At 63.4% G+C, this 55,436-nt stretch carries 57 protein-coding genes (1 of these 57 running past the window's edge); 25 read left to right on the top strand and 32 right to left on the bottom strand.

The window, feature by feature from the left end; translation table 11 throughout:
- From P7A97_RS18770 to P7A97_RS18795, 6 genes are all read right to left on the bottom strand, one after another.
- A partial coding sequence (locus P7A97_RS18770; RefSeq protein WP_277691894.1) for a DUF932 domain-containing protein occupies positions 1-374 on the bottom strand: 374 nt, incomplete at its 3' end.
- 97 nt (positions 375-471) lie between these two features.
- A complete protein-coding gene (locus P7A97_RS18775; protein WP_074918679.1) occupies positions 472-801 on the bottom strand; it encodes a hypothetical protein in 330 nt (109 codons plus the stop codon).
- 370 nt (positions 802-1,171) lie between these two features.
- Positions 1,172-1,732, bottom strand: coding sequence for a hypothetical protein (locus P7A97_RS18780; protein WP_011911891.1), 561 nt, complete (start codon positions 1,730-1,732; stop codon positions 1,172-1,174).
- A gap of 225 nt (positions 1,733-1,957) precedes the next feature.
- Complete coding sequence (locus P7A97_RS18785) at positions 1,958-2,416, bottom strand: hypothetical protein (RefSeq protein WP_041755877.1); 459 nt, start codon at positions 2,414-2,416, stop codon at positions 1,958-1,960.
- Positions 2,417-2,424: 8 nt separating this feature from the next.
- Positions 2,425-2,787 carry a DUF3703 domain-containing protein gene (locus P7A97_RS18790; RefSeq protein ID WP_011911889.1) on the bottom strand — a complete coding sequence of 121 codons (363 nt, stop codon included), beginning with the start codon at positions 2,785-2,787 and terminating at the stop codon, positions 2,425-2,427.
- Between the two features lie 16 nt (positions 2,788-2,803).
- A complete protein-coding gene (locus P7A97_RS18795) occupies positions 2,804-5,086 on the bottom strand; it encodes a heavy metal translocating P-type ATPase (RefSeq protein ID WP_277691967.1) in 2,283 nt (760 codons plus the stop codon).
- A 235-nt stretch (positions 5,087-5,321) separates the two neighbouring features.
- Between P7A97_RS18795 and cadR the strand changes: the two genes are divergently transcribed.
- Entirely contained in the window at positions 5,322-5,774 is a 453-nt protein-coding gene (cadR, locus tag P7A97_RS18800) for a Cd(II)/Pb(II)-responsive transcriptional regulator (RefSeq protein ID WP_011911887.1), read from the top strand.
- A gap of 81 nt (positions 5,775-5,855) precedes the next feature.
- Here the strand turns inward: cadR and P7A97_RS18805 are convergent, their stop codons facing one another.
- From P7A97_RS18805 to P7A97_RS18815, 3 genes are read right to left on the bottom strand one after another with little or no spacing between them, the layout of a single operon-like run.
- Positions 5,856-6,500: a thioredoxin domain-containing protein gene (locus P7A97_RS18805; RefSeq protein ID WP_095461390.1), complete on the bottom strand. Its 645-nt coding sequence runs from the start codon at positions 6,498-6,500 to the stop codon at positions 5,856-5,858.
- On the bottom strand, positions 6,497-6,940 hold the full coding sequence (locus tag P7A97_RS18810) for a disulfide bond formation protein B (RefSeq protein ID WP_011911809.1): 444 nt from the start codon (positions 6,938-6,940) through the stop codon (positions 6,497-6,499). Before P7A97_RS18810 ends, P7A97_RS18805 begins: the two co-directional genes overlap by 4 nt.
- Positions 6,937-7,134: a hypothetical protein gene (locus P7A97_RS18815; protein ID WP_041755276.1), complete on the bottom strand. Its 198-nt coding sequence runs from the start codon at positions 7,132-7,134 to the stop codon at positions 6,937-6,939. The genes P7A97_RS18810 and P7A97_RS18815 overlap by 4 nt, the downstream gene beginning before the upstream one ends.
- Before the next feature lie 785 nt (positions 7,135-7,919).
- Between P7A97_RS18815 and P7A97_RS18820 the strand changes: the two genes are divergently transcribed.
- Complete coding sequence (locus P7A97_RS18820; RefSeq protein WP_277691903.1) at positions 7,920-8,909, top strand: arsenic resistance protein; 990 nt, start codon at positions 7,920-7,922, stop codon at positions 8,907-8,909.
- Between the two features lie 119 nt (positions 8,910-9,028).
- On the opposite strand, the gene P7A97_RS18825 is transcribed toward P7A97_RS18820, so the two are convergent.
- From P7A97_RS18825 to P7A97_RS18865, 9 genes are all read right to left on the bottom strand, one after another.
- Positions 9,029-10,234: an integrase arm-type DNA-binding domain-containing protein gene (locus P7A97_RS18825; protein WP_034019487.1), complete on the bottom strand. Its 1,206-nt coding sequence runs from the start codon at positions 10,232-10,234 to the stop codon at positions 9,029-9,031.
- Between the two features lie 203 nt (positions 10,235-10,437).
- Positions 10,438-10,965 carry an inorganic diphosphatase gene (ppa, locus tag P7A97_RS18830; RefSeq protein ID WP_068830309.1) on the bottom strand — a complete coding sequence of 176 codons (528 nt, stop codon included), beginning with the start codon at positions 10,963-10,965 and terminating at the stop codon, positions 10,438-10,440.
- Positions 10,966-11,042: 77 nt separating this feature from the next.
- The gene (locus P7A97_RS18835) at positions 11,043-11,861 is read right to left on the bottom strand and encodes a M90 family metallopeptidase (RefSeq protein ID WP_277691905.1); all 819 of its coding nucleotides are present in this window, start codon (positions 11,859-11,861) and stop codon (positions 11,043-11,045) included.
- Positions 11,862-11,909: 48 nt separating this feature from the next.
- Positions 11,910-12,362: a GNAT family N-acetyltransferase gene (locus P7A97_RS18840; protein ID WP_277691906.1), complete on the bottom strand. Its 453-nt coding sequence runs from the start codon at positions 12,360-12,362 to the stop codon at positions 11,910-11,912.
- Between the two features lie 121 nt (positions 12,363-12,483).
- Positions 12,484-13,332: an ethanolamine ammonia-lyase subunit EutC gene (eutC, locus tag P7A97_RS18845; RefSeq protein WP_277691907.1), complete on the bottom strand. Its 849-nt coding sequence runs from the start codon at positions 13,330-13,332 to the stop codon at positions 12,484-12,486.
- On the bottom strand, positions 13,329-14,723 hold the full coding sequence (locus P7A97_RS18850; RefSeq protein WP_277691908.1) for an ethanolamine ammonia-lyase subunit EutB: 1,395 nt from the start codon (positions 14,721-14,723) through the stop codon (positions 13,329-13,331). The genes eutC and P7A97_RS18850 overlap by 4 nt, the downstream gene beginning before the upstream one ends.
- Positions 14,724-15,189: 466 nt before the next feature.
- Positions 15,190-16,350, bottom strand: a complete 1,161-nt coding sequence (locus tag P7A97_RS18855; protein ID WP_277691910.1) for an iron-containing alcohol dehydrogenase — start codon at positions 16,348-16,350, stop codon at positions 15,190-15,192.
- A gap of 58 nt (positions 16,351-16,408) precedes the next feature.
- Positions 16,409-17,797: an aldehyde dehydrogenase family protein gene (locus P7A97_RS18860; RefSeq protein ID WP_277691911.1), complete on the bottom strand. Its 1,389-nt coding sequence runs from the start codon at positions 17,795-17,797 to the stop codon at positions 16,409-16,411.
- Positions 17,798-17,810: 13 nt separating this feature from the next.
- Complete coding sequence (locus tag P7A97_RS18865; protein ID WP_277691913.1) at positions 17,811-19,178, bottom strand: glutamine synthetase family protein; 1,368 nt, start codon at positions 19,176-19,178, stop codon at positions 17,811-17,813.
- A 219-nt stretch (positions 19,179-19,397) separates the two neighbouring features.
- On the opposite strand from P7A97_RS18865, the gene mpl reads away from it, so the two are divergent.
- The 6 genes from mpl (at position 19,398) to P7A97_RS18895 (ending at position 24,826) form a co-directional block, all read left to right on the top strand.
- Entirely contained in the window at positions 19,398-20,750 is a 1,353-nt protein-coding gene (mpl, locus tag P7A97_RS18870) for a UDP-N-acetylmuramate:L-alanyl-gamma-D-glutamyl-meso-diaminopimelate ligase (RefSeq protein WP_277691914.1), read from the top strand.
- Positions 20,751-20,803: 53 nt separating this feature from the next.
- Positions 20,804-21,433, top strand: coding sequence for a flavin prenyltransferase UbiX (gene ubiX, locus P7A97_RS18875; RefSeq protein WP_277691916.1), 630 nt, complete (start codon positions 20,804-20,806; stop codon positions 21,431-21,433).
- The gene (locus P7A97_RS18880; RefSeq protein WP_277691917.1) at positions 21,426-21,710 is read left to right on the top strand and encodes a YceK/YidQ family lipoprotein; all 285 of its coding nucleotides are present in this window, start codon (positions 21,426-21,428) and stop codon (positions 21,708-21,710) included. Before ubiX ends, P7A97_RS18880 begins: the two co-directional genes overlap by 8 nt.
- 131 nt (positions 21,711-21,841) lie before the next feature.
- Positions 21,842-22,351: a TRAP transporter small permease subunit gene (locus tag P7A97_RS18885; protein WP_277691919.1), complete on the top strand. Its 510-nt coding sequence runs from the start codon at positions 21,842-21,844 to the stop codon at positions 22,349-22,351.
- Positions 22,348-23,673 carry a TRAP transporter large permease subunit gene (locus tag P7A97_RS18890; protein WP_277691920.1) on the top strand — a complete coding sequence of 442 codons (1,326 nt, stop codon included), beginning with the start codon at positions 22,348-22,350 and terminating at the stop codon, positions 23,671-23,673. The genes P7A97_RS18885 and P7A97_RS18890 overlap by 4 nt, the downstream gene beginning before the upstream one ends.
- Before the next feature lie 109 nt (positions 23,674-23,782).
- Positions 23,783-24,826 carry a TRAP transporter substrate-binding protein gene (locus P7A97_RS18895; RefSeq protein ID WP_277691921.1) on the top strand — a complete coding sequence of 348 codons (1,044 nt, stop codon included), beginning with the start codon at positions 23,783-23,785 and terminating at the stop codon, positions 24,824-24,826.
- Positions 24,827-24,850: 24 nt separating this feature from the next.
- Here the strand turns inward: P7A97_RS18895 and P7A97_RS18900 are convergent, their stop codons facing one another.
- The 5 genes from P7A97_RS18900 to P7A97_RS18920 form a co-directional block, all read right to left on the bottom strand.
- Positions 24,851-27,448: an EAL domain-containing protein gene (locus P7A97_RS18900; protein WP_277691923.1), complete on the bottom strand. Its 2,598-nt coding sequence runs from the start codon at positions 27,446-27,448 to the stop codon at positions 24,851-24,853.
- Positions 27,449-27,514: 66 nt separating this feature from the next.
- Positions 27,515-28,126, bottom strand: coding sequence for a class I SAM-dependent methyltransferase (locus tag P7A97_RS18905; protein ID WP_277691925.1), 612 nt, complete (start codon positions 28,124-28,126; stop codon positions 27,515-27,517).
- Entirely contained in the window at positions 28,126-28,767 is a 642-nt protein-coding gene (locus tag P7A97_RS18910) for an oxidoreductase (protein ID WP_277691926.1), read from the bottom strand. The genes P7A97_RS18905 and P7A97_RS18910 overlap by 1 nt, the downstream gene beginning before the upstream one ends.
- 68 nt (positions 28,768-28,835) lie before the next feature.
- Complete coding sequence (locus P7A97_RS18915; RefSeq protein ID WP_277691927.1) at positions 28,836-30,560, bottom strand: C13 family peptidase; 1,725 nt, start codon at positions 30,558-30,560, stop codon at positions 28,836-28,838.
- 83 nt (positions 30,561-30,643) lie between these two features.
- On the bottom strand, positions 30,644-31,099 hold the full coding sequence (locus P7A97_RS18920) for a MaoC family dehydratase (RefSeq protein WP_277691930.1): 456 nt from the start codon (positions 31,097-31,099) through the stop codon (positions 30,644-30,646).
- A gap of 162 nt (positions 31,100-31,261) precedes the next feature.
- Here P7A97_RS18920 and P7A97_RS18925 point away from each other — a divergent pair, with 162 nt between their 5' ends.
- Genes P7A97_RS18925 through P7A97_RS18935 form a run of 3 tightly spaced genes read left to right on the top strand, consistent with a single transcriptional unit; the run spans position 31,262 to position 32,943 of the window.
- A complete protein-coding gene (locus P7A97_RS18925; protein ID WP_277691931.1) occupies positions 31,262-31,624 on the top strand; it encodes a CidA/LrgA family protein in 363 nt (120 codons plus the stop codon).
- Positions 31,621-32,337, top strand: coding sequence for an LrgB family protein (locus P7A97_RS18930; RefSeq protein WP_277691932.1), 717 nt, complete (start codon positions 31,621-31,623; stop codon positions 32,335-32,337). The genes P7A97_RS18925 and P7A97_RS18930 overlap by 4 nt, the downstream gene beginning before the upstream one ends.
- 15 nt (positions 32,338-32,352) lie before the next feature.
- Positions 32,353-32,943: an LON peptidase substrate-binding domain-containing protein gene (locus P7A97_RS18935; protein WP_277691933.1), complete on the top strand. Its 591-nt coding sequence runs from the start codon at positions 32,353-32,355 to the stop codon at positions 32,941-32,943.
- Positions 32,944-32,965: 22 nt separating this feature from the next.
- On the opposite strand, the gene P7A97_RS18940 is transcribed toward P7A97_RS18935, so the two are convergent.
- Together P7A97_RS18940 and P7A97_RS18945 are read right to left on the bottom strand one after the other, a co-directional pair.
- Positions 32,966-34,282 carry a bifunctional DedA family/phosphatase PAP2 family protein gene (locus P7A97_RS18940; RefSeq protein WP_277691934.1) on the bottom strand — a complete coding sequence of 439 codons (1,317 nt, stop codon included), beginning with the start codon at positions 34,280-34,282 and terminating at the stop codon, positions 32,966-32,968.
- On the bottom strand, positions 34,279-34,959 hold the full coding sequence (locus P7A97_RS18945; protein WP_277691935.1) for a DNA-3-methyladenine glycosylase: 681 nt from the start codon (positions 34,957-34,959) through the stop codon (positions 34,279-34,281). Before P7A97_RS18945 ends, P7A97_RS18940 begins: the two co-directional genes overlap by 4 nt.
- A 163-nt stretch (positions 34,960-35,122) precedes the next feature.
- On the opposite strand from P7A97_RS18945, the gene P7A97_RS18950 reads away from it, so the two are divergent.
- From P7A97_RS18950 to lipB, 11 genes are all read left to right on the top strand, one after another.
- A complete protein-coding gene (locus P7A97_RS18950) occupies positions 35,123-36,388 on the top strand; it encodes a glutamate-5-semialdehyde dehydrogenase (protein ID WP_277691937.1) in 1,266 nt (421 codons plus the stop codon).
- Positions 36,388-37,038, top strand: coding sequence for a nicotinate-nucleotide adenylyltransferase (gene nadD, locus P7A97_RS18955; protein WP_277691938.1), 651 nt, complete (start codon positions 36,388-36,390; stop codon positions 37,036-37,038). Before P7A97_RS18950 ends, nadD begins: the two co-directional genes overlap by 1 nt.
- A 7-nt stretch (positions 37,039-37,045) precedes the next feature.
- Positions 37,046-37,405: a ribosome silencing factor gene (rsfS, locus tag P7A97_RS18960; protein ID WP_277691939.1), complete on the top strand. Its 360-nt coding sequence runs from the start codon at positions 37,046-37,048 to the stop codon at positions 37,403-37,405.
- Positions 37,406-37,414: 9 nt separating this feature from the next.
- Complete coding sequence (gene rlmH / locus P7A97_RS18965) at positions 37,415-37,882, top strand: 23S rRNA (pseudouridine(1915)-N(3))-methyltransferase RlmH (RefSeq protein WP_277691940.1); 468 nt, start codon at positions 37,415-37,417, stop codon at positions 37,880-37,882.
- A 10-nt stretch (positions 37,883-37,892) separates the two neighbouring features.
- A complete protein-coding gene (gene mrdA / locus P7A97_RS18970) occupies positions 37,893-39,818 on the top strand; it encodes a penicillin-binding protein 2 (RefSeq protein ID WP_277691941.1) in 1,926 nt (641 codons plus the stop codon).
- A complete protein-coding gene (gene rodA, locus P7A97_RS18975; RefSeq protein WP_277691942.1) occupies positions 39,815-40,963 on the top strand; it encodes a rod shape-determining protein RodA in 1,149 nt (382 codons plus the stop codon). The genes mrdA and rodA overlap by 4 nt, the downstream gene beginning before the upstream one ends.
- Before the next feature lie 26 nt (positions 40,964-40,989).
- Complete coding sequence (mltB, locus tag P7A97_RS18980) at positions 40,990-41,976, top strand: lytic murein transglycosylase B (protein WP_277691968.1); 987 nt, start codon at positions 40,990-40,992, stop codon at positions 41,974-41,976.
- On the top strand, positions 41,973-42,971 hold the full coding sequence (locus P7A97_RS18985) for a septal ring lytic transglycosylase RlpA family protein (RefSeq protein WP_277691943.1): 999 nt from the start codon (positions 41,973-41,975) through the stop codon (positions 42,969-42,971). Before mltB ends, P7A97_RS18985 begins: the two co-directional genes overlap by 4 nt.
- Before the next feature lie 96 nt (positions 42,972-43,067).
- A complete protein-coding gene (locus tag P7A97_RS18990; protein ID WP_277691944.1) occupies positions 43,068-44,243 on the top strand; it encodes a D-alanyl-D-alanine carboxypeptidase family protein in 1,176 nt (391 codons plus the stop codon).
- 128 nt (positions 44,244-44,371) lie between these two features.
- Entirely contained in the window at positions 44,372-44,650 is a 279-nt protein-coding gene (locus P7A97_RS18995; RefSeq protein ID WP_277691945.1) for a DUF493 domain-containing protein, read from the top strand.
- Positions 44,650-45,267, top strand: coding sequence for a lipoyl(octanoyl) transferase LipB (gene lipB / locus P7A97_RS19000; RefSeq protein ID WP_277691947.1), 618 nt, complete (start codon positions 44,650-44,652; stop codon positions 45,265-45,267). The genes P7A97_RS18995 and lipB overlap by 1 nt, the downstream gene beginning before the upstream one ends.
- Before the next feature lie 50 nt (positions 45,268-45,317).
- Here the strand turns inward: lipB and lipA are convergent, their stop codons facing one another.
- The gene (gene lipA, locus P7A97_RS19005; RefSeq protein ID WP_277691948.1) at positions 45,318-46,370 is read right to left on the bottom strand and encodes a lipoyl synthase; all 1,053 of its coding nucleotides are present in this window, start codon (positions 46,368-46,370) and stop codon (positions 45,318-45,320) included.
- Positions 46,371-46,554: 184 nt separating this feature from the next.
- Between lipA and P7A97_RS19010 the strand changes: the two genes are divergently transcribed.
- Entirely contained in the window at positions 46,555-47,436 is an 882-nt protein-coding gene (locus P7A97_RS19010) for a 3-methyladenine DNA glycosylase 2 (protein WP_277691949.1), read from the top strand.
- 23 nt (positions 47,437-47,459) lie between these two features.
- Here P7A97_RS19010 and P7A97_RS19015 read toward each other — a convergent pair whose 3' ends face one another.
- From P7A97_RS19015 to leuS, 5 genes are all read right to left on the bottom strand, one after another.
- Entirely contained in the window at positions 47,460-48,746 is a 1,287-nt protein-coding gene (locus P7A97_RS19015) for a lytic murein transglycosylase (protein ID WP_277691950.1), read from the bottom strand.
- Between the two features lie 76 nt (positions 48,747-48,822).
- A complete protein-coding gene (arfA, locus tag P7A97_RS19020; protein ID WP_277691951.1) occupies positions 48,823-48,981 on the bottom strand; it encodes an alternative ribosome rescue factor ArfA in 159 nt (52 codons plus the stop codon).
- Between the two features lie 75 nt (positions 48,982-49,056).
- On the bottom strand, positions 49,057-50,091 hold the full coding sequence (gene holA / locus P7A97_RS19025; protein ID WP_277691952.1) for a DNA polymerase III subunit delta: 1,035 nt from the start codon (positions 50,089-50,091) through the stop codon (positions 49,057-49,059).
- Between the two features lie 36 nt (positions 50,092-50,127).
- Positions 50,128-50,739: an LPS assembly lipoprotein LptE gene (gene lptE / locus P7A97_RS19030; protein ID WP_277691954.1), complete on the bottom strand. Its 612-nt coding sequence runs from the start codon at positions 50,737-50,739 to the stop codon at positions 50,128-50,130.
- 73 nt (positions 50,740-50,812) lie between these two features.
- Positions 50,813-53,425, bottom strand: a complete 2,613-nt coding sequence (leuS, locus tag P7A97_RS19035; protein ID WP_277691955.1) for a leucine--tRNA ligase — start codon at positions 53,423-53,425, stop codon at positions 50,813-50,815.
- Between the two features lie 191 nt (positions 53,426-53,616).
- On the opposite strand from leuS, the gene P7A97_RS19040 reads away from it, so the two are divergent.
- On the top strand, positions 53,617-54,069 hold the full coding sequence (locus P7A97_RS19040) for a hypothetical protein (RefSeq protein ID WP_277691969.1): 453 nt from the start codon (positions 53,617-53,619) through the stop codon (positions 54,067-54,069).
- Positions 54,070-54,128: 59 nt separating this feature from the next.
- The gene (locus tag P7A97_RS19045; RefSeq protein ID WP_277691956.1) at positions 54,129-54,896 is read left to right on the top strand and encodes a YdcF family protein; all 768 of its coding nucleotides are present in this window, start codon (positions 54,129-54,131) and stop codon (positions 54,894-54,896) included.
- A gap of 12 nt (positions 54,897-54,908) precedes the next feature.
- Here P7A97_RS19045 and lnt read toward each other — a convergent pair whose 3' ends face one another.
- Positions 54,909-55,436 carry the 3' portion of an apolipoprotein N-acyltransferase gene (lnt, locus tag P7A97_RS19050; protein WP_277691957.1) on the bottom strand. It continues 1,011 nt past the right edge of the window, so 528 of the gene's 1,539 nt are visible here — the last part of the coding sequence; the start codon falls outside the window, past its right edge; its stop codon occupies positions 54,909-54,911.

The raw sequence follows: 55,436 nt of genomic DNA on the forward strand, positions 1-55,436 counted from the left end.
CGCGCCAGCGCCCAGAACTTGCGACCGCCCTTGAGCACGCCAGCGGTTTCCAGCTCGTAGCCGGAGACCTCGGTCAGATCGCGGTAGAACTCCAGCACCTCACGAGGCTGGACGGTGTGGTAGCGCTGCGAGACCACCGACAGCGGTGCCTTGGTGTCCGAACGGTAGAGCACCTTCTGCTCGGGGAATGAGTGGATCGCGCCCAGGTGGCCGATGGCGTCCGACTTGAAATGCACGGGGCTTTCCAGGATCTGCCAATCCATGCCGGCTTCGCGTTGCCAGACCTCGATAGGCTGTTTCTGCGGCAGGTTGTTGCCTAAGCCGTGCCACGGGGTAGCGCCAACATAGGCCATTTGTTCGATTTGATGAGCCATGACGAATTTCCTTTGGGTGCAGGCCGGCATAAAGCGCCGCGCAGAGCGCAGCACCGGCAATCAGTGATGGATAAGTAAGAGGAGAGCAGTTGCCGGATCAGGCCGGCAGATTGAAGCGATGACCGCAGAGCAGGCAGAGGTTGTGAGCCAGGACATGGCGGTCGAGCGACTCGCCGAGCTGAGCGCCAATCGCACAGCCGCCGACGCTTCCGGCCAGGCCGCCGAGAATGGCGCCGGATACCGAACCAAGTGTGATACCGACAGGGCCGGCGATTACGCCGAGCGCTGCGCCGGCCTTGCCGCCTGCCAGAGCAGCACTGATGCCTCGTGCGAGACCACCGACAGCGCCGATGGCCGCGCCAGCTTTCATGGCGTGATGGAAAGAAGCGACTTTGGGGGAGTGACAGCGGGGGCACTGCAATGACATGGGGCGAACCTCCTTGGTGCTGATGTCATTGCGGTAATGTGTTGCTGAGATTTTTTTGAATCGAATGGCTGCTTTTCAGCAGCGCTAACTGAGTGCGAACTGGCTGGAGTCGGCCAAAAGCAGCCATTAGCCAGCCAGACATGTAGGTGTCCGCTGATACAGAGTTGACGTATTCGTGCCCCCTATTGGTTGATGCGTCGACGGAGCGCACAAAAAAGTCACCATTCACAGGAGCTTTAGCGCTGAATCTTCAGGTGAGCCAAAAATTGAATCGGGGGAGCCCAACGCCCCTAGCGTGAGTTGGGCTGGCGCATGAGAGTATTCATACCGTACGGGAACAGCATGCTGCCCGTGGAATAAGTGTGAAGTCTCAGCGCTGTGGCATGCCCATATGCTGCTGATGCTGCATCATCTGATCCATCATCATCTGTTGCATGCCCATGTACCTGTCCATCATGTATTGATGCTGCTTCATCTGCTCAGGCGTCATCTGGGAGTAGTGGCTGCCCATTTGATCCCAGCCCATCATGTGGCCCCCACCCATCATCTTACCGTTACCCATCATGTGGCCACCGCCCATCATCTGACCGTCACCCATCATGTGACCGCCCTGCATGCCCCCTCCGCAGCACCCCATCATTCCGCCGCCACGCATTCCGTTCATCATGTGCATTCCTTGCTGCATCATGGTTTGGTGCTCTTGCATCAGTTTCTGACGCTGTGCAGGGTCGCTAGCTTTCTGAATTTGGTTCATTTGCTCCTGCATTTTCTTCAGGTTTTCTTGTGCCTTCGCCATCTCTTGATCAAATTGCTCAACGCTCATTGGCTGCTGTTGAGCCTGGCTGGTGGCACTGGAGTCCTGCTGCGCAAAGGTTAAGGCCGGAAAAAGCGCAGCCGCCAAAGCGAACGCGGCGAGTTTTGGTGCTTTCATTGCTCAGTTCCTTGCAGGTGAAAGTGGGTCGTGGGGTGAGTCACCAGTAGCCAATATAGACCTCGAAGACGGGTGTAGCCTGATGCAGGTCAAAAGTTGACCCCGTACCTGCTTCAGGTTGTATTAAAGCTGCCCCGACCACGGAGGTTGCCTGGGGGAGCGAATTTTCAGTGGCCAAGAGGTATTGCTCTCTAGGTGAGCAGCCCTGTCTGGGCATGGCGTGCTTCAGTGGCTAAAGCCTTTTGCCGCCAAAGCTGCCCAGCGGCGCTGACGGTGGGCGTAAAACAGGCGCGCAAAAAGCCACACGAACGGGGTGAGGATGCCGGCCTCGATAGTCACGCGATCTCGGTAAAGCGTTCCGCCACTCACTTCTTGAGCCGTAATGACGTGATCCCACTTGGTGATTAGCGGGCTATAGCCGTTGTCTCTGAGCATGAAGGTCTGAGCGTTTTCCGTCTGCGGGTAGGTAATCACAATCGCCTGACGGCCAATGGGCAGTACGCCGAATAGCTTCAGCTTGACCCAGTAGGTGCCCTCGCTCCAGGTATCAGGAAACTCAGCCGGAGCCAGCGGGCTGAAACTCAATAAGGGTGAAGCAACCTGACGCAGCAGGCGTGGTGTGCGCACCTGGGCGATCACCTCTGCAAGTGTGCACGGCAGCTGGGTGGCGAGATCGACTTGCATGGACACAATCACCGACTGGATGGGTTTTGCTCATCGCTCGCAAGCAAGGCCTGGAGTTCTTCAGGAACCGGCATGGGCTTGAACGCGCTGACTCTGGAGCGGCCTGTATTGCCGAGGGGCACCCAGATTTTGGAGAACAACAAGGCCGCGAAAATGCGCGGTATTTGCCCGGCCACCTCGCGATAATCGCCAATCTGCCAACCGAGCGTGAGCATCAGCCAGTGTGACCTAGCGTGCAGCAAGGGCTGGCGTTGAGTCAGGATGTGTGCGCGCTCCAGCCATTCAAAGGCATCGGTATTACGTCTCTCCTGCATGGCGTGCTCGGCCTGTTGAAAGGCTTGTTCAATTGCCAGTTGCAATGCTGCTTTCATCTTCAATCCTCCGTTCCTACTTTTTAAGCAGGCGCAGGCCGTTGAACACCACCAGCAGGCTGACGCCCATGTCGGCAAAGACGGCCATCCACATCGTCGCCTGCCCCGTTAGGGTAATGGCGAGAAACAGGGCCTTGATCCCTAACGCCAGCACGATGTTCTGCTTGAGGATGACGGCGGTCTGTTGGGATAGGCGGATGAAGGCCGGGATCTTGCGCAGGTCGTCATCCATCAAGGCCACATCCGCAGTTTCGATGGCCGTGTCCGTGCCGGCGGCGGCCATGGCGAAGCCGATTTCGGACTTCGCCAGCGCAGGCGCATCGTTGATGCCGTCGCCCACCATCCCAACAACGTAGCCGCGCGCCTGCAATGCTTCAACGGCCTGCAATTTGTCGACTGGCAGGAGATTGCCGCGTGCTTCGTCGATGCCCACCTGCTGTGCGATGGCTTCTGCGGTGTACGGGTTATCGCCAGTCAGCATCGTGGTCTTCACACCCAGCGCATGAAGCTCCTCGATTGCCTGGCGGCTGGAGTCCTTGACGGTATCGGCAACGGCGAACAGGGCAATGGCACGCTGCGGATTGCACAACACCACCACTGTTTTGCCTTGGCGTTCGAGACGTTCCAGCGTCGTTTCCAGCTCGGGTGAGCAGAGGCCAAGCTCTTCCACCAGACGGTGGTTACCCAGGTGGAAATCCATGCCTTCAATGGTGCCCCGTACACCTCGACCCGGCAGGGCTTCGAATCCCTCAACGGTAGCGAACATCAGGCCATTCTCAGTGGCGTGCTTGGCTATCGCTTGCGAAACCGGGTGATCAGAGCGACTGGCGAGGCTGGCAGCATGAGTGCGACAGAGTTCTGAGTCCTGTTCAACCAGTGGCATGTAATCGGTTTGCACGGGTTTGCCATGGGTAATGGTTCCGGTCTTGTCGAGGGCCAGGAAGCCAAGCTTGCCGCCAGTTTCCAGATAAACGCCGCCTTTGATCAGGATGCCTTTGCGTGCAGCCGCAGCTAAACCACTGACAATGGTGACAGGTGTCGAGATGACCAAGGCGCAAGGGCAGGCAACCACCAGCAGTACCAGGGCACGGTAGATCCAGTCGTACCAGGGCTCGGCCATGAAGAGTGGCGGCACAATGGCGATAGCCAGGGCGAATAGGAATACGACAGGGGTGTATACCTTGGCGAATTGATCGACAAAGCGCTGGGTCGGCGCGCGTGAACCCTGCGCCTCTTCGACCGCGTGAATGATACGTGCCAGCGTGGTGTTGGCTGCGGCGGCCAGGACTCGGTATTCCAGGGAGCCGGCTTCATTGATGGTTCCCGCAAAAACCGGATCGCCGATGGTTTTCTCTACGGGCAGGCTTTCCCCCGTGATGGGCGCTTGGTTGATGGTGGAGTTGCCGGCAGTAACTTCGCCATCGAGACCGATTCGTTCGCCCGGTCGAACCCTGACCAATGCGCCTACGGCGATGGTTTTAACGTCAACTTCCAGCCATGTGCCATCGACCTGCTGCACCGTGGCGCGCTCTGGCGTCAGATCCATCAGGCCACGGATGGCATTGCGAGCCCGATCCAGCGACTTCGCTTCGATCAACTCGGCGACAGAAAAGAGGAACATGACCATGGCCGCTTCTGGCCATTGCCCAATCAGCACCGCACCGGTCACAGCGATACTCATCAACGCATTGATATTCAGGTTGCGGTTCTTCAGCGCGATCCAGCCCTTTTTATAGGTCGTCAGGCCGCACAGCAGAATGGCGAGCAGCGCCACGCCAGCCACAGCCCAATCTGGCGCAAGCTCGGCAAAGTGGATCACTTCCGCCGATAAGGCGGCCACCCCCGAGAGCGCCAAGGGCCACCAGGCTTTCTTGTGAGGGGTGCCTTGCTCTTCTTCACGTGCTGTTGCTGAACCCTCAACCACTGGCGTGAAACCAAGCTCGCGAATCGCTGCCAGTGCTGCTGGCAGCGCTTCTGCTGTGTGGCTGAGCGTCAGTACACGTTGAACCAGGTTGAACTCCAATGCACTGATACCGGGTAGCGAGGTCAGCTTGTCGCGGATCAGCTTTTCTTCAGTTGGGCAGTCCATCTGTTCGATTTTGATGCGGGCTTGCCCTTCAGCAGATAGCGGTTCTGCCTGCATTCCCAGGGACGAGATCGCCGCTTCGATAGGCGCGGTCGACGGCAAGCTGTGCCATACCCCAAGAATCCGATTGATCAGGTTGAAGTCGAGCTTATCTATGCCTGCGAGCTTGCTCAGTTTGTCCTGAATCAGCGTCTGCTCGGTAGGGCAGTCCATTTGCGCAATGCGGAAGCTGCTGAGCCTGGAGCCGGTTACGGCATTTACTGCTGTCGCCGCTGTGGCAGAGCACTTGCTTGCTTCGTTGGCGTCACAGCAGACATCCTTTGAAACCGCTTCAGGTTTGTATTCGTCACCGCAGCAGCCAGCCATGAAGGTATCCTCGTTGAACAGTTGTGTAGAGTGAACACCCTAAAGCCACTACAGGGTCAAGCGTTTGCTGAAGAGGTAATTCATGAAGATTGGAGAGCTGGCCAAGCTTGCCGATTGCCAGGTTGAAACGGTTCGCTATTACGAGCGCGAGGGGCTGTTGCCGGCTCCGGCCCGTAGCGAGGGTAATTACCGCCTTTACAGCAGTGAGCACCTTGAGCGGCTTACGTTCATTCGCAACTGCCGAACGCTAGACATGACCCTGGACGAGATCAGAAGCCTGCTGGCGCTGATGGATCGGCCAGAGGGGAACTGTGAGGGTGTGAATAGCTTAGTGGATGAGCACATTGAGCATGTGCAAGCGCGCGTGACCAGTCTGCTGGCCCTGCAACAACAGCTGATTGAGTTACGACACCGCTGTTCCTCTGAGCGCGGCGTAGATGAGTGTGGAATCCTCCAGCGCCTGAATACCACTGGCGGTGTCAGTGCGCTTCCGGATGATGGCCACACCCATGTTGGGAAAAGCCACCGCCACTAAACATGCGCCACCACCTGCCATGCGAGGCACGCTACATGGCAGGTGGTGAGTCTGGCTCAGCTGTATGCAGACGGTTAGCGCTTATTTGCTTTGTTCGACTTCAGCTTTGACCAGATCATTCAGTGGCTGCGCGCCGAAACTCAATAGCGGCTTGCCATTCACAAAGAACGTAGGTGTCTGGCGCACACCAGCCGCCTGGGCATCCTGAGAGTCCCTTTTCAGCGTCTCGGTGATATCGGCAGCCATCATCTCTGCACGGGCCTTCTCCACATCCAAGCCTGCCGCTTCAGCAGCCTCCCAGGCCTTCAGCACCTGTGGGTCACTGTGCCATTGCGGTTGCGCCACCATGAGTGCTTCCAGAACAGGCTCGAAGACCCCCTGCTTGCGTGCAGTTTCGAGGATTCTTGCTGCTGTTTCAGAGCCTTCATGGAAGAGGACGTAACGCAGCACCAGGCGCACATCGTTCGGGTTCTCAGCCAGGATCTGTTTCACTACTGGAAAGAAGGCGCGGCAGGCCTCGCAGGACGGATCGAAGAACTCAACGATGGTTACGGGCGCATTGGCGGTGCCGATAACGGGCGAATGGAAGCGCACCAATGAGCTAGCGACTGGAGCAACTGGCGGAGTCTCTTCACTGGCCGAATATCGATCATAAAAGAACGCCGCAGCAGCGAAGCCGAGCGCAGTAAGAATGCTGATCACGAGGACGATTGCACGTCTGCTCATAGGGAAGACCTCCGACGGATGAGAACAAGAAGAACAGCGATAAGGGTGAATGCGACCAGCGAAAGCAGTGGCAGAGGGACGCTGCCGAAAATCGTCATGTCAGCGCTGGAGCAGGACGGGCCTGCCCCACAGGGCTTGATGCTCTCTGGTATGGCCCCGAAGTAGAGCAGGCTGTGGTAGAGCGCGATGAGCCCGCCCACGACGGTAACCGGCAACGCATAACGCCAGACGCCGAAATCCGAGGTGTAGCAACCAACGGCCAGAATCACGACCAGTGGAAACATGAATGCGCGCTGGAACCAGCAGAGCACGCAGGGCGTTTTGCCCATGACCTCGCCGATGAACAAGGCGGCTAAGGTCGAAACCAACGCAATACCCCAGGCCATAAGCAACAGGCTCCAGGGGCTGGGAAAGCGAGTGTTTGTCTCTGTTTCCATCATGGTTGATATCTACCCTCTACAGAGGTGGGTGGCACGGGAACTACCGCCGACGCGATATCGTTCGTGGTGACGTCTTGAGCCAGTGCATCTGCCATGCCCACGAGCATCAGCACGATAGCGAGCAGTAATAAGCGCATCGGGCGGCGCAGGTGCGCAAACAACGCCCCAGGCTCGCGCGGAGAAAGCGATTGCATAAGTTGATCCTGGATTGCAGTGGTCTTTAGCCGCAGTGCGGCTTTGTTTAGATCACGCGGCTGGATCGCGGAGGGCGCTCAATCAAGTAGACCGGGCGAGTTGGTGCGGCTTGATCCGGCAGGGTAGCCAGGATGTTGCTTTCTGCCTGGGCTGGCAGGATAAGCAGCGGCCCAAGGTAAGGGGTCTCGTGCACATGGTCGGCAGTCATCGGCGAGTGCCGGTGACCTGCACAAAAGACGCAAGAGGGGGCTGCCTCTGTCAGCAAGCTGCTGTGCGTTGACTCGCTCTTGAATCCCGCTTGCGGCTCTGCACCAACCAACAGGGAAGACATATGCCAACCCATGACCAGCAGCAATGCCATGCTCAGTGTAAGCACTACTTGGATTGTGACCTTACGCCTGGGCATCGGGATGATGTCGATATGTATAGTGGTGGGAGGTATTTGCTCCGACCCTCATTGGTATGAAGATACGGTTGCCGTACGAATTGCTCCGCAATGAGACCATTCTCGGGGAGTAGGCACAAGCACCATGGCGATACCTGTGCGGCTTAGGTGGGGCGGGCTAGGATGCATGCTGGAAAAATCAGTGCTTCCGTTTTTGGCCAATGATCGAATTTTCAGGGTGCCCAGTTTGGGTCGACCTTGCCCTTTTTGACCTGCAAGTACAGGCCTGAAGCAGCCATTGATGAATGACCATTGGCCGTTAGCGCTGCTTGCCTTATCCCTAGCTAACCATCCTTGTCCTCCCTAACGCGGAGAGCAAACCATGACTTTGAGTGAACCATGACAAGAGATGCACTAGAGCAGAACCAAGTACCGATCTACTTCGTAGCAGTGATTGTCGCGGCGATTGGCGGCTTGCTGGCTCCGAACACCGCCCAGGGATTGTCGGTCTTGGTCACGCCCACCATCGCTGTTCTGATGTATGCGATGTTTCTTCAGATTCCGTTCCTGAACCTTAAAGATGGCATGCGCAACAAGCCCTTCATGGCTGCGCTCCTAGTCGCCAATTTTGTTTTGATTCCTCTCCTGGTTTGGGGGCTGACCCGCTTCTTGGATGGACATCCCGCCATCCTGATTGGCGTGCTATTGGTGTTACTGACGCCCTGCATCGATTACGTGGTTGTGTTCACCCACATTGGCCGGGGTGACTCACGCCTGATCCTTTCGGCGACGCCGATTTTGCTGTTACTTCAGCTTGCTCTTTTACCCCTCTACCTGGGGCTTATGCTGAGTGATACTTCGGGGGTGGTCGTGTCGATAGGCCCCTTTGTCGAAGCCTTTCTGGCACTCATCATGGCCCCGCTGATCCTGGCACTGCTGACAGAAGCATTGGTAAAGCGCTCCGCAGCGGTGAAGACATGGGCTGATGCTTGGGCCTGGTTACCTGTGCCGGCCATGGCGGCGGTGCTCATAGCCGTGGTCGGCTCGCAGATTGCTCCCGTAGTGAATGAGATCGGCAGGCTTGCTCCCGTACTGCCGATCTACATCGCCTTTGCCTTCTTGGCTCCCGTAATCGGTGCACTGGTCTCCAAGGTGTGCAAGCTGCCTGTGCGGTCGGCAAGGGCTGTGATCTTCAGCAGCTCGACGCGCAACTCACTGGTGGTGCTGCCCCTTGCATTAGCGCTGCCTGAACAGCTGCGGGGGCTCGCCGCCGCTGCGGTGATTACCCAGACCCTTGTCGAGCTGGTTGCTGAACTGGTCTATGTCCGGGCTGTGCCAGCGTTTCTTTGCCGTGATCGTGCCGAGACTAGCGAACCGCTCAACGGCTGAACCTGCTCCGGGTTGGTCACGTGACATCGATAGCGGACGTAGGACAACATCTTGTTGCGGATGTCTGCTTTTGGCCGGTTTCTGTCTGTTGTTACCGGCTGCTTTGGGCTTGCTGTGGGTCACTTCTTGCTCGTGCAGAACTTGGCCCATTCCGCCATCAGTGCCCTGCGCTTCTCCAGAAGGTCGGAGCGCGAATAGGCCGCCTCGGTCTGGTCGCGTTCATCATGGGCAAGCGCAAGCTCGCATACCTCTCGCGGGTAGTTGGTGCATTCGTTTGCCCAGTCCCGGAAGGTCGATCGAAAGCCATGTCTCGTGATGTCTGCATACCCCAGCTTGTGCAGCAGGTTGCGTATGGCGTTGCCATGCATGACACCATTCTTCCCTTGCCCAGGGAAAAGATATATTGAATGAGTCGTATTCATGATATTCAGCATCTCGACTACCGGGGGCGATAGAGGAATGACGAAAGGTTTTCGCATCTTCATGCGCTCAGCCGGCAGTGCCCAAGTGCCAGTTTCGAGGTCAAACTCAGACCATTGAGCATGTTGGATCATGTGGTAACGAGCACCGGTTAGAATCAGTAATCTGGTTGCGATGGCGTCACGTGTATCGATGTTGGCCAGGGTGGATATCAGCTTCGGAGTGTCTTTCCACTGCAGTGCTGGGAAGTGCTGGCGCTGTCTGGCCTTCTTCTTCTCTGCCTTGCTCAGCAAATTGTCCAGGTGTCCGCGCCAGCGGGCAGGATTGTCCCCCTCGCGTAAGCGCCGAGCCTTGGCTGCATCTAGTATTTGCTCGATCTGGCCCCTGATTTCATCAGCAGTCCGGGTCTTGGTTACCCAGATGGGTTGCAATGCAGCAAGCACATGCTCGGTGCTGATGATGTCAGCCGACAACTTGCCCATGGTCGGGAAGGCGTAGAGCTCCAGTTTGCGCAGCCAGCCTTTCCGCCACTTCTCAGACCAACTACCGCCGTGTGCTTGTTGGTATTCGCGAGCGAGATCTTCGAACGTCGTGCGACGTGCTGCAGCCTGGCGTTCGGCTTCGCGCTTGGCTTCCTTTGCCGCATCGCGGGTTGCCAGTGGGTCGCTTCCGGACGCTAGAAGCTTGCGTTGATCGGCGGCTAACTGCCGGGCTTGGCTGAGTGTGACGGCCGGAAAGGGGCCTAGCCCCATTTCGCGGCTGCGGCCATCCAGCTTGTAGCGAAAGATCCAGCTGGTTCCGCCGCTCTTGGATACCTGGAAGTACAGGCCATCGCCATCATTGGTTTTTCCTGGCGTTGCAGCCTTGGCTATCGACTCCACGGTCTTGCTGGTCAGCTTGCCCATTACTCGCTCCTACTCCAACCCACACCCCTCGACCCACACTTTGACCCACACCTTGGTCGCGGATTTTATGGATGGTTACTGGATGTCTTAGGACGAATGCTAAGCTGCAGGGCCTGTATTTGCTAGTGCTGTAGGATCTTGTCGGATTTCTTCGGGCAATAAAAAAGCCGGCTTGTGGCCGGCCTTCAGTGGGAGGTATTGGCTTATTTTTGGTAAGCCGCAACCGCCTTCAAAATTGCTGCGCGGGCTTCGTCGGCGTTACCCCAGCCTTCGACCTTGACCCACTTGCCCTTCTCCAGATCCTTGTAGTTCTCGAAGAAGTGCTTGATCTGCTCCAGCAGCAGGGCCGGCAGGTCGGTGTATTCCTTCACGTCCACATACAGCTGAGTCAGCTTGTCGTGCGGGACGGCGATCAGCTTGGCGTCACCGCCAGCTTCGTCGGTCATGTTCAGTACGCCGACCGGACGGCAGCGGATGACCGAGCCCGGGGCGACCGGATACGGGGTCACGACCAGCACGTCCAGGGGGTCGCCGTCGTCGGCCAGGGTGTGCGGGATGAAACCGTAGTTGGCCGGGTAGAACATCGGGGTGGCCATGAAGCGATCGACGAACAGGCAGTCGGTGTCGTGGTCGATCTCGTATTTGATCGGCGCGTGGTTGGCCGGGATCTCGATGGCGACGTAGATGTCGTTCGGCACGTCTTTGCCGGCCGGGACTTTGCTGTAGCTCATGGGCGACTCCCCAGGGTGGGCCTAAAAAAGTGCGCGGATTATAGGCACATTCCCGTGGCGATACCACGGGCGCATGCTTATCCGTTGGTCGTGTCGCGGTAGTCCGGATGATCCTGTTGCAGTCGCTGCAGGCGCGCGAGCGGGTCCTGGCGGTAGAACAGACCGAGCTGTCGGTAGACCTCGGGCATGGCCTCGGCGAGCAGGTCGGGGGCGCTGAAGAAGTATTCGCTGGTGACGGCGAAGAACTCCGCCGGATTCTCCGCCGCGTAGGGGTCGATCTCGGTGTGAGCTTCAGGATTGGCGTCCAGCACGGCGTTGAGCCGGTCGTAGGCGCTCTGCATGGTCTGGGCCCAGGCCTCGATATGCATGTCGCGGTGCAGAGGTGGCAGGCCGTTGGCGTCGCCGTTGAGCATGTCCAGCTTATGCGCCAGCTCGTGGATCACCAGGTTGTAGGCGTCCCAGCCGCCGCTGCTCTGCACGCCGGGCCAGGCCAGGATCACCGGGCCCTGCAGCCAGGCCTCGCCGCTGTGTTCGGCGTCCCATTCGTGCTCGATGCCGGCGGCATCGCGGTGGCGCTGCGGGCTGACGAAGTCGTCGGGGTACAGCACGATCTCGTGGAAGCCCTGGTACCAGTCCAGATCCGCCAGGTGCAGCAGCGGCAGTTCGGCCATGGCGGCCAGGGTCAGGCGGTCGAGTTCGTCCAGTTCGACGCCGGGCAGGGCGGTCAGGCGCTTGTGGTGCAGGAACAGGATGGCGCGCTGGAACAGGCGCTGTTCTTCCGCCTCGCTCAAGCCATCGAGGATGGGCAAGCGTCCGCGCACCTCACGCCAGTGGCGGGTGGTGTAGGGCGAGCGGGAAACGATGCGCCGGCGGCGCCAGGCGCGGAATGACCACATGGGGCGGTTCTCGGCGGGGAGTCTTGCCCCTTGATGGTGCGGCGACGGTCAGTCGCCGAGTTCCAGGGTGTAGTTCTTGAAGCGTTCGTCGACGCGGAAACCGATGGACTCGTAGGTCTTCTGCGCCACTTCGTTGTCCACGCTGGTAGCCACGCGCATGCGCACGGCCTGGGTTTCCTTGGCCATCTGCTTGGCGGTCTGCAGCAGGCGGTCGGCGACCAGCATGCGGCGGGCGTCTTCGGCCACGTAGATGTCGTTGAGAATCCACACGCGCTTGAGCGACAAGGAGGAATAGCTGGGATACAGCTGACAGTAGCCGAGCAGCTTGTCTTCGTCGTCGGCCAGGGCCAGGTAGATGATCGATTCCTTGCGCTTGAGACGGGTCTCGAGGAACTTGCGCGACGAGTCCGGGAACGGCAGTTCGCCGTAGAACTCACGGTACTTGATGAACAGCGGGGTCAGCAGGTCCAGATGCTCGAGCGTGGCTTGGATAATGCGCATGGCAGGCCTCGGGGACGGTGGACTTGAGTAGCGGGCAATGCAGGTGCTGTGCCAGCGGTCAGGCCCGATGCTGCCCAAAGACGCTGGAAAGCGCAATCCAAGCGAGCGTTTGATCTGCGCTTCAGTCGAGCAGGAAGTTGCGTGGCCCCTCCAAGCCGGGAGCGAGACTGGGCACCTGGGCTTCGTCCTTGAGGTTGACCCCGGACAGCTGGCGGCGGCAGGCCTCGCGCATCAGGTACAGCAGCTTGTGCGCGGCCACGCCGTAGCTCAGGCCTTCCAGGCGCACGTTGGAGATGCAGTTGCGGTAGGCATCGGTCAGACCGACCCTGGGTGCCCAGGTGAAGTACAGGCCGAGGCTGTCCGGCGAGCTGAGACCAGGGCGTTCGCCGATCAGGATCACCACCATGCGCGCGCCCAGTAGTTCGCCGATTTCGTCGGCCACGGCGACGCGGCCCTGTTCGACCAGGGTGACCGGCGCCAGTCTCCAGCCTTCGGCTGCCGTCATTTCTTCCAGGCGCTGCAGAAAGGGCAGGGCGTGGCGCTGCACGGCCAGGGCCGACAGGCCGTCGGCAATGACGATGGCCAGGTCATGGCCCTGCGGCTGCTGGCGCAGCAGGGCGGCGGAGTCCGGGTGCAGGCGGCGGCCCAGGTCCGGGCGCTGCAGGTAGATATGGCGGTCGGTGGCGGCGCTGCGCAGGTGCAAGCAGCGGTGGCCGCGCTCGGCCAGGCCGGCGGCCAGGCTGGCGTGATCGAAGGCCAGGTGCACGGCATCGCGGGCCTGCGCGTGGGCGTGCTGGAAATCCAGCTGCGCCCGGGTCGGCAGGCTGGTGCCGGCACGGCCCAGGGCGATGCGCGCGGGGGTTAGACGACGCAGGGCCTGCCAGGGGTTGGTGATCACCGTCGCTTCGGGTTCCAGGCGGGTTTCTCGAGCCGCCTGCAGCTCGCCCTGGCTGTCGACGAAGGCGCTCATGTCAGTTGCTCCAGTGCTTGGCGGAAGGGTGCGGGCAGCTGCCGGCCCAGCTCCAGGCGGCCGTCGTGCTGGCGCAGGATGTCCATGCGTAGCAGCCAGTCCTCGAACTCCGGTGCCGGCTTCAGACCCATGGTCTGGCGCGCGTAGAGCGCATCGTGGAACGAGGTGGTCTGGTAGTTGAGCATCACGTCGTCGGAGCCGGGGATGCCCATGATGAAGTTGATGCCGGCCACGCCGAACAGGGTCAGCAGGGTGTCCATGTCGTCCTGGTCGGCCTCGGCGTGGTTGGTGTAGCAGATGTCGCAGCCCATCGGCAGGCCCAGCAGCTTGCCGCAGAAGTGGTCTTCCAGGCCGGCGCGGATGATCTGCTTGCCGTTGTACAGGTACTCCGGGCCGATGAAGCCGACCACGGTGTTGACCAGGAACGGCTTGAAGTGGCGGGCCACCGCATAGGCGCGGGCTTCGCAGGTCTGCTGGTCGACGCCGTGGTGGGCGCCGGCCGACAGCGCGCTGCCCTGGCCGGTCTCGAAGTACATCAGGTTGTTGCCGAGGCTGCCGCGGGTCAGCGACAGGCCGGCCTCGTAGCCTTCCTGGAGGATGCCCAGGTTGATGCCGAAGCTGGCGTTGGCCGCTTCGGTGCCGGCGATGGACTGGAACACCAGGTCCAGCGGCACGCCGCGGTTGATCGCCTCGATGGAGGTGGTGACGTGGGTCAGCACGCAGGCCTGGGTGGGGATTTCGTAGCGCTGGATGATGCCGTCGAGCATGCGCAGCATCTCGCTGATCGCGGCGATGCTGTCGCTGGCCGGGTTGATGCCGAGCATGGCGTCGCCGTTGCCGTAGAGCAGGCCGTCGAGAATGCTGGCGGCGATGCCGGCCGGCTCGTCGGTGGGGTGGTTCGGCTGCAGGCGGGTGGACATGCGCCCGCGCAGGCCCTGGGTGTTGCGAAAGCGGGTGACCACGCGGATCTTCTGCGCCACCAGCACCAGGTCCTGCACGCGCATGATCTTCGACACGGCGGCGGCCATTTCCGGCGTCAGGCCCGGGGCCAGGGCGCGCAGGCTGGCTTCGTTGGCGGCCTCGCCGAGCAGCCAGTCGCGGAAACCGCCAACGGTCAGGTGGCTGACCGGGGCAAAGGCGGCGCGGTCGTGGCTATCGATGATCAGGCGGGTGACTTCGTCCTGTTCGTAGGGGATCAGCGCCTCGTCGAGGAAACGCTTGAGCGGGATCTCGGCCAGGCACATCTGTGCGGCCACCCGCTCGACATCGCTGCCTGCGGCGACGCCGGCCAGGTAGTCGCCGGAGCGCGCCGGGCTGGCCTTGGCCATGACTTCACGCAGGCTGTCGAAGCGCCAGGTGTGACCGCCGACGGTATGGGAGTAGTTGCTCATGCCGAGCGGTTTGCAATCTCTGTGCCTTGGCTTGCCAGTCTGGATTCGCGGGCTTTGCCCTGATTGAAGGTGGTTTTGGCGCCGATTGGGGGCGTTGTTGACCCGTTGTGCGCTCATGCGGGGCGTAGCAACTTACCCCCAGCGGTGGTGGATGATGCTGTGGATAAGCTGTCGGCAGCTGGCGCTGGGCCAGTGTGCAGGCAGCTTTACATCGGTTGGTTGAATTTCGATCTGGATCAGCCACTTAGCTCACAGTAACTGTGGGCATTGCTGTGAGTAAGCTGTGCGCATACGTGGCTAGGCCACAGTAGCCGGGCAAAGGTGCTGGATGGATGTTTTCTATCCAGCCAAGGAGGCGGCATTTCGCTCGTAGACGCGCTGGGCAACCTTGTGCACACGCCGTTCGCCTGCGCCGCGTTGTGATGCCAGGCCTGCGTTACACAGGCCTGGCGGTTTTCGTTCAGCGCTAGAGGCGGCCGTGCAAGGCGTCGTCGAACAGCTTGGCGCAGTCGGCTTCGGTCAGTTCGCGCGGGTTGCCGCCGGCCGAGGGGTCGACCACCGCCATCTTGGCCACCAGCGCGGCGTGCTCGTCGGTCACCTTCATCTCGGCCAGGCTGTGCGGCACGCCGCTGTCGCGGCGCAGCTGCATGACCAGTTCGAGGAAGCTGTCGAAGCCGGGATTGGCCAGGCCCAGCCAGGCGGCCAGGCGGGTGATGCGCTCCTCGATCACGCTGCGGTTGAACTTGAGGATGTAGGGCATCAGCACGGCGTTGGTCATGCCGTGGTGGCTGTCGTACAGCGCGCCGATGGGGTGGGCCAGGGCATGCATGCCGCCCAGGCCCTTCTGAAAGGCAGTGGCGCCCATGGCGGCGGCGGCCAGCATGTCGGCGCGGGCGTCGAGGTCGTCTGGTGTCTTTACCGCGCGCACCAGCGACTGCTGCACCAGGCGCATGCCTTCCACGGCGATGCCTTCGGCCATGGGGTGGAAACCTGGGGCGCAGTAGGCCTCCAGGCAATGGGAAAAGGCGTCCATGCCGGTGCCGGCGGTGATGAAGGCCGGCATGCCGACGGACAGCGCCGGGTCGCTGATGACGATCTTCGGCATCATCAGCGGGTGGAAGATGATGCGCTTGGTGTGCGTGCGCTCGTCGGTGAGGATGCCGGCGCGGCCAACTTCCGAGCCGGTGCCGGCGGTGGTCGGCACGGCGATGATCGGCGCGATGCCTTTTGGGTCGGCGCGGGTCCACCAGTCGCCGATGTCCTCGAAGTCCCACACGGGGCGGCTCTGCCCGCTCATGAAGGCGATCAGCTTGCCCATGTCCAGGCCGCTGCCGCCGCCGAAGGCGACCACGCCGTCGTGCTTGCCGGCATGGTAGGCGGCCAGGCCGGCCTCCAGGTTGGCGCCGACCGGGTTGGGTTTGAGCTCGCTGAACAGTGCGGCGCCGAGGCCGGCGGCCTTGAGCGAGTCCAGCGCGGCGGTGGTGATCGGCGAGCTGGCCAGACCGCGGTCGGTGACCAGCAGCGGGCGCTGCATGCCGACGCTCTGACACAGTTCCGGCAGCTCGCGGATGCGGCCGACACCGAAGCGTATCGAGGTGGGGTAGTTCCAGTTGGCGGTTTTGCTCATGACAGCCCTCTCGAAATTTTGGTTGATACGCCCCTCTCCCGTTTACGGGAGAGGGCAGTTACAAGGCGTGACGCAGATGGAAGGACTTGGGCCGGGTCAGGTGCTCGTAGCCCAGGCTGGACAGGGTGGCGCCGCGCCCGGTGTGCTTGACCCCGGTCCAGGCCAGGGCGGGGTCGAGATAGTCGCAACGGTTCATGAACACGGTGCCGGTTTCCAGCTGCTGGCCGATGCGTTCGGCGGCGTCCAGGTCGCTTGTCCAGATCGCCGCGCTGAGGCCATAGGGGCTGTCGTTCATCAGGGCGATGGCCTCGGCCTCGCTGGCCACCGGCATGATGCCGACTACCGGGCCGAAGCTTTCCTCGCGCATCACCGCCATCTCGTGGTTCACCTCGGTCAAAACCTGCGGCGCCATATAGGGGGTACCGGGCGCGTCACCCGCGAAGTGAGTGGTGTCGATCAGCGCTCTGGCGCCCTTGGCCTGGGCTTCGGCGATCTGCCCGCGGACGAACTCGGCGGCCTGGGCGCGCACCAGCGGGCCGAGGGTGGTGATCTCCTTGAGCGGGTTGCCCAGCACGTACTGGCGGGTCAGCTCGACGAAGCCCTCGACGAAGTCTGGATAAATGGCTTTATCCACATAGATGCGCTCGATGCCGCAGCAGCTCTGCCCGGAGTTGAAGAAGGCGCCGTCGACCAGGTTTTCCACGGCGTGGGCCAGGTTGGCGTCGGCGCGTACGTAGGCCGGGTCCTTGCCGCCCAGCTCCAGGCCGACGCCGATGAAATGGCCGGCGGCGGCGCTTTCCATCAGCTTGCCGCCGTTCACCGAGCCGGTGAAGTTGACCTGCTGCACCTGGCCAGAGGCGATCAGGGTGGCGGTCTGCCCGTGATCCAGCACCAGGTTGCGGAACAGGCCGTGGGGCAGGCCGGCGCGCTCGAAGGCCAGGGCGAAGCGCTCGCCGACCAGCAGGGTCTGGCTGGCATGCTTGAGCAGCACGGCGTTGCCCGCCATCAGCGCGGGAATGATGGCATTCACCGCCGTCAGGTAGGGGTAGTTCCATGGCGCGATCACCAGCACGGTGCCCAGCGGCTCGCGGCGGATATAGCGGCGGAACCCGTCTTTCGGCGGGGGTACCACGTCGGCCAGAGCACGGGCAGCGATGCCGATCATGTAGCGCGCGCGCTCCTCGAAACCACGCAGCTCGCCGGCGCCGTAACGCACCGGGCGGCCCATTTGCCAGGCCAGCTCGGGGACGATCTCGTCCTGCATGGCCAGCATGGCGTCAACCGCCTTCAGGCAGTAGCTGGCGCGTTGCTCGATGGTTAGCTCGCGCCAGGCGCGCTGGGCTTGGTTGGCGTCGTGCAGGGCCTGTTCCAGTGCGGCGCTGCCGATCAGTGGGCGTTCGGCGTAGACGCTGCCATCGACCGGTGAGATCAGGCGGATATGGTTCATCGTCAGTCCTCCGCTAGTAGCGTTCGAAGCCGCGGCGCAGTTCCCAGTCGGTCACGCGGCGGTCGTACTCGAACTGTTCCCAACGCGCGGTGTGCAGGTAGTGCTCGACCACCTCGTCGCCGAACGCCTTGCGCAGCAGTTCCGAGCGATCCAAGGCCTCGCTGGCGCCGCGCAGGGTCTTGGCCACTTCCGGCAGCTCGTCGTGCTCGTAGGCATCGCCTGAGAAGGGCGCGGGTAGCTCCAGCTGCTCGTCGATGCCGGCCAGGCCGGCGGCGATCAGTGCGGCGAAGGCCAGGTAGGGGTTGAGGTCGGCGCCACCGATGCGGCATTCGATGCGGATGCCCTTGCTGTCGGCACCGCACAGGCGGAACCCGGCGGTGCGGTTGTCGCAGCTCCACACTGCGCGGGTGGGGGCGAAGGTGCCGGCCTGGAAGCGCTTGTAGGAGTTGATGTAGGGGGCGAGGAAGTAGGTGATGTCGTTGGCGTACTTGAGCTGGCCGGCGACCCAGTGGCGCATCAGCTTGGACATGCCGAACTCGGCATCGGGGTCGAAGAACAGCGGCTGCTTGCCATCGAGGCTGAACAACGAGTTGTGGATATGGCTGCTGCTGCCGGCCAGGTTGTAGTTCCACTTGGCCATGAAGGTCACGGCCTTGCCTTGCAGCAGGGCGATCTCCTTGCAGGCGTGCTTGATGATGCTGTGCCGGTCGGCCATCACCAGTGCCTCTGCATAGCGCACGTTGATCTCTTCCTGCCCCGGCCCCCATTCGCCCTTGGAGTTCTCCACCGGGATGCCGGCGGCCTGCAGGTGCTTGCGGATGGCGCGCATGACCGGCTCCTCGCGGATGGTCTGCAGGATGCTGTAGTCCTCGATGTAGTAGCCGGCGGTCTTGGGGTTCTGGTAGTGCTGGTTGTGGATGCCTTCGTAGCTCTGGTCGAACAGGTAGAACTCCAGCTCCGAGGCGAACATGCCCTGGTAGCCGCGCTCGGTGAGGCGGGCGATCTGCCGCTTGAGAATGCCGCGCGGGCTGTGCGGCAGGTCCTGGTGGCGATGGTCCTGTACGTCGCACAGCACCAGGGCGGTGCCTTCCAGCCAGGGCACCACGCGCATCGTCGACAGGTCGGGCTTGAACACGAAGTCGCCGTAGCCCTGCTTCCAGCTGGCGGCGGCGTAGCCGGGTACCGGTTCCATGTCTATATCGTCGGCCAGCAGATAGTCGCAGCCGTGGGTTTCTTCATGGGCGCTGTCGAGGAAGAACTCGACCTGGAAGCGCTTGCCGATCAGGCGGCCCTGCATGTCGACCATGCAGGCCAGGACGGTGTCGATCTTGCCGGCCAGGGCCAGCTCGCGCAGGCCGGCCAGGGTCAGGTGGGCAGTCATCCGTAGTACTCCCTGCGGGTCTTCTGGACCCTGATTCTTGTTGTCGGGATTCTGGTTGTGGAGACAGGGCCGGGCGAGCCGGCTGCCTTTGACTCTAGACGAAAATCTGCCGGCGTCCGGAACCTCCCGTGAGGCGCGTCAGTCCGATCCGCTCGGCGGCTGTGCTAACCTGCGGCCAATTCCGTCCGGGCCCCGTGGGCCGGTATTCAGAGGTCATTCATGCACATCCATATCCTCGGCATCTGCGGCACCTTCATGGGGTCGCTGGCCGTGCTGGCCAAGGAGCTTGGCCACCGCGTCACCGGCTCCGACGCCAACGTCTACCCGCCCATGAGTACCCAGCTCGAAGCCCAGGGCATCGAGCTGATGCAGGGTTACGAGCCGGCCCATCTCGAGCCGGCGCCGGACCTGGTGGTGGTCGGCAATGCCCTGAGCCGCGGCAACCCGGCGGTGGAACATGTGCTGAATAAAGGTCTGCCCTATGTCTCCGGCCCGCAGTGGCTGGCCGACCATGTGCTGCAGGGCCGTTGGGTGTTGGCCGCGGCCGGCACCCACGGCAAGACCACCACCAGCAGCATGCTGGCCTGGGTGCTGGAGCATGCCGGCATGAGCCCGGGTTTTTTGATCGGCGGGGTGCCGCAGAACTTCGGCGTGTCGGCGCGCCTGGGCGGCACGCCGTTCTTCGTGGTCGAGGCCGACGAGTACGACAGCGCCTTCTTCGACAAGCGCAGCAAGTTCGTTCACTACCGTCCGCGCACCGCGATCCTTAATAACCTGGAATTCGACCACGCGGACATCTTCCCGGACCTGGCGGCCATCGAGCGGCAGTTCCACCACCTGGTGCGCACCGTGCCGGGCGAGGGGCTGATCATCCATCCCGAGAGTGAAGACGCGCTCAAACGAGTGATCGGCATGGGCTGCTGGACCCCGGTGCAGACCACCGGTGACGGCGGCCAGTGGCAGGCGCGCCTGCTCAGCGCCGACGGCTCGCGCTTCGAGGTGCTGTTCGACGGCAAGGTCGAAGGCGTGGTGGACTGGGAACTCACCGGCCAGCACAACGTGGCCAACGCCCTCGCTACCCTGGCTGCGGCGCGGCATGTCGGTGTGGTGCCGGCGCTGGGCGTGGCCGGTCTGTCGACCTTCAAGAGCGTCAAACGGCGCATGGAGAAGGTTGCCGAAGTGCGCGGCGTGACTATCTATGACGACTTCGCCCATCACCCCACAGCCATCGCCACCACGCTCGACGGCCTGCGCAAGCGCGTTGGTGACGCGCCGGTGATCGCGGTGATCGAGCCGCGCTCCAATTCGATGAAGCTCGGTGCCCACCGCGATGGTCTGCCGGACTCGGTGGTGCAGGCCGACCAGGTGTTCTGGTACGCCCCGGCCAATCTCGGTTGGGATCTGGCGGCTACCGTGGCCGGCTCCAGCGTGCCCACCGTCGTGTGCGACTCGCTGGAAGGCATCATCGCCGGGGTCAAGGCCATGGCGCTGCCCGGCACCCAGGTGGTGGTCATGAGCAATGGCGGCTTCGGCGGCCTGCATGGCAAGCTGGCCAAGGCGCTGGCGAAGTAGACAGCAACTCCCTCTCCCAGAGGGAGAGGGGAAATAGAAATCGAGGAGTACCCATGAGCGGCCCCGAACGCATCACCCTGGCCATGACCGGTGCCTCCGGCGCCCAGTACGGCCTGCGCCTGCTCGACTGCCTGGTGCAGGAGGACCGCGAGGTGCACTTCCTGATCTCCAAGGCCGCGCAGCTGGTGATGGCCACCGAGACCGACGTGACCCTGCCGGCCAAGCCGCAGGCCATGCAGCAGTTCCTCAGTGAGTACACCGGTGCTGCGGCCGGACAGATCCGTGTGTATGGCAAGGAAGACTGGATGGCGCCGCCGGCCTCCGGCTCCGGCGCGCCGAGCGCCATGGTGGTGGTGCCGTGCAGCACCGGCACCCTGTCGGCGATTGCCACCGGTGCCTGCAACAACCTGATCGAGCGGGCGGCCGACGTGGTGCTCAAGGAGCGTCGCCAGCTGATCCTGGTGCCGCGCGAGGCGCCGTACTCCAGTATCCACCTGGAGAACATGCTCAAGCTGTCCAACCTCGGCGTGACCATACTGCCGGCCTCGCCGGGCTTCTATCACCAGCCGCAGACCCTGGATGACCTGGTCGATTTCGTCGTCGCGCGCATCCTCAACTGCCTGGGTATTCCCCAGGACATGCTGCCGCGCTGGGGCGAGCATCATCTGAGCAGCGATGACTAAGGCGCTGTGCCTGCTGCTGGTGCTCGGTCTGCCGGGCTGCGCCAGCATCCGTACCCTGGATGCGGCCAAGCCCGGTGCACCGATCATCTATTCCGGCACGCGTCTGGACTGGTACAGCCTGAACGGTGGTTGCTGTCCGAAAGACCGTTTTGGTGCACTGGCGCCGCGCTATGCGGCTCTCGATCTGCCGGCCAGTGCCCTGCTCGACACCCTGCTGCTGCCCTTCGCCGTGGCCGCCGAACTGGGCGTAGGCCTTGGGGTGACCGGCGGTAATTAAGTTTCTGGCGCCACGCCAGAGGCTAGAGCGGTTGCCGCGTAAAACTAGGCCCCCTTCTTGCAAGCGCGGATTGGCATCGGCCAATCATCGACTAGGCTGACGAAAAAAATAGCGGCTTAGCAGGCAGGGATATGCACAAAGCAATCCGGGCGTATGTGCGAGCGGTAGACCGCATGAATCGGGTCATCGGGCGCTGCGCGATGTACCTGATCTTCGTCATGCTGGGAGTATTGCTCTACTCCTCGTTGAGCAAGGCTGCCTCGGCGCCCGCGCTGTGGACCCTGGAAACGGCCCAGTTCCTCATGGTCGCCTACTTCCTGCTGGGCGGTGCCTATTCGATGCAGCTCGACGCCCACGTGCGCATGGACCTGCTCTACAGCCACTGGCAGCCGCGCACCCGCGCCATCGTCGATGTGCTCACCGCCGGCTTCCTGCTGTTCTACCTGGGCCTGCTGCTGTTCGGCGGCCTTTCCTCCACCCAGTACGCCTTCGAGTACGACGAAACCAGCTATTCGGCGTGGTCGCCGCCCATGGCGCCGATCAAGGTGGTGATGTGTGTCGGCATCTTGCTGATGCTGCTGCAGTCCATCGCCATCCTCTTCAAGGATATTGCCGCCGTGCGTGGGGAGACGCTGGAATGAGCTATGAGCTGATCGCTCTGCTGATGTTTTCCTCGATGATGTTGCTGCTGCTCACCGGCAAGCGGGTGTTCGGCGCCATCGGTTTTGTCGCCGCCGCGGCGGCCCTGCTGATGTGGGGCGATGGCGGTGCCGAACTGCCGTTCAGCGCGGCGATGAAGCTGATGAAGTGGTACCCGCTGCTGACCCTGCCGATGTTCGTGTACATGGGCTACATGCTCTCCGAGTCGGGCATCGCCGAAGACCTGTACAAGATGTTCCACGTCTGGATGGGGCCGCTGCACGGCGGCCTGGCCATCGGCACCATCGGCCTGATGGTGGTGATCTCGGCGATGAACGGGTTGAGCGTCGCCGGCATGGCAATTGGCGCCTCCATCGCTCTGCCCGAACTGCTGCGCCGGGGCTACGACAAGATCATGGTCACCGGGGTGATTCAGGCCGGCAGCTCGCTGGGCATTCTGATCCCGCCCAGCGTGGTGCTGGTGCTGTACGGCATGATCGCCCGCCAGCCGGTAGGCCAGTTATGGCTGGCCGGCGCCATTCCGGGGCTGTTGATGGCCGCGCTGTTCGTGCTCTACATCGCCATTCGCTGCCGCCTGCAGCCTTCACTGGGGCCGACGCTCTCCGCCGAGGAGCGCGCGCAGATCAGTTGGGGCGAGAAGCTGCGCCTGCTCAGCGCCGGCATCGTGCCGCTGTTCATCTTCGTCTCCATGACCGGGCTGTTCCTGATGGGCTACACCAGCCTGGTGGAAAGCTCGGCGGTCGGCGCCGCTGCGGCTACCCTGGCGGCCCTGGTCAAGGGCCGGCTGACCCGTACGGTGATGGAAGCAACCCTGCGCAAGACCCTGGCCATCAGCTGCATGTTCATGTGGATCATCCTCGCTGCGCTGTGCTTCGGCGCGGTATTCGACGGCCTGGGTGCGGTCAAGGCCATCGAGGGCTTCTTCGTCGGCGAACTGGGGCTGGGGCCCTGGGAGATCCTGATCCTGATGCAGCTGTCGTTCATCATCATGGGCATGTTCCTCGACGACACCGCCATGCTGGTGATCGTCGCGCCGCTCTACGTGCCGCTGGTGGGTAGCCTGGGCTTCGACCTGGTGTGGTACGGCGTGCTCTACACCATCACCTGCCAGATGGCCTACATGACTCCGCCGTTCGGCTACAACCTGTTCCTGATGCGGGCCATGGCACCACCCGAGGTGAGCCTGCGCGACATCTATGTGTCGGTGACGCCTTTCGTGGTGATCATGGGCCTGACCCTGGCCCTGGTCATGATTTATCCGCAGATCGCCCTGTGGCTGCCGAACTGGCACTACGGTGGCTGAGTGGCGCTGAGCTTTCGAACCGTCGCCCGGGCATGGGCAGTACACGCGGCGGTGCGGGAAAGAGGGGGCCGTAATGGTGCGGCGCCCAGTACAGCTTGGAGAGGACAGCATGAGTACGAGACGCAAGTTCCTGCAGACCGCCGCTGTAGCCGGTGGTACCGCAGCCCTGGGCTCGGCGCACATCTATGCCGAAGAGCCGAAAAAGATCACCTGGCGCCTGCAGACCTACGCCGGTCCCGCGCTGGCCGAGCATGTGATCAAACCGTCGATTGAGGCCTTCAACAAGGTCGCCGAAGGGCAGATGGAGATCCAGCTGTACTTCGCCGACCAGTTGGTGCCGACCGGTGAGCTGTTCCGCGCCATGCAGAAGGGCACCATCGATGCGGTGCAGAGCGATGACGACTCCATCGCCGCGCCGGTGGATGTCTCGGTTTTCGGCGGCTACTTCCCCTTCGCCACCCGCTACAGCCTGGACGTGCCGGTGCTGTTCGAGGAGTTCGGCCTGCGCAAGATCTGGGAGGAGGCCTACAGCGAGGTCAAGGGCGTGACCTGGCTCGGTGCCGGCGCCTGGGACCCGTGCCACTTCGCCACGGTCGAACCGGTCAACAAACTGGCCGATCTCAAGGGCAAGCGGGTGTTCACCTTCCCCACGGCGGGCAAGTTCCTCTCGCGCTTCGGGGTGATCCCGGTGACCCTGCCCTGGGAAGATGTCGAGGTAGCGATCCAGACCGGCGAGCTGGACGGCATCGCCTGGTCCGGCATCACCGAGGACTACACCGTAGGCTGGGCCAACGTCACCAAGTACTTTCTCACCAACAACATCTCCGGCGCCTGGATCGGCTCCTACTTCGCCAACTCGGAAAAGTGGGCCGAAGTGCCGGACAAGCTCAAGACCCTGTTCAAGCTGTGCATGGACAGCTCGCACTACTATCGCCAGCACTGGTACTGGGGCGGCGAGGCCAAGCTGCGGGTGCAGGGCGACAAGCTCAAGCTCACCACCATTCCGGCCGAGGAGTGGAAAACCGTGGAGGACGAGGCGCACAAGTTCTGGGACGAAATCGCCAAGACCAGCCCGCGCTGCGCCAAGGTGGTGGAGATCTTCAAGAACTACAACGCGATGATGGAGAAGGCCGGCCCGCCGTATCGTTACTGAGGTCAATGGCGCCCGCGCAGGCCGTCATGGTTTCGCGGGCGTTGCCGCATTCCCTTGGGGCTGCCAGCGCAGCAACTGCTCGGCCGGGCCGGGGGCGGCGAACAGGTAGCCCTGAAACAGCTGGCAACCGTACTGCAGCAGGGCGTCGCGCTGTTCGGTGGTTTCCACGCCCTCGGCAACCACCTCCAGATCCAGGCTTTGCCCCAGGGCCACCATGGTGCGAATGATGGCTGCATCGTTCGAATCGGTGAGCAGATCGCGGACGAAGCAGCGGTCGATCTTCAGGCAGGACAGCGGCAGGCGCTTGAGGTAGGCGAGCGACGAGTAGCCGGTGCCGAAGTCGTCCAGCGAGAAGCTCACCTTGTGCGCGCGCAGTTGCTCCATGCGGCCGATCAGCGCCTCCACATCCACGGCCAACTGACTCTCGGTCAGCTCCAGCTCCAGGCGCGCGGGGTTGGCACCGGTCTGCTCAAGAATCGCCATCACTTCGGTGACGAAGTTAGGGTGATGCAACTGCCTGGCGCTGACGTTGACCGCCAGGGGTATCGAGCCGAGCAGCGGGTCATCGCGCCAGGCCACCAGTTGGCGGCAGGCCTCCTGCAATATCCAGCGACCGAGAGGGAAGATCAGGTCGGTGCTCTCGGCCAGCGGAATGAAGTCGCCTGGCGGGATCAGGCCGCGTTCGGGATGCTGCCAGCGCACCAGGGCCTCGGCGCCGATCAGTGTGCCATGTGGGTCTACCTGCGGCTGGTAATGCAGCAGCAGGCCTTTGCCGTCCGCCAGGCACTGGCGCAGGTCGTTCTCCAGGCCCACCCGGGCCAGCGCCTCGGCCTGCATCTGCGGGTCGAAGAAGCGTACCGCGTTGCGCCCGGCGCCCTTGGCCTGGTACATGGCCAGGTCGGCGCGCTTGAGCAGCTCTTCCACCGTGCCTTCGGCGTCGGAGAACAGGGTCACGCCGATGCTCGCGGTACTGCTGTGCAGTTGCCCCTGTAGCTTGTAGGGCATGGCCAGGCTTGCCAGCAGCTTGTTGGCGACCGTCTCGATCTCACCGAACACCTCGGCAGGTTTTGCCGACAGCCGCTCGATCATCAGCACGAACTCGTCGCCGCCCAGGCGGGCCAGGGTGTCTTCCTGGCGTACCTGGCTGCGCAGGCGCTGGGCGACCTGCTGAAGGAACTGGTCTCCCATGGCGTGACCGAGGGTGTCGTTGAGGTTCTTGAAGTTGTCCAGGTCGATGAACAGCAACGCGCCTTCCTGCTGGCCTCGCTGGTGCTGGTCCAGGGCGTGCTGCAGACGCTCCTGCAACAGGCGGCGGTTGGGCAGGCCCGTGAGCGGATCGTAGAAGGCCAGTTGGTGAATCTGCTCCAGGTTCTTCTTGTGCTCGGTGATGTCGGTGGAAATGCCGCACAGGGCATAAATACTGCCGTCGGGGCGGCGCAGCGGTAGCTTGACCGACAGGTAGGCCCGCTCGCCGGTGCCATCGATGCTGCGATTGATTTCCTCCAGCTGCACCCGCTCGCCCTGCTGTAATACGCGGCGATCGTTGGCGCGCAGATTGTCCGCGGTGGCGGCGTCGAAGAAGCTTTCGTCGGTCGCCCCGATGACTTCATCACGCCGCCGGCCGAACAGTTCGCAGATCTTGTGGTTGGCGTACTGGTAACGGAACTCCGGGTCCTTGATATAGATATAGGCTTCGACGCTGTCGAGGATGGTGTTCAGGCGCAGCTCGCTATTGCTCAGGTGGCGGGTCTGCTCGGCGATCTTGCGCCGCAGCAGCAGGGTGCCGACCAGGGCCAGCAACAGCAGGACACCGAGGCTGGCCAGGCCCCACCAGAACATGCTTGGGATATCCAGTTGCGGCGGCCTGCCGCCCCAGCGCTGGATGATGTGGTAGAGCGGCGAGTCTGCCTGGGTCTGCCAGTCGTCCAGGTGACGGTCGATGGCAGCCAGCAGTGCGCCGTTGCCGCCCTTGCGGGTGGCGAAGAACAGCCGTGCCGGCTGGAACATGATGGTGGTGCCGTGCAGGCCGAAGCGCTCGGCGTGGTAATCGCCGAAACGCTGGTTGGCCACCGCCGCGTCCGCGGCACCATCGGCCACCAGGCGAAAGCCCTGCTCCAGGCTGTCCACCGCCAGCAACTCGGCTCGCAGGCCGAAGCTGTCGAGCAGGTTGCGCAGGTGGGATTCCTGCACCGAGCCGGCCAGCACGGCAATCCGCTGTTCCTTGAGGTCGAGGATGGAGTCCAGGCGTACACCTGGGGCGCTGTACAGCTGCGACCAGCTGAACAGCGCCGGGGTCTGGTGGAAGTCGAGGAAGGCAGCGCGCTCTTCGCTCCAGGCGACATCGGGCAACAGATCGATCTCGCCATCGCGGGCCATGTCCAGGCACTGCTGCCAGTCGCATGGTACGGGCACTAGGCGCCAGTCCTCGCGGCGGGCGATCTCGCCGAGCAGCTCGCCGAAGATGCCGCTCAGGCGCCCCGTATCATCGAGCAGTAGCTTGGGTTCGTTGGGGTAGCTGCCGACACGGATTTCGCCGGCACCGAGCACAACGCTGCAGCTGAGCGTCAGGCTGAGCAGCAGGGCATGGCGCCAGTGAGCGCGCAGAGGGTTGGAAACTGTCATCCTGGCCGTGTTCCGTTCCATGTTGATGCAACAACAATAGGAGCAAAACCCTTGTTTGGCGCGGTCTTAGTCGGCCCAGCCGTACCAGACCCAGGTCATCGGTCGCGGCCCCGGCAGGTAGCCGCTGTGCAGGTCACGGATATGAAAACCGCCAGCCTGCAGCAGACCCGGAATGTCGCGGTTGAGGTGGCAGCCGCCGGCCATGGGCTTCCACAGCGGCGTCAGACGATCCTGCCAGAGGCGGACCTTGAGGTCCGGCGCGCGACCGTGTTCGCTGAACAGCAGCTTGCCACCAGGCTTGAGTACGCGGCGCATCTCCTGCAGGGCGGCACTCGCGTCGGGGATGGTGCACAGGGTGAAGGTGCAGACGATGCTGTCGAAACTGGCATCCTCGGCCTGGATCTGCCCCAGTTCCAGGGCGATCATTTCCACCGGAATAGCAATCTGCTCGGCGCGTTCGCGGGCTTTGCTCTGCATCTGGGCGGCAGGGTCGACACCGACGATGGCGCTGACCTTCTGCGCATCGTAGAAGCTCAGGTTGAGTCCGGTACCAATACCTATCTCCAGCACCCGGCCCGTGGCCTGCGGCACCACCTTTGAGCGGGTCTTCATCACATGACCCATGCCGCAAGCGAAGTCGATCAGGTGCGGCAGGATTTTCTCTTCGTAGAAGCTCATCAGCGTCCCAGCCGGCGCAGCTCGTCAGACTCCACCACGCGCACGCCGTCGCCTTCCTCCAGGGCCAGGCGCCACAGGGCGCGGGCCAGCACGGCGACGTCGATGCCGCGGTACTTGCCGGGTATCCAGCGCATTAAAGGCGCAGCCAGGCGCTCGCCGAGGCGGAATTCGCTGCGCGGACCGAGCAGCAGCGAGGGGCGGGCGATGGTCAGCTGTGGCCAGTCCATGGCCTGCAGTGCGGCTTCCATTTCGCCCTTGACCCGGTTGTAGAACACCGAGGATTTCGGGTCAGCGCCCAGGGCACTGATCACCAGCAGGTGGCGGCTACCCAGCTCGCGGGCGCGGCGGGCGAAGGCCAGGACCAGGTCGTGGTCGATGGCGCGAAAGGCGTCCTGGGAGCCCGCCTGCTTGATGGTGCTGCCGAGGCAGCAGAAGGCGGCATCGACCTGCCCCGTCAGTTGCGGCAGCAGTTCTGCCAGCTCGCCCACCGGGTTGTCCAGGTGTGGATGCTCGGCCAGGGGGCGGCGGCTGGGCGCCAGCACACGGCTGATGGTGGGCTCGCTGAGCAGGCGGTCGAGCAGATGCTCGCCGGTCAGGCCGGTAGCGCCGGCAAGCAGGATGTGCTGGGGCGTGAGGTACATGCTTTTTCTCCGCTGTTACTGCTCAGCTTAGAACGATTTAGAAGAAGCAGGCCGCGCCGCATCGCATTTCAGAGATTTTTCTTCGTCCCGTCGGTGGCTGCGCTCAGCGCCGATTCGGCCTGGTTCTGGCGCAAGTCGTTCCAGCGCTTCAGCACCGCGCGCGGCGCCCAGAGCTGCGGTTCGGAGGGCTCGAAATCATCCGCCTGTTCTCTTTCGGCAACGGTTCGCTTGGCCAGTTCAAAGGCACGTTGCAGGTCATCGGTTTGCTGCAGCGCCTCGGCGAACAGGGCGCGGCCGAAGTAGGTGAAGTCGTTTTCCTCGGAACAGCCGAACGACACCCGGTCGGCGCGGGCGGCGGTCATCACCAGGGTGTGATCGTCCTGCAGCAGGGGGATGAAGCCGCCGGAGTAGCAGGCGGAGATGACGATGACCTTGTCGCGCCCGGCCAGGGGTTGCAGCAGGGCGGCGAGCTCGCTGGCAGGCAGGTCAGCCAGCTGCAGGCGCGGCTGGTCGATGCTCAGCTCGTGGCTGCGCGAGCCATGGCTGGTCAGGTAGATGAACACCAGATCCTCCGGGCCGCTGCGTTCGGCCAGGGCGCGCACGGCGCGGGTCAGGCTCTCGCGGGTGGCCAGCGGGCGGTCGGCCAGGTGGTTGCGATGGTTGGTCAGGGTGATATTGCCGCGGGCGCCGAAACGCTCGCGCAGCAGCTTGGCCACGTAGTCGGCCTCGCGCAGGAACACGCTCTGCTTGCCATCGCCGGCCAGGGTCAGGCTGTACAGCTCGACCGCCGGGGTGGAAGCGGGCAGGGCGGCGAGGCTTTCTTGCAGCAATTGGCCCTGATTAAGCAGGCCCAGTTCCAGCGGGTCCGGGCGGCGGCTGCCGTCCTGGTCGCTGATCAATTCGCCGGCGTGCCAAGTGCCGCGAGTCTGCTGGCCGCTGGCGCTGGTCAGGGTGCCCTCGCCGGCATACTGGCCGTTGGCGAAGTTGCCCTGGTAGACGCTGCCGTCGGCCAGCTTCAGCTTGCCGATGCCATGGAAGCGCCAGTAACGGAATTGGCCTGCGTAGTGACTGCCGTCGCTGCCGCGGTACTCGCCCTGGCCAGTCAACTCACCATCGACGAAATACCCGCTCCAGACGTCGCCCTCGGCACTTTGAAAGCGGCCCTTGCCGTGGAACTGGTCGTTGCGGAAACCACCGCTGTAGGTCTCGCCGTCTTCGCCGCGGTAGCTGCCTTCGCCGTGCAGACGGCCCTTGCGGAAGGTGCCGCTGAACTGTCCTTCGGCAGAGCTGCGCAGCCCCTCGCCTTGCGGGTCGCCACGCACGAAGCGGCCCTGGTGGCGGCTGCCGTCTGGCAGCTCCAGGGTGCCGATGCCGTGGTAGAGGTTGTCGCGAAACTCGCCCCGATAGCTCATGCCGCCCTGTTGTAGGTGGCCCTCGCCATGCATGCGACCCTGCTTGAAGCTGCCCTCGTAGCGCGTGCCATTGCCGTAGACCAGCTCGCCCTGGCCTTCAAAAAGACCCTGGCGGAATTCGCCGGTGTAGGTCTCACCGCTGGCGCCGTGCCACGTGCCATGGCCTTCGAACAAGCCGTCCTTGAACTGGCCCTGGTAGTACATGCCATTGGCGTAGTCGATGCGGCCTTCGCCCTGGAGCCGCCCATCGATGATCTCGCCGCGATAGCGGCCGCCATCGGGCAGCACGGCATCGGCGGGCAGCAGGGGTTCGCCATCGCCGCAGGCGGTCAGGAGCAGGGCAAGGGTTAGCGGAGCGAAGCGGCGGGGCATGGTGGGCATCCTGCGGGAAGTTGCTTCGAGTATGCCGCAGTGCACATGCAAACGGGGCGCCTCAGCGCCCCGTTCGCTACACCGTCAAGGCTTCAGACGAAGCACAGGCTGATCGGCTCGGCGATGTAGGCCGGCTTTTCCTCGCCCTCGATTTCCAGGGTGGCTTCCGACTTGATCAGCCATTGGCCCGGACGCTTTTCGGTGACCTCGGTGATCTTCAGGCCCAGGCGCACGCGCGAGTTGACCTTGACCGGCTGGATGAAGCGCACGCTGTCCAGGCCGTAGTTGACGCCCATCTTCATGCCTTCGGGCAGCACGATCAGGTTTTCCATCAGCTTGGGAATCAGCGACAGGGAGAGGAAACCGTGGGCAATGGTGGTGCCGAAGGGGGTGAGCTTGGCTTTCTCCGGATCGACATGAATGAACTGGTGGTCACCGGTGCACTCGGCGAACTGATTGATACGTTCCTGGTCGATGGTCAGCCACTCGGAGCGACCGAGATCCTTGCCTACATAGTCTTGCAGTTGCGACACGGGTACGAACGGCATAGATCCTCCTTGAGGATGCGAGGTTATTTGTTGTTTTTGCGATGAACCTGCTGGCCTTAGATCATCACGGTCAATAACTGCGGGTCAAGCCAAATGTCGCGGTTTATAGCGGCCCCTTCGACATGCCTATAATGGCCGCGCCTTACCGTTGGAGACCCTCGCATGTTGCTTCGCGGCCTGACCTGGCTGGTGCTGTTCCAGTTGCTCGGCACTGCCCTCAATGTCCTCTTTCTACACATGCTGCCGGGGCCGATCATCGGCATGCTGCTGCTGTTCGTTTTTCTGCTGCTGCGTGGCGAGGTGGGTCAGCCCATCAGCGAGGCGGCCACCGGGCTATTGCGCTACCTGCCGTTGCTGTTGGTGCCGCCGGCCGTCGGGGTGATGGTGTATGCCGAGCAGATCGCCGCCGATTTCTGGGCGCTGGCGGGTGCTCTCGGGCTGTCGCTGGTGATTTCGCTGCTGTTCTGTGGCTGGCTGATGCAGAAGCTGATCGACCGCCAGGCCGGTAAAGGAGAACAGCCATGACCGGCTCCTGGCAGGCGGCGCTGCAAGCCGTGATTCATCATCCACTGTTCGGCGTGGGCATTACTCTGGCGGCATATCAGTTGGCGCTAGCCGCCTACGAGAAGACCCGCTGGTTCTTCCTGCAGCCGGTGCTGGTGTCCATGAGCGTGGTCATCGGCGTGCTGGTGATCTGTGGCCTGACCTATGACGAATACCGCAGCAGCACCTTCCTGCTCAGCGTGCTGCTGGGGCCGACCACCGTGGCGCTGGCCGTGCCGCTGTTCCTCAACCTGCGGCGCATCCGCGAGCTGTTCTGGCCGGTGCTGCTGACCTTGCTGGTTGGTGGGCTGGTGGCGACCGTGCTGGGTGTGGCCCTGGCCTGGGCCTTTGGTGCCGAGCGCATGATGCTGATGACCCTGGCGCCGAAGTCGGTGACCTCGCCGATCGCCATGCTGGTGGCCGAGCAGATCGGTGGCGTGGCTGCCCTGGCGGCGGTGTTCGTGCTGATCACCGGGGTGATCGGCGCCATCTGCGGGCCGGAGCTGTTGCGCCGCATCGGTGTGCACCACCCGGCGGCTCAGGGCATGGCGCTGGGCATCACCGCTCATGCGGTCGGCACCGCCAGAGCCTTGCAGGACAGTGAGGAGAGTGGCGCTTTCGCTGCCCTGGCCATGAGCCTGATGGGCATGATCACTGCCATCGCCTTGCCGCTGGTCGTTACCCTGATTGTCTGATTCGGAGCGTATCGGATGAGTTTTCCGCTGTTCCCCCTCAATACCGTGCTGTTTCCTGGCTGTGTGCTCGATCTGCAGATATTCGAGCCGCGTTACCTGGACATGATCAGCGCCTGCATGAAGCGCGGCGAGGGCTTCGGCGTGGTCGGCATCCTCGAGGGCGAGGAGGTCGGCGAGGCCGCCAGTCGTTTCGCGGCCCTGGGGTGCGAGGCGCTGATCCGTGATTTCCAGCAGCGCCCCAACGGCCTGCTGGGGATTCGCGTCGAGGGCGGCCGACGCTTCCATGTGGATAAAGTGGTGGTGCAGCCCGATCAGTTGGCCCTGGCCGAGGTCAGTTGGGTCGAGGAGCCGGCGGATGCTCCGCTGCTGGCCGAGCACGCCGATCTGGCGGCACTGCTCGCGGCCCTGGCCGAGCATCCCATGGTGTCGGGGTTGGGCATGGGGGGTGTGGTTAGCGGCCAGCAGGCACTGGCCAACCAGCTGGCCTACCTGCTGCCGTTCAGTGTCGAGGAAAAGCTGCAGGCGCTGACGCTCGACGAGCCGTTGCAGCGGCTCGGTTTGATCCAGGGGCTGCTTGACCAGCTGCAGGGCGAGCTGACGGCGTAGGGGCGGAACCCCTGCAGCTGACTCAATAGCGATACTGCTGGATCGCCTGTGGCAACGCCCAGACGCTCACTGCGCCGAGCAGCGCCAGGGTTGCCGGTAGGATCAGCCACCACACCCGCGCGCCCAGCGGTTGCATGGGGGCGCGACGTTGCAGCCAGGCCAGGCTGAGGGCGCAGACCATGCCCGCCAGCAGCGCGCCAGCGATGATGTCGGTCGGCCAGTGCACGCCCAGATACACCCGCGACAGGGCAATCGCCAGTGCCGGCAGGCTGGCCAGCAGCAACCAGGTCAGGCGTGTGCGCGCCGGTGCGCCGCGGCCGGCCAGCACGCCGAGGGCGAGGAAGCAGGCGAAGGCTGCCGAGCTATGCCCACTGGGCAGGCTGAAGGTATCCAGCGGCTGTAGCAGTACGTCGGGGCGGGCGCGGGCGAACAGTTGCTTGAGGCCACCATTGGCCAGCGCGGTGAGCAGCATGCAGCTGCAGACATACAGCGCCGCCTGAAAACGTCGCGCAACCACCAGCAGCAAGGTCAGCAGTACACCGGCCGCCAACTGCGTGTTGAAGTCGCCCATACCGGTAATCAGCAGGGCCAGGCTGTCCATGGCGGGCGCCCGCTGCTCCTGCACCAGGGCCAGCAGCCCCTGATCCAGTGCCTGCAGATGGCTGGCGCTGAGCAACAGGGCCAGCAGCAGCGCACCGCTCAGGCCGGCGGCCAGTAGTGTGGCCCAGCGCAGTTCGCGCAGGCTGCTGTGAATAACCAGTACCAGCATCAGCGCCACGGCGCCGATTACCGCGCCAGCCTCGCTCCAGAAACCGTCCGGCAGTGGCAGGCGCAAGGCGGCGCCAGTCGCCCAGCCGGGCAGCAGGTAGGCGACAGACCAGCCGGCGGCGGCCAGCATGCTGACCAGCAGAAAACGCATGAATGGCATGTCGAGCATGCCGGCTACCAGCGGCAGCATGGGTCGCAGCGGGCCGATAAAGCGCCCGACCAGCAGGCTGGCCACACCATAGCGCTCGAAGTAGCGTTCGGCGCCATTCAGCCAGCCAGGGTGTTTGCGCAGTGGCGCCAGGTTGCGAATACCCTGGTGGTAGCGCCTGCCCAGTCCGTAAGAGGCCAGGTCGCCGAGCAGGCCGCCGACATAGCCGAGCAACAGGGTCTGCCACAGTTCCAGAGCGCCGCTGCCGGCCAACACGCCGAGGCTGAACAGCACGACGGTGCCGGGAATCAGGAGGCCGACAATGGCCAGGCATTCGACGCAGGCCATGATCAACAATGTCAGGCCCAGCCAGTGCGGGTTGCTTTCCAGCCACAGGGTCAGGGTGTCGAACCAGTGGTTCATACGGGGAGTTCCTCGATATTCAGCAGAACATAGTCGCGGCCTTCGACCTGGCCTCGGCGCAGCGGATTGCGCGTGCACTGACGGCTGTAGGCGGCATCGACAAAACGGTAGGGCAGGTGCTCGTCGCGCCCGCGGGGGATGCCCAGGCGTGCGCATTGGATGATCTGTCGGGGGCGTTCGCCAATGTCCTCGACGAACAGACGTTGCGGGTCGAAGCGCTGGCCGTCCCACTCCGGCACCTTGAGGCCCAGGGCCTTGCACAGCAGCGTCTGCCCGGCACACAGTCGCTCGGTGGGGCGCAGGTTGCCGTTGGCCGCTGGGTTGTTGGCGTGCATGCGCTGCAGGGCATCCGCGGCACAGTGTTCGTCCAGCCAGGGCATGGCCGACTTGATCAGCACCGCATTGCCCGGACCCTGCGCGCTGAAGTTGAGCGAGTCACCGCCGCGGGCGTAGTACATATAGATGTGGCCGCCGTCGAGGAATAGCGCCCTGCGCTTCTCGGTATAGCCAAGCGAGGCATGGCTACCTTTGTCGGTCAGGTAATAAGCCTCGGTTTCGATAATTCGAGCGGCCAGCCAGTGCCCTTGGTGGCAATGGCGGATCACTTTGCCCAACAGGCCGCGAGCCAGAGTCTGTGCGTCGCGGTCGAAGAAGCTGTCTGGTAGGGGCGCAGGCATGGGGGCGTCCGGTCGGCCTGGAAACGGGGCGATCTTATCAATGTCAGGCTGAATTCTGGCTGAACGACCGGGATTGCTTGCCGTCTGCCCGGCAATGCTGTGCGTGGCGGGGCGCGCCCGCTATAATCAGCCCCTTTTTCCAGCTGCCAGGCCATCACCAACCATGACCGAGTCCGTACTCGACTATATGACCCGCCTGGGCCGCGCCGCGCGTGAGGCCTCGCGGGTGCTCGCCCGTGCCAGCACCGCGCAGAAGAACCGCGCCCTGCAGGCCGCCGCCAACGCCCTCGACGCTGCCCGCGCCGAACTGACCGCCGCCAACGAGCTTGACCTGGCAGCCGCGCGCGCCAATGGCCTGGAGCCGGCCATGGTTGACCGCCTGGCGCTGACCCCGGCGGTGATCGACTCGATGATCGAAGGCCTGCGCCAGGTCGCTACCCTGCCGGACCCGATCGGCGAGATCCGTGACATGCGCTTCCTGCCGTCCGGCATCCAGGTCGGCAAGATGCGCGTGCCGCTGGGTGTGATCGGTATCATCTACGAGTCGCGGCCGAACGTGACCATCGACGCCGCCAGCCTGTGCCTGAAGTCCGGCAATGCCACCATCCTGCGCGGCGGCTCCGAGGCCATTCACTCCAACCAGGCCATCGCCCGCTGCATCCAGCTCGGCCTGGCCGAGGCCGGCCTGCCAGCCAGTGCCGTGCAGGTGGTGGAAACCACCGACCGTGCCGCCGTTGGCGCGCTGATCAGCATGCCGGAGTTCGTCGACGTCATCGTGCCGCGCGGCGGCAAGGGCCTGATCGAACGCATCAGCCGCGACGCCAAGGTGCCGGTGATCAAGCATCTGGATGGCGTCTGCCATGTCTATGTCGACGTCGCTGCCGATCTCGACAAGGCCATTCGCGTCTGTGACAACGCCAAGACCCAGCGCTACTCGCCGTGCAACGCCATGGAAACCCTGCTGGTGCACGAGGCCATCGCCGCCCGTGTGCTGCCGCCGCTGGCCGCCATTTACCGCGACAAGGGCGTGGAGTTGCGTGGCGATGCCGCCACCCGCGCGCTGCTCGGCAGCGATGTGCTGGAAGCGAGCGAGGATGATTGGTACGCCGAGTACAACGCGCCGATCCTGGCGATTCGCATCGTCGACTCGCTGGACGCGGCCATCGCCCACATCAACACCTACGGCTCGCAACACACCGACGCGATCATCACCGAGAACTTCAGTGATGCGCGGCGTTTCCTCACCGAAGTGGATTCCGCCTCGGTGATGGTCAATGCTTCGACCCGTTTCGCCGATGGCTTCGAGTACGGCCTGGGCGCGGAGATCGGCATTTCCACCGACAAGCTGCATGCACGTGGTCCGGTCGGCCTGGAAGGCCTGACCAGCGAGAAGTACGTGGTGTTCGGCGACGGGCACATTCGTACCTGATGGCGCGACGCATTGGGATCCTGGGCGGCACCTTTAATCCGGTGCATATCGGGCATCTGCGCGCGGCGCTGGAAGTGGCCGAGTACATGGGGTTGGACGAGCTGCGGTTGATCCCCAGCGCACGTCCGCCGCATCGTGAGGCACCGCTGGTCTCGGCCGAGCAGCGTCTGGCCATGGTTGAGCTGGCAGTGGCCGGCGAAGTGCAGCTGCGGGTCGATGACCGTGAACTGCAGCGTGACAAGCCGTCATTCACCTACGACACCCTGGAGTCGGTGCGGGGTGAACTGTCGACAGAGGATCAGCTGTTTCTCCTGCTGGGCTGGGATGCCTTCTGCGGTTTGCCCAGCTGGTATCGCTGGCAGGAACTGCTGGAGCATTGCCACATCCTGGTGCTGCAACGGCCGGATGCCGATAGCGAGCCGCCCGAGGCGTTGCGAGACCTGTTGGCGGCGCGTAGCGAGAACGATCCGCTGAGTCTGGCCGGGCCTGGCGGGCAGATCAGCTTTATCTGGCAGACGCCGCTGGCGGTGTCTGCCACCCAGGTTCGCCAGTTGCTGGCGCAAGGGCGTTCGGTGCGTTATCTGGTGCCCGACGCCGTGCTGGCCTATATCCAAGCTCAGGGACTGTACTCTGGGCAAACCGATTCATGAGGTAACGATGCAAAACGAAGAACTGGTCAAGGTCGCCGTGGCGGCCCTGGAAGACATGAAAGGTGCCGACATCACCACCATCGATGTACGCGGCAAGACCAGCGTCACCGATTTCATGGTGATCGCCAGCGGTACCTCCAGCCGTCACGTCAAATCGATGGCCAACGAAGTGCTGGAGAAGGTCAAGGAGCAGGGTGTGCGCCCGATCGGCAGCGAAGGTCTGGACGGCGGCGAGTGGGCCCTGCTCGACCTGGGCGACGTCGTGGTGCACGTGATGCAGGTTGCCACCCGCCAGTTCTACGATCTGGAGCGTCTGTGGCAGGGCGCCGAGCAGAGCCGTGCGCAGCACCAGGATCAGCCGGAATAAGCGTCTGACGTGCGTATCAAGCTAATCGCTGTTGGCTCGCGCATGCCGCGCTGGGTGGAAGATGGCTGGCAGGAGTATGCCAAGCGTCTGCCATCGGAGTTGCCGCTTGAGTTGGTCGAGATTCCGCTGACTACCCGTGGCAAGAACGCCGATGTGGCCCGCCTGATTCGTCAGGAGGGCGAGGCCATGCTGAGCAAGGTGCAGCCCGGGGAACGTATCGTCACTCTGGAAGTCCATGGCAAACCCTGGAGCACCGAGCAGCTGGCGGCCGAACTGGAGCGCTGGCGCCTGGATGCGCGTAACGTCAACCTCATGGTCGGTGGCCCGGAAGGGCTGGCGCCGGAGGTTTGTGCGCGTAGCGAGCAGCGCTGGTCGCTGTCGCCGCTGACCTTGCCCCATCCGCTGGTGCGCATCCTCATCGGTGAGCAGATCTACCGTGCCTGGACCGTGCTGTCCGGCCATCCGTACCACAAATAAGCAGTCGTCGATGCCGCAGCCCATACGCCTGAAAGACCACGAGAGGGACGCCCGCCAGGTGCGCCGTCGCGTCTTCGTTGGCGGGGCCGTGGTGCTGTTGCTGACGATGGTGCTGGTGGCGCGGATGTACTACCTGCAAGTGATCCAGTACGAGCACCATTCGACCCTGGCGGAAAACAACCGCATCCATGTACAGCCGATTCCGCCGACTCGCGGGCTGATCTTCGACCGCAATGGGGTGATCATCGCCGATAACCGTCCCAGCTTCAGCCTGACCCTGACGCGTGAGCGTGCGGGTGACTGGCGCCAGGTGCTGGATGTGGTGGTCGAGGTGCTGGAGCTGACGCCGGACGATCGCGCCCTGTTCGAGAAGCGCATGCTGCAGGGGCGTCGTCCCTTCGAACCGGTGCCGGTGCTGTTTGAGCTGTCCGAGGAGCAGATTGCCCGTATCGCGGTGAACCAGTTCCGCCTGCCTGGCGTCGAGGTGGCGGCTCAGCTGGTGCGGCACTATCCGCAGAAGGATCATTTCGCCCACTCGGTGGGTTATGTGGGGCGAATCAACGAGCAGGAGCTCAAGAAACTTGACCCGATCAATTACAGCGGCACTCACCATATCGGCAAGACCGGTATCGAGCGGTTCTACGAGCCGCTGCTGCATGGCCAGGTCGGTTATGAGGAAGTCGAGACCAACGCTCGCGGGCGCGTGCTGCGTGTGCTCAAACGCACGGATCCGCTGCCGGGCAAGGATCTGACCCTGACGCTCGACGCCAAGCTGCAGGAGGCCGCCGAGCTGGCACTGGCGGGCCGACGCGGCGCCGTGGTGGCGATCGAACCCGCCACTGGCGAGGTGCTGGCAATGGTCAGCCAGCCCAGCTTCGACCCCAACCCGTTCGTTACCGGCATCAGCTTCAAGGCTTATGCCGAGCTGCGCGACTCCATTGACCGGCCTCTGTATAACCGCGTACTGCGGGGGCTGTATCCTCCGGGCTCGACCATCAAGCCCATGGTGGCGGTGGCCGGTCTGGATGCCGGGGTGGTGACGCCGCAGAGCCGGGTCTACGATCCGGGCTTCTATCAGTTGCCCGGCCACACCCACAAGTACCGCAACTGGAACCGCAGCGGTGACGGCTCGGTGAACCTGGAGTTCGCCATCATGCGCTCCAACGACACCTACTTTTACGATCTGGCCCACAAGATGGGTATCGATCGCATGCATGACTATATGACCCGCTTCGGCCTTGGCCAGCGTGTGTCTTTGGACATGTTCGAGGAAACCGCCGGCCTGATGCCGTCGCGCGAGTGGAAGCGCGCCCGCTATCGCCAGGCCTGGTATCCGGGGGAGACGCTGATCCTCGGGATTGGCCAGGGCTATATGCAGGCCACGCCCCTGCAGCTGGCGCAGGCGACCGCATTGATGGCCACCCGTGGCAAGTGGATTCGCCCGCACCTGCTGCGCAGCGCCGAAGGGCGCAACGCGCAGCAGCTGATGGATGCCGGCATGATCGACAAGGTCGAGACGCCTCCGGATATCAAGCTGCGTGACGACAAGTTCTGGGATTACGGCCGCCTCGGCATGGAGGCGGTGATGCACGCTCCGCGCGGCACTGCGGCCAAGGTGGGGGCCACGGCGGTTTACCGTATCGCCGGCAAGAGTGGCACGGCGCAAGTGGTGGCGATCAAGCAGGGTGAGAAGTACGACCGCAACAAGGTCGCAGAACGCCATCGCGACCACGCCCTGTTCGTCGCTTTTGCCCCGGCTGAGGCGCCGAAGATTGCTGTGGCGGTGATGGTGGAGAATGGTGAGTCCGGTTCCGGCGTGGCTGCTCCTGTGGTCAAGCAAGTGATGGATGCCTGGCTGCTGGGCGAGGATGGCCAGCTCAAACCCGAGTTTCGCCCGCCACAGGTGACGTCAGAAGAGGCCCGCGTACAGCCATGAAGCGCCAGGAGTTCGACCGCAGCATTTCTGACGAGGACGTGTTCAAGCGTCGCGCTACGTTGCTGCAACGGCTGCACATCGATGGCTGGCTGCTACTGATCCTGCTGGCGCTGTGCGCCGGCAGTTTGTTCGTGTTGTATTCGGCCAGCGGCAAGAACTGGGACTTGGTGATCAAGCAGGGCACATCCTTTGGCATAGGCCTGGTCGCTGCACTGTTCATCGCTCAGTTCGAACCGCGCTTCATGGCGCGCTGGGTCCCGCTGGCCTATATCGGTGGCGTTGGTTTGCTGATGGTGGTCGAAGTGATGGGCCATACCGCCATGGGTGCGACGCGCTGGATCAACATCCCTGGGGTGATCCGTTTCCAGCCTTCGGAGTTCATGAAGATCATCATGCCGGCGACCATCGCCTGGTACCTGGCCCGGCACAATCTGCCGCCCAAGTTCAAACACATCGTCATCAGCCTGGCGCTGATCGGAGTTCCCTTCGTACTGGTCCTCAAGCAGCCGGACCTCGGTACCTCGCTGCTGATCCTTGCCTCGGGAGCCTTCGTGCTGTTCATGGCGGGTCTGCAGTGGCGCTGGATCATCGGCGCCGCCGCTGCCGTGGTGCCTATTGCCATCGCCATGTGGTTCTTCGTGCTGCACCAGTATCAGAAACAGCGTGTTCTGACCTTCCTCAACCCGGAGAGCGATCCTCTGGGCACCGGCTGGAACATCATCCAGTCCAAGGCGGCTATCGGTTCGGGCGGTGTATTTGGCAAGGGCTGGTTACTGGGTACCCAGTCGCACCTGGATTTTTTGCCGGAAAGCCATACGGACTTTATCATTGCCGTGCTGAGCGAAGAGTTCGGTATGGTGGGCGTGTGCATCCTGCTGTTGGTCTACCTGCTGCTGATTGCGCGCGGCCTGGTGATCACGGCCAATGCACAAACACTGTTCGGCAAGTTATTGGCCGGCAGCCTGACCATGACCTTCTTCGTTTATGTATTCGTTAACATCGGCATGGTCAGTGGCCTGTTGCCGGTAGTGGGGGTGCCCCTGCCCTTCATTAGCTATGGCGGAACCCATCTGGTGACGCTGTTGTCTGGGTTTGGGGTTTTGATGGCGATTCAAACGCACCGCAAGTGGATCGCCAAGTCATGACAAGAGTGCAGAATTTGAATCAAGCAATGCGTAGCTGGGGCGTGGCCATGATGGCGCTGTTCGGCATGGCCGGGCAGGTGCAGGCCGCCGGGGAATACCAGGGCTCGGCGCAGGTGGCCGAGTTCGTGGCTGAGATGACTCGCGACCATGGTTTTGCCAGTGAGCAACTGACGGCGCTGTTCGATCAGGTCGAGCGCAAGCAGGCGATTCTCGACGCGATCTCCCGGCCGGCGGAGAAGGTGAAGCCGTGGAAGGACTATCGGCCGATCTTCATCACCGAAGCGCGCATCAGCAAGGGCGTGGACTTCTGGAGTCAGAATGCCGAGGCCCTGGCCCGTGCCGAGCAGGAATACGGCGTACCGGCGCAGATTATCGTCGCCATCATCGGCGTGGAAACCTTCTACGGTGGTAATACCGGGAGTTGGCGCGTGCTCGATGCGCTCTCGACCCTGTGCTTCGATTACCCGCCGCGCGCCGAATTCTTTTGCCAGCAGTTGCGTGAATTCCTCCTCCTGACCCGTGAGCAGCAGGTCGAGCCGCTCAGTCGCACAGGTTCCTATGCTGGTGCCATGGGGCTGCCGCAATTCATGCCGGGCAGTTACCGCGCCTACGCCGTCGATTTCGATGGTGATGGCCATATCAATATCTGGAGCAACCCGACCGACGCCATCGGCAGTGTGGCCAGTTATTTCAAACGCCACGGTTGGGCGACCGGCGAGCCGGTGGTCAGCCGCGCCCAGGTCAAGGGCGAGCAGGCCAAGGAGGGGCTGACTCCGGGTCTTGACCCGGTGAAAAATGTCGGCGAACTGCGCGCCCTCGGCTGGACCAGCAGCGACGTACTGCGTGACGATATCCCGGTGACAGCCTTCCGCTTTGACGGCGCCGAGGGTGAGGAGTACTGGATGGGCCTGCCGAATTTCTACGTGATTACCCGCTACAACCGCAGCACCATGTACTCCATGGCGGTGTACCAGTTGTCCAACGAGCTGTTGGCGCGCCGGAGCAAGCAATGAGCAGGCTTCTGCGCGGTCTGGCTATGGCGGCCCTGGGGCTGACGCTGGTCAGCTGTTCCAGTAGTCGCGCGCCGCAGCCTACGGCGCCGGGCGCGCAGCCTATATCCGGGCCACAGGACTACAATCGCCCGCACCGTGATGGTGCGCCCTGGTGGGACGTGGATGTGTCGCGCATTCCCGATGCCGTGCCCATGCCGCATTACGGTCGTTTCAAGGCCAATCCCTATACAGTGATGGGTAAGACGTATTACCCGATCCAGGACGGCCGGCGCTACAACGCCATCGGCACCGCCTCCTGGTACGGCACCAAGTTCCATGGGCAGGCCACCGCCAACGGTGAAGCCTACGACCTGTACGGTATGACTGCCGCCCACAAGACCCTGCCGCTCCCCAGCTATGTACGGGTGACCAACCTGGATAACGGCAAGACCGTGATCCTGCGGGTCAACGACCGTGGTCCTTTTTACTCCGACCGCATCATCGATCTGTCCTTCGCGGCGGCGAAGAAGCTGGGTTATGCCGAAAGCGGCACCGCTCGGGTCAAGGTCGAGGGTATTGATCCGCATGAATGGTGGGCGGCTCAGGGGCGCCCCGTCCCCATGGTGCTGGCTCAGCCGAAGATGGCCGCTCAGGCTACGCCAGCAGCGGCTGCTCCTCAGGTACAGCAGATCGAGCAGTACAGTCCGCCACCGGCGCAACATGCCGCCGCCGTGCTGCCTGTTCAGGTCGACGTAAAAAAAAACGCTTCGCCCGCAGCCTCTGGCCTGTATCTCCAAGTGGGCGCCTTCGCCAATCCGGACGCTGCGGAACTTCTCAAGGACAAGTTGAGCCAAACGGTGCCTGCCAAGGTGTTTATCAGCTCGGTGGTGCGCAACCAGCAGATCCTGCACCGGGTTCGCCTGGGCCCGGTTGAGACCCAGGCCGAAGCGCAGCAGCTGCAAAACAGCGTGCGCCTGGCCAATCTCGGCGAGCCGACCATGGTCCGGCCCGACTGAGCAACGCCTTGGTACGCCGTCCGGAGGGCGGCGCCAAAACGCAGGCGACCCTAGGTCGCCTGTGCCATTGTTGAAACGCAACCTTCAGAGAGACGGATGAACATCTCCCGCTTTGCCCAACGCCTTTCCCTGGTGGCCACACTGCTGGTCGCGCCACTCGCCGCTTCTGCCGACTCCGCGATTCCTTCGCCGCCGCAGCTGGCCGCCAAGTCCTATGTGCTGATGGATGCAGCCAGCGGTAAGGTGCTGGTTGAGAATAACGGTGACCAGCGCCTGCCGCCGGCCAGCCTCACCAAGCTGATGACCGCCTATATCGCCACCCTGGAAATCCGCAAGGGCAAGATCGGTGAACAGGATCTGGTGACTGTCAGCGAGCATGCCTGGCGTACCGGTGGCGCCGCTTCCGGTGGTTCCACCATGTTCCTGCCGATCAACAGCCAGGTGAAAGTGGATGACCTGCTGCACGGCATCATCATCCAGTCCGGCAATGACGCCAGCATCGCCCTGGCCGAATACATTGCCGGTAGCGAAGATGCCTTTGCCGACATGATGAACGAAACGGCCGAGAAGCTTGGCATGAAGAACTCGCACTTCATGAATGCCACTGGTCTGCCACATCCGGAGCACTATTCCAGCGCCCATGACATGGCCATTCTGGCCCGCGCCATCATCAATGAGGACCAGGAGCATTACGCGATCTATTCGCAGAAGGAGTTCCACTGGAACAACATCAAGCAGGGCAACCGCAACCTGCTACTGTGGCGTGACAGTACCGTGGATGGCCTGAAGACCGGTCACACCGAGGAAGCGGGCTACTGCCTGGTGGCCTCGGCCTTGCGCGACGGTGCACGCATGATCACCTCGGTGTTCGGTACCGACAGCGAGAAGACCCGCGCCGCCGAGACGCAGAAGCTGCTGACCTACGGCTTTCGCTTCTTCGAGACTCAGACCTTCTACAAGAAAGGCGAGGAGCTGAGCCAGGCGACTGTCTGGAAAGGCACCACGCGTCAGGTCAAGGCCGGCCTGGCCGAGGATCTGTCGCTGACCCTGCCCAAGGGCCAGATCAAGAAACTGCAGGCTGTCATGGTCCTGGAGCCGCAGCTGGTGGCACCGCTCAAGCAGGGCGATGTGATCGGCAAGGTCGAAGTCAAGCTGGGTGACGAGGTGATCCACAGCGCCGACCTGATCGCGCTGGAAGAGGTGGAGGAAGGTGGTTTCTTCCGTCGCCTGTGGGATAGCATCCGCCTGTTCTTCTTCGGCCTGTTCAACTAAAGGATCGGCGGCAGCCTTGAAACGCTGCCGCGCTGGCCCCAGATTGAGGGCCAGACCTGAACACTCACAAGGACGCCCCGCCATCGGGGCGTTCTGCATTTTACGGGCGAAAACCCGGAGTAACCGCCATGACCGATAGCGAAGTATCTGCGCCGAAAATCGAATTCCCCTGCGAGCGTTACCCGATCAAGGTGATTGGCGAAGCTGGTGAGGGGTTCACTGATCTGATCGTCGAAATCATCCAGCGCCATGCGCCAGGCTTCGATGCCGCCAGCCTGGTGGTGCGCGACAGCCGCAATGGCCGCTTTCTCTCCGTGCAGGTGCTGATCACAGCCACCGGCGTTGAGCAGCTGCAGGCCATCCATGTCGACCTCAAGGCCACCGGCCGCGTGCACATGGTGCTCTAGTGACGGAGCTTGTTGTACGTCACTTGGGGCTGGTGGACTACCTGCCGACCCTGGAAGCCATGCGCAGCTTCACCGCCGAGCGCGATGAGTCGACCGCGGACGAAATCTGGCTGCTGCAGCACCCGCAGGTGTTCACCCAGGGGCAGGCCGGCAAGGCCGAGCATGTGCTGGCACCGGGGGATATTCCGGTGATTCAGGTCGAGCGCGGTGGCCAGGTGACCTACCACGGCCCCGGCCAACTGGTGGCCTACCTGATGCTCAATCTGCGTCGGCGCAAGTTGGGTGTGCGTGAGCTGGTGACTGCCATGGAGCTGGCGTTGGTCGACGTACTGGCGGGTTATGGCATCGAGGCGGCACCCAAGGCCGATGCGCCGGGTGTATACGTCAACGGCGAGAAGATCGCCTCGCTGGGGCTGCGGGTGCGCAATGGCTGTTCGTTCCACGGCCTGGCGCTGAATGTCGACATGGACATGGCGCCGTTCGGGCGCATCAATCCATGCGGTTACGCGGGCCTGAAGATGGTTCAGCTAAAGGATCTGCTGGTCACGTCACCTTCGCTCGATGAGGTGGCACAGCGCCTGGAGCGTGCACTGCGCGAGAGGCTCGGTTACCGCTGATTCAAACCAAAAGGCCATGGGTGACCATGGCCTTTTGTTTCCCGTCGCGCTTAGTGCAGGTTGAGCGCCGGAATCAGGCTGTCGTCCTGCTGTTGGCCGGGGACCGGAGCCGGCGCGGACAGGCCCAGGTTGTTCTTCTCGAACACTCGGTCGGCACGGTAGCTGGAGCGTACCAGCGGGCCGGCGGCGACTTCCATGAAGCCTTTCTCCAGGCCGATGTCACGGAAGCGGTTGAACTCCTCGGGGCTGACCCAACGCTTGACCGGCAGGTGATTGCGGGTCGGCTGCAGGTATTGGCCGAGGGTGAGGATATCCACGCCGATGGCGCGCAGGTCATCCATGGTTTCAAGGATCTCCTCGTCGGTCTCGCCCAGGCCCAGCATCAGGCTGGTCTTGGTGATGACCGAGGGGCGATGCTGCTTGGCGAACTCCAGCACCTTGAGGGTCTTCTCGTAGCCGGCGCGGGGGTCGCGCACAACATGAGTCAGGCGCTTGACCGTCTCGACGTTCTGCGCGAACACCTCCAGGCCGGAATCCACCACGCGGGCAATGGCGTCGTGTTCACCGTCGAAGTCCGGGGTCAGGGCTTCCACCACCACCTGCGGGGTATTGGCCTTGATTGCCTGCACGCAGGCGGCGTAGTGGGCAGCACCACCATCGGCCAGGTCGTCGCGGTCCACCGAAGTCAGCACGATGTAGCGCAGGCCCATCAGCTCGACCGACTTCGCGGTGTTCTGCGGCTCTTCCAGGTCCAGCCAGCCGTTCGGGTTGCCGGTGTCGACTGCACAGAAGCGGCAGGCACGGGTGCACACCGAGCCCATCAGCATGATGGTGGCGGTACCGTTGGACCAGCATTCGCCCATGTTCGGGCAGTGGGATTCCTGGCAGACGGTGCTCAGGCGATGTTCGCCGACATTGCGTTTGACCGCATCGAAGCGGCTACCGCTCGGCGCCTTGACCCTCAGCCAGCTCGGTTTGGGTTCGACGACCTGCGGCTCGGCCGAGGCGCGACGCTTCTGGCCATCCTTGATCGCAGTGATACCCTGGGCGGTGCGAAATTTTTCACCGCTGGAGACGGACTTGGGCGAGGGAGTGTCGGACATCGGATCTCGGCTCCGGTAGGGGCTTCGGTGGCAGGGCTTTTGGCCGGCGCGCAGTCTACCATAGCTGGGTTTGCGCCAGCGCCGTGGGCGACGCAAGGCTGGACGTATTGCGCCTGTGCTTCTTCATGTGAGATGCAGACGCAGGTTGTGCCATTTGCAGTCACTTCAATTACGACGAGAACGCATGTCCCTCTGCGAAATCGAGCTGCCATTGCCTGCGGGCTTTCGACGGTCTGACCTGTTGAGCTTTCATCGGCGCGATGCTCAGGGCCTGGCTGAATGTGTCGAGTCGGATGGGCTGGCCAAGGGCATCCTCTGGGAGGGGCTTGCGGCCCGTCTGAGTCTGGGCTTTGCGGGTGGACACGTTCGGGTGACGTTACAGGTGGACGCCGGTGGCAGGATTGATGCGCAAGCATTGAGGGCGCTGGCGGCGCGCATGCTAGGGCTGACCCAGCCGGTGCAGGCATTCGAGGCTGCCTATGCCGCGCATCCGCAGCTTGGCAGCGTGCTGGCGCTCAATCGCGGGCTGCGTGTGCCACAAGCCGCTTCGCCATTCGAGGCGCTGACATGGGCGATTAGCGGCCAGCAGATCAGTCTGCCCGTCGCCATTACGCTGCGTCGGCGCCTGATCCAGCTGGCTGGACGGCAGCACTCCAGCGGCCTGTTCTGTTACCCGGATGCGCCCGCAGTCGCGGTTCTGGACGCGCATGCGCTGGGCCAGGCCGGCTTCTCGCACGCCAAAACCCAGGCCTTGTTGCTGCTGGCGCGTGAAGTTGCAGAAGGACGTCTGCCGCTGGATGCCTGGCTGGAAGATGAACCTGCCGCAGCCATCAGGGAGCGCCTTCTGGCGCTCAGGGGCATAGGTCCCTGGACTGTGGACTATGCCCTGCTACGTGGGTTCGCCCGTCTGGATGGCTCGCTGGAGGGTGACGCCGCCGTGCGCCGCCAGTTACAGCGCTTGCTGGGGGCGCCAGAGAAACTCAGCCAGTCCTTTGTGCGTGACTGGCTGTTGCCGTTCTCGCCCTGGCGGGCGCTGGTGGCAGCCCACCTCTGGGCGATGTCATGAGGCGTGCTCGTGACGGTATGCGTCTACTGCAACTGTTGCAGCAATGCCGGGGTCGGATACCCGTCGGCAGGCAGCCCCAGGCTCTGCTGGAAAGCGCGAATCGCACGACGGGTGTTGGCGCCGATAATGCCGTCTGCCGGCCCGGGGTTGTAGCCGCGCTGGGTCAGGCCTTCCTGCAGGGCAACGCGTTCGCTGCGGCTCAGTGGGCGCTCATCTTTAGGCCAGCTGCCACTGATCTGCCCGCCGCCGTCGAAGCGCGCGCTGAGCAGGCCCACCGCCAGGGCGTAGGATGATGAGTTGTTGTATCTGAGGATGGCGCCGAAGTTGCGGAACACCAGAAAGGCCGGGCCGCGGTGGCCTGCCGGTAGCAACAGGTAGCCTGTGTCCTCTGCCGCCAGCCCGGCCGGAGTGCCTTTCACGCCGAGCGCGTGCCACTGGGCGTAGGTCTTGCGGATCTCCGTGTCCGCCAGGGCGTAATCAAAACCTGTCGGCAGGGCGACCTGAAAGCCCCAGGGCTTGTCCATCTGCCAGCCGGAGGCCTGCAGGTAGTGCGCTGCGGAGGCCAGGGCATCGGCGCTGGAGCCCCAGATATCGCGACGACCGTCGCCATCGAAATCCACGGCATGGCTGAGGTAGGTGGTGGGGATGAACTGCGTCTGGCCCATGGCGCCGGCCCAGGAGCCACGCAGCCCGGCTGGTGTGGTGTCGCCGCTTTGCAGGATCTGCAGGGCTGCCAGCAGTTGATCTTCGGCGAACTGCGGGCGGCGGCCTTCGTAGGCCAGGGTGGCCAGTGAGCGGATCACCGATTGCTCGCCCATGAACTGGCCGAAGCTGCTTTCCATGCCCCAGATTGCTACCAGCACTTCGCGATTGACGCCGTAGCGTTGCTCGATGGCGCTCAGGGTGGCGGCATGTTGGCTGAGCAGGGCCTGGCCCTTGCGGACGCGCGTCGGCGAAATCGCACCTTCCAGGTATTCCCAAACCGGGCGGGTGAATTCGGGCTGCGCACCATCAGCGCGTACTACGCTGGGGTCGGGTGTGACTCCTGCAAACACGCGGTCGAACAGTTCGCTCTGGATGCCGGCCTGCAGGGCTTTGCCGCGAAACTGCTGGCGCCAGGTGGCGAAGTCGATGGCAGACACGGGGGCAGTCGAGACCTGTGCCGGTGGGCTGACAACAGCAGGAGCCTGGGGCTGAGCTGGCGTGATCGGGGAGTTAGCCTCGGTCTGAGGTGTTTCGGCGCATGCGGCCAGCAGCAGGAGGCTGGCGAGGGTCAGGCAGAGAGGGCGGCGGGTGGTGCGGTACAGCATGGTGGTGTCTCGGTCTTGCCAGTTAGGCTGCGACCTTAACATGCCAGGCTTGGCGGAGCAGGTGCCTTTACTTTTTTCAGGCTGCCATAAAGCAAGAAGCCTCCCAGTGGTGCTGGGAGGCTTCGCGGCGGTAGCTGCCTTTGCCTTTTTTCGGCTGTTCCTGACGGCTGCGGAACAGTGGCTGGGCGATGATGGATTTGGCCTTGTTCGGCCGTTTTCCGGCTTTCTTGCTCATTCGGAATTCCTCGCAGGCTCCGCTGGATTGCGGGCGGCGCGGACTATGCGCCGCTGCTCAGAAATTGTCCAGCGACTACTCGCTGAGCGGCAGGCGCTGGCCGGCCATTAGCATGGCCAGGCGCGCCAGGCTGCGCCACGGGTCGCCAGCGGCCTGGCCCTTGACCTGGGCGTCGATGCGCTGGGCATCGATCAGTAGCTGGTTCCAGCGTGCGGCGGTATGGCGCTGCACGGCCTTGCCGATCAATGGCCGGCGTTTGTCCCAGATGGGCGGGCGGGCGCTGGCGAAGGCCTTCTCCAGGGGGACCCCCTGACTGAACTGTTGGGCGATGCCCGCCAGCTGGCGCAACTCGCGGGCCAGCATGACGACGATGAACAGCGACTCCACGCCTTCGCCGCGCAAGCCGTCGAGCATGCGCAGGGCATGGCTGGCTTCGCCGTTGAGGATGGCGTCGATCAGGCCGAACACGTCGTAGCGAGCACTGTCGGCCACCGCCGCTTGCACGGTGCTGACATCGACCTGGTTGCCTTCGGCCAGCAGCTTGAGTTTTTCGATCTCCTGAGCAGCCGCCAGCAGGTTGCCTTCCACGCGGGCGGCGATCAGTTCCACTGCCTCCTGGCTGGCGGCCAGGCCGGCCTGGGACATGCGCTGGCGGATCCAGGCCGGAAGCTGGCTGCTGTCGACCGGCCAGATCTGCAGGAACTGGCAGTTGGGACCCTCGATCAGGGCCTTGGCCCACTTGGTCTTCTGCGTGCTGCCGTCGAGCTTGGGCAGGCTGATGAGCAGTGTGGTGTCTTCCGGCGGACGCTGCAGGTATTCGAGAATCGCGGCGGTGCCCTTGTCGCCCGGTTTGCCGTTGGCGATGCGCAGTTCGATCAGGCGTTTCTCGGCAAACAGCGACAGACTGGCGCCGGCTTCATAGAGCAGGTTCCAGTCGAAACTGGCTTCGGCATGGAACACCTGGCGCTCGCTGACCCCCTGAGCGCGCGCGGCACTGCGGATAGCGTCCTCGGCTTCCTGACACAGCAGTGGCTCGTCACCGCTGACCACGTAGACCGGGGCCAGGACTCCCTGCAGGTGTTTGCCAAGCTGGTTGGGATAGAGCTTCATGGGTGTGAAAAGGGCCGGTTACCCGGCCCTGTGCAGCTACTGGCTGATCGGCAGCTGGATCGGCGACTGCTGGGGCGCCGACTCCTGCTCGGCGCGGCGCGCGGCTGCGGCGGCTTCCGCCTCGGCCTGGGCGCGTGCCTCGGCTTCCTGCTGCAGTTGCTCCAGCTGGGCCGGGGTCAGTTGCTGCAAGCGCAGCGACAGGCGCTGGATCAGCTCGCGACGCATCTCCTGGCGGACCTGTTCGGACTCCTGGGTGGAGCCGGCCAGGTTGTTGCCATCGTGTACGTAGGTCCCTTGTACTTCCAGCTGATCCTGCAGTAACAGCATGTTCTTGCTGCCGCGGATTTCGTAGTCCAGCTGATTGGTCAGCTGGTACTCGGCGCTGCGGGCGCTGCTGGTGTAACTGGCGGTACGCTGGGTCTGCTGCTCGTTGCTCAGGAACAGGCGATAGGGTGCGCCGTTGTGCACTCTGACGCCGTTGTTTTCCAGCAGTTCACGCAGCTCCTTGACGGTCTCACCGTAGGCGTTGCGTGCCTGCAGGTCGATTTCCTTGAGAGCGAACTGGGCATCGCCGGTGCCACGCAGCTGGAAGCCGCAGGCGCTGAGCAGAACGGCCAGACCGATTACCACCAGATTCCGTTTCATCATTCTCTTCTATCCCCTTGGAGAGCCTCGGTGCCATGCGGGCATGGCACCGAGCTTAAGCAGTTGGCGACCGTTATCAATTGGCGACGATGTTGACCAGCTTGCCCGGCACGACGATGACCTTGCGGATGGTCACGCCTTCGGTGAAGCGCTGCACGTTCTCGTTGGCACGGGCAGCGGCTTCGACTTCTTCGCGGCTGGCCGATGCCGGCACTTCGATCTGCCCACGCAGCTTGCCGTTGACCTGGATGACCAGGGTCAGGCTGTCCTGTACCAGGGCCGATTCGTCGACCTGCGGCCACGGCGCATCGATGATGGCGCCGGCCTTGCCCAGCTGTTGCCACAGCTCATGGCAGATGTGCGGGGTGATCGGTGCCAGCAGCAGGGCCACGGTTTCCAGGCCTTCCTGCAGCAGGGCACGGTCCTGTTCGGTGGCGGTGGCGGCCTTTTCCAGCACGTTCATCAGGGTCATCACCTGGGCGACGGCGGTGTTGAACTTGTGGTGCTGGCCCACGTCGTTGCTGGCCTGCCTGATCGCCAGGTGGATGGCGCGGCGCACGTTCTTCTGCTCGTCCGTCAGGCTGGCGACGTCCAGCTGGCCCGGCAGGCCGGCGCTGACGTGGCTGTGGGCCAGACGCCAGACGCGGCGCAGGAAACGGTTGGCGCCTTCGATGCCGGCGTCCGACCACTCGCAGCTCATGTCGGGCGGCGAGGCGAACATCATGAACAGGCGGCAGGTGTCGGCGCCGTAGGCATCGATCATGGCCTGCGGGTCGACGCCGTTGTTCTTCGACTTGGACATCTTCTCGGTGCCGCCGATTTCCACCGGCAGGCCGTCGGATTTGAGGCGAGCGCCTATGACCTTGGCCTTGGCGTCACGCTCGACTTCCACGTCGGCCGGGTTGAACCAGTCCTTGCCGCCGTTTTCCAGGGTGCGGTAGTAGGTCTCGGCGACCACCATGCCCTGGGTCAGCAGGTTCTTGAACGGCTCGTTGGAAGTGACCAGGCCTTCGTCGCGCATCAGCTTGTGGAAGAAGCGCGCGTACAGCAGGTGCAGGATGGCGTGTTCGATGCCGCCGATGTACTGATCCACCGGCAGCCAGTGGTTGGCGGCCTGCGGGTCGACCATGCCGCCGGTGTACTGCGGGCTGGCGTAGCGGGCGTAGTACCAGGACGACTCGACGAAGGTGTCCATGGTGTCGGTTTCACGCTTGGCCGGGCTGCCGCACTTCGGGCAGCTGCATTCGTAGAACTCGGGCATCTTGGCCAGCGGCGAACCGGCGCCGTCCGGCACCACGTCTTCCGGCAGGACGACCGGCAGCTGGTCTTCCGGCACCGGCACGTCGCCGCAGCTCGGGCAGTGGATGATCGGGATCGGGCAGCCCCAATAGCGCTGGCGACTGATGCCCCAGTCGCGCAGGCGGAACTGGGTCTTGCGCGCGCCGTGGGCGCTGGCTTCCAGGTCGGCGACGATGGCGTCGAAGGCTTCGCTGAAGCCCTTGCCGTCGTACTTGCCGGAGTTGATGGTGGTGAGGCCTTCCTTGTCGCCATACCAGCTCTGCCACTCGGCAGTGCTGTAGTCCTTGCCTTCACCGGCATAGACCTGCTGAATCGGCAGGCCGTACTTGTTGGCAAACTCGAAGTCACGCTCGTCGTGGGCCGGTACGGCCATCACCGCGCCTTCGCCATAGCCCCACAGTACGTAGTTGGCGACGAATACCGGCAGCTTGTCGCCGGTCAGCGGATGGATGACGAACTGGCCGGTGGCCACGCCCTTCTTTTCCATGGTCGCCATATCGGCTTCCGCGACCGATCCTGCCTTGCATTCGGCAATGAACGCGGCGATGGCCGGATTGGCTTCGGCGGCGCGCTGCGCCAGCGGGTGCTCGGCGGCCACGGCCACGTAGGTGGCGCCCATCAGGGTGTCGGGGCGGGTCGAGTAGACCTTGAGCTGGCCGTCGATGCCGATGCTGGCGACGTCGTAGTCGAACACGATGTCGGCACCGAAGCTCTTGCCGATCCAGTTGCGCTGCATGGTCTTGACCTGCTCGGGCCAGCCCTCCAGCTCATCCAGGCTGCTCAGCAGCTCTTCGGCATAGGCGGTGATCTTGAAGTAGTACATCGGGATTTCGCGCTTCTCGATCAGCGCGCCCGAACGCCAGCCACGGCCGTCGATGACCTGCTCGTTGGCCAGTACAGTCTGGTCGACCGGGTCCCAGTTCACGGTGCCGTTCTTGCGGTAGATCACGCCCTTTTCGAACAGGCGGGTGAACAGCCACTGCTCCCAGCGGTAGTAGTCCGGCTTGCAGGTGGTGACTTCGCGTGTCCAGTCGATGGCCAGGCCCAGCGATTTCAGCTGGGACTTCATGTAGTCGATGTTCTCGTAGGTCCACTTGGCCGGCGCCACCTGGTTTTTCATGGCGGCATTTTCCGCCGGCATGCCGAAGGCGTCCCAGCCCATAGGTTGCAGCACGTTCTTGCCCTGCATGCGCTGGTAGCGGGCGATCACGTCACCGATGGTGTAGTTGCGCACGTGGCCCATGTGCAGCTTGCCGCTCGGGTAGGGGAACATCGACAGGCAGTAGAAGGTTTCCTTGCCTGGTTGCTCGCTCACTACAAAGGATTTCTGCTCGTTCCAGTGGGTCTGGGCGGCGGCTTCGATATCACGGGGCGAATACTGTTCGTGCATGGGTTTTCGGCGCTGAAATAGAGGGCTGCGAGAAACGCCGTAGCATACATGACCCCCCCTGATTCAGGGAAACCCTGATTGTCCTCGGCACAAGGCGCTGCCCGCCGTTTGTCGCGGCGCACGGCTGCCAGGCGGCGCGGCGCTAAGCTTGTTACAAGGGCGTGCAGCGACGGCGCCCGGTTGAGGTGATGATGGCTGAGTTGCGGCACACGGAGGCGGCGGGCGGGCTCTATGAGCGGCTGTTGCAGCGTCTTGCCCTGGCACTAGAAGAAGCAGAAACCGCGAGCCGTCTGTGCCGGACTCCCCCCGCAGAACTGGAGTTGCGTGGTCTGACGCCTGCTGAGCTGGAATTGATCCGGGCCTATCTGGACCGTGACCTTAATTGGTTGCGCGGCTGGCATGCGGCGGCCGAGGAGTTGGCGTCGATCGAGCAATTGCCCGTGCGCCAGGGCAGGCCGGTCAGTAAACCGCCTGGGCGGTTGCCGAGCAGGTCATTGCCGGGGCGTAGCAAGGCCCTGATCAAGAAGCGCCAGCAGTTGTGTTGCGCCCTATGTGGCACGGCTGCGCAGGTGCAGCGTGGCGAGGGCGTGATGCCCTGTAGCGCTTGTGGCTCCAAGCTGTTTCGTGCCGGGCAGCCGCGCTGATCGCACGGCTCGACTCCTTGTGTGGCAGGGCATAGTCTCTGCGGGCACAGGAGGTGCCCATGGAACTGCGTTTTATCCTCAAACAACTGATCCTGCCACCTGGTGGCTTTCTATTGCTGCTGCTGTTCGCCTGGCTGTTGTGGGCTTGGCTGGGGCGGCCGCGCGCGGCTGGCTTGGTTGTGTTCATCGGCCTGGCCGGTCTGTGGCTGTTCAGCTTGCCCGTAGTCATGGAGTGGGCGGCACGGCAGATCGAGCGTGAGCCGGCGCTGGCCGAGGCACAGTGGCCGGGCTTGGCCCAGCAGGCAGAGGTGATCGTGATTCTTGGCTCGGGGCGCGAGGAGGCCGATCCTGCCTGGGGCGGTGACCAGCCCAGTGTGACCGCCATCGAGCGGCTGCGCTATGCGGCACGCCTGCAGCGAGCGTCGCAGCTGCCAGTTCTGATCAGTGGTGGTTTGCACTATGGCCAGCCACCCAGCGAGGCGCAGCTGATGGCCGATGTGCTGCAGCGCGATTTTTCTGTGCCGACGCGCTGGCGCGAGGAGCGCAGCCGTACCACCTGGGAGAATGCTCAGTTCAGCGCCGAGCTGCTCAAGACCGAAGGTGTCCGGCGAGTGGTGCTGGTGACACAGGCGGCGCACATGCCGCGGGCGCGTTGGTGTTTCGAACGCGCCGGGCTGGAGGTGGTGGCGGCACCGTTGGGCTTTCTCGGCGTACCCAACGAGCGCCCGGTCTGTGGCTGGCTGCCGGAGAGCAAGGCGCTGTGGCAGAACACCCGCCTGCTCAACGAAGCGCTGGGGATGGCGGTATATCCGCTGCTCTATCGCTGAGGCGGTCCGTGCTCAGGCCGCCTGCGGGCTGAGGTCGCGAACCGCGCGGCGGCGGGCGAAGAAGGCCCAGCCCAGCAGCGGGCCGCACAGCACTACCAGCGGCCAGGCGCGCCAGTGCAGGTAGGGCGTCAGCCCCTGCATCGGTTGCACCTCGCCATAGAGTGTGCCCTGCTGGAACTGCGGGATCTGCGCGGCAATACGGCCTTGCGGGTCGATCAGCGCGGTGACGCCGTTGTTGGTGGCGCGGATCATCCAGCGTCCGGCTTCCAGGGCGCGCATCTGCGCCATCTGCAGGTGCTGCAGCGGGCCGATCGAGGTGCCGAACCAGGTGTCGTTGCTGACCGTCAGCAGCAGTTCGCTTTGCGCGGCCATGGTGGCGGCGAATTCCGGGTAGACCACCTCATAGCAGATGAACGGCGCGATACGCACGCCCTTGGCTTGCAGCGGGCTCTGGTTGGCGGGGCCGCGGGCGAAGTCGGACATGGGCAGGTCGAAGAAGGCGATCAGCCCGCGTAGCATATCTTGCAGTGGTACGTATTC

Source organism: Pseudomonas sp. GOM6, from assembly GCF_029537485.1.
Classification (GTDB): Bacteria; Pseudomonadota; Gammaproteobacteria; order Pseudomonadales; family Pseudomonadaceae; genus Aquipseudomonas.

Coding starts and splice junctions, on each gene's coding strand:
- P7A97_RS18775 (WP_074918679.1), bottom strand. CDS start 801: ATGTCATTGCAGTGCCCCCGCTGTCACTCCCCCAAAGTCGCTTCTTTC.
- P7A97_RS18780 (WP_011911891.1), bottom strand. CDS start 1,732: ATGAAAGCACCAAAACTCGCCGCGTTCGCTTTGGCGGCTGCGCTTTTT.
- P7A97_RS18785 (WP_041755877.1), bottom strand. CDS start 2,416: ATGCAAGTCGATCTCGCCACCCAGCTGCCGTGCACACTTGCAGAGGTG.
- P7A97_RS18790 (WP_011911889.1), bottom strand. CDS start 2,787: ATGAAAGCAGCATTGCAACTGGCAATTGAACAAGCCTTTCAACAGGCC.
- P7A97_RS18795 (WP_277691967.1), bottom strand. CDS start 5,086: ATGGACTGCCCTACCGAGCAGACGCTGATTCAGGACAAACTGAGCAAG.
- cadR (WP_011911887.1), top strand. CDS start 5,322: ATGAAGATTGGAGAGCTGGCCAAGCTTGCCGATTGCCAGGTTGAAACG.
- P7A97_RS18805 (WP_095461390.1), bottom strand. CDS start 6,500: ATGAGCAGACGTGCAATCGTCCTCGTGATCAGCATTCTTACTGCGCTC.
- P7A97_RS18810 (WP_011911809.1), bottom strand. CDS start 6,940: ATGATGGAAACAGAGACAAACACTCGCTTTCCCAGCCCCTGGAGCCTG.
- P7A97_RS18815 (WP_041755276.1), bottom strand. CDS start 7,134: ATGCAATCGCTTTCTCCGCGCGAGCCTGGGGCGTTGTTTGCGCACCTG.
- P7A97_RS18820 (WP_277691903.1), top strand. CDS start 7,920: ATGACAAGAGATGCACTAGAGCAGAACCAAGTACCGATCTACTTCGTA.
- P7A97_RS18825 (WP_034019487.1), bottom strand. CDS start 10,234: ATGGGCAAGCTGACCAGCAAGACCGTGGAGTCGATAGCCAAGGCTGCA.
- ppa (WP_068830309.1), bottom strand. CDS start 10,965: ATGAGCTACAGCAAAGTCCCGGCCGGCAAAGACGTGCCGAACGACATC.
- P7A97_RS18835 (WP_277691905.1), bottom strand. CDS start 11,861: ATGTGGTCATTCCGCGCCTGGCGCCGCCGGCGCATCGTTTCCCGCTCG.
- P7A97_RS18840 (WP_277691906.1), bottom strand. CDS start 12,362: ATGCGCATTATCCAAGCCACGCTCGAGCATCTGGACCTGCTGACCCCG.
- eutC (WP_277691907.1), bottom strand. CDS start 13,332: ATGAGCGCCTTCGTCGACAGCCAGGGCGAGCTGCAGGCGGCTCGAGAA.
- P7A97_RS18850 (WP_277691908.1), bottom strand. CDS start 14,723: ATGAGCAACTACTCCCATACCGTCGGCGGTCACACCTGGCGCTTCGAC.
- P7A97_RS18855 (WP_277691910.1), bottom strand. CDS start 16,350: ATGAGCAAAACCGCCAACTGGAACTACCCCACCTCGATACGCTTCGGT.
- P7A97_RS18860 (WP_277691911.1), bottom strand. CDS start 17,797: ATGAACCATATCCGCCTGATCTCACCGGTCGATGGCAGCGTCTACGCC.
- P7A97_RS18865 (WP_277691913.1), bottom strand. CDS start 19,178: ATGACTGCCCACCTGACCCTGGCCGGCCTGCGCGAGCTGGCCCTGGCC.
- mpl (WP_277691914.1), top strand. CDS start 19,398: ATGCACATCCATATCCTCGGCATCTGCGGCACCTTCATGGGGTCGCTG.
- ubiX (WP_277691916.1), top strand. CDS start 20,804: ATGAGCGGCCCCGAACGCATCACCCTGGCCATGACCGGTGCCTCCGGC.
- P7A97_RS18880 (WP_277691917.1), top strand. CDS start 21,426: ATGACTAAGGCGCTGTGCCTGCTGCTGGTGCTCGGTCTGCCGGGCTGC.
- P7A97_RS18885 (WP_277691919.1), top strand. CDS start 21,842: ATGCACAAAGCAATCCGGGCGTATGTGCGAGCGGTAGACCGCATGAAT.
- P7A97_RS18890 (WP_277691920.1), top strand. CDS start 22,348: ATGAGCTATGAGCTGATCGCTCTGCTGATGTTTTCCTCGATGATGTTG.
- P7A97_RS18895 (WP_277691921.1), top strand. CDS start 23,783: ATGAGTACGAGACGCAAGTTCCTGCAGACCGCCGCTGTAGCCGGTGGT.
- P7A97_RS18900 (WP_277691923.1), bottom strand. CDS start 27,448: ATGACAGTTTCCAACCCTCTGCGCGCTCACTGGCGCCATGCCCTGCTG.
- P7A97_RS18905 (WP_277691925.1), bottom strand. CDS start 28,126: ATGAGCTTCTACGAAGAGAAAATCCTGCCGCACCTGATCGACTTCGCT.
- P7A97_RS18910 (WP_277691926.1), bottom strand. CDS start 28,767: ATGTACCTCACGCCCCAGCACATCCTGCTTGCCGGCGCTACCGGCCTG.
- P7A97_RS18915 (WP_277691927.1), bottom strand. CDS start 30,560: ATGCCCACCATGCCCCGCCGCTTCGCTCCGCTAACCCTTGCCCTGCTC.
- P7A97_RS18920 (WP_277691930.1), bottom strand. CDS start 31,099: ATGCCGTTCGTACCCGTGTCGCAACTGCAAGACTATGTAGGCAAGGAT.
- P7A97_RS18925 (WP_277691931.1), top strand. CDS start 31,262: ATGTTGCTTCGCGGCCTGACCTGGCTGGTGCTGTTCCAGTTGCTCGGC.
- P7A97_RS18930 (WP_277691932.1), top strand. CDS start 31,621: ATGACCGGCTCCTGGCAGGCGGCGCTGCAAGCCGTGATTCATCATCCA.
- P7A97_RS18935 (WP_277691933.1), top strand. CDS start 32,353: ATGAGTTTTCCGCTGTTCCCCCTCAATACCGTGCTGTTTCCTGGCTGT.
- P7A97_RS18940 (WP_277691934.1), bottom strand. CDS start 34,282: ATGAACCACTGGTTCGACACCCTGACCCTGTGGCTGGAAAGCAACCCG.
- P7A97_RS18945 (WP_277691935.1), bottom strand. CDS start 34,959: ATGCCTGCGCCCCTACCAGACAGCTTCTTCGACCGCGACGCACAGACT.
- P7A97_RS18950 (WP_277691937.1), top strand. CDS start 35,123: ATGACCGAGTCCGTACTCGACTATATGACCCGCCTGGGCCGCGCCGCG.
- nadD (WP_277691938.1), top strand. CDS start 36,388: ATGGCGCGACGCATTGGGATCCTGGGCGGCACCTTTAATCCGGTGCAT.
- rsfS (WP_277691939.1), top strand. CDS start 37,046: ATGCAAAACGAAGAACTGGTCAAGGTCGCCGTGGCGGCCCTGGAAGAC.
- mrdA (WP_277691941.1), top strand. CDS start 37,893: ATGCCGCAGCCCATACGCCTGAAAGACCACGAGAGGGACGCCCGCCAG.
- rodA (WP_277691942.1), top strand. CDS start 39,815: ATGAAGCGCCAGGAGTTCGACCGCAGCATTTCTGACGAGGACGTGTTC.
- mltB (WP_277691968.1), top strand. CDS start 40,990: ATGCGTAGCTGGGGCGTGGCCATGATGGCGCTGTTCGGCATGGCCGGG.
- P7A97_RS18985 (WP_277691943.1), top strand. CDS start 41,973: ATGAGCAGGCTTCTGCGCGGTCTGGCTATGGCGGCCCTGGGGCTGACG.
- P7A97_RS18990 (WP_277691944.1), top strand. CDS start 43,068: ATGAACATCTCCCGCTTTGCCCAACGCCTTTCCCTGGTGGCCACACTG.
- P7A97_RS18995 (WP_277691945.1), top strand. CDS start 44,372: ATGACCGATAGCGAAGTATCTGCGCCGAAAATCGAATTCCCCTGCGAG.
- lipA (WP_277691948.1), bottom strand. CDS start 46,370: ATGTCCGACACTCCCTCGCCCAAGTCCGTCTCCAGCGGTGAAAAATTT.
- P7A97_RS19010 (WP_277691949.1), top strand. CDS start 46,555: ATGTCCCTCTGCGAAATCGAGCTGCCATTGCCTGCGGGCTTTCGACGG.
- P7A97_RS19015 (WP_277691950.1), bottom strand. CDS start 48,746: ATGCTGTACCGCACCACCCGCCGCCCTCTCTGCCTGACCCTCGCCAGC.
- arfA (WP_277691951.1), bottom strand. CDS start 48,981: ATGAGCAAGAAAGCCGGAAAACGGCCGAACAAGGCCAAATCCATCATC.
- holA (WP_277691952.1), bottom strand. CDS start 50,091: ATGAAGCTCTATCCCAACCAGCTTGGCAAACACCTGCAGGGAGTCCTG.
- lptE (WP_277691954.1), bottom strand. CDS start 50,739: ATGATGAAACGGAATCTGGTGGTAATCGGTCTGGCCGTTCTGCTCAGC.
- leuS (WP_277691955.1), bottom strand. CDS start 53,425: ATGCACGAACAGTATTCGCCCCGTGATATCGAAGCCGCCGCCCAGACC.
- P7A97_RS19040 (WP_277691969.1), top strand. CDS start 53,617: ATGGCTGAGTTGCGGCACACGGAGGCGGCGGGCGGGCTCTATGAGCGG.
- P7A97_RS19045 (WP_277691956.1), top strand. CDS start 54,129: ATGGAACTGCGTTTTATCCTCAAACAACTGATCCTGCCACCTGGTGGC.